Origin of the sequence: Bdellovibrio sp. HCB2-146, from assembly GCF_047345725.1 — a bacterium.
Taxonomy (GTDB): domain Bacteria; phylum Bdellovibrionota; class Bdellovibrionia; order Bdellovibrionales; family Bdellovibrionaceae; genus Bdellovibrio.
The window spans coordinates 1,260,119-1,316,029 of sequence record NZ_JBLEQP010000002.1 but is presented as its reverse complement, the minus strand read 5'-3'; the positions used below and the strand labels follow the sequence as shown (position 1 = coordinate 1,316,029).

Sequence of the window (55,911 nt, the reverse complement as noted above, 5' to 3'; positions counted from 1 at the left end):
CAAAAAAATGCAGCTCACTTACGGCGGACGACCTGTCTACACATATGCATTGGATCGCGCGCAGGGAAATGATGCAGGCGATGGCTTAGAAGGTACTTGGCACATCATTAAAGTCACAACTCACTACTAGCGAAATAACTAGGGCCGCCGATGGCGGCTCTAGTGAGTTTTTTGGTAAACCGCAACAAGCTCGGCTTCCGCAAGAATATGACCCCGCATGGCCTCTTCCAAATCAGCTTTGGAGAATCGCCCAAGATCAGGCAAGACCGTATCCAGCGCATAAATTTTATGATGATAGTGATGCAAACCAATCGGTGGGCAAGGTCCGCGATATCCAACAGCCTTCCAATCATTCAATCCTTCATGGCTTCCGCGCGGAAGCTTGTTGATATTTTCAGGTAATGCGTTGGTGTCAGACGGAATATTGAAAACAACCCAATGAACCCAAGTCGTTTTCGGTGCCGCCGGATCTGGAGCATCAGGATCATCGACGATGATCGCAAAACTTTTTGTTCCTTTAGGGGCACCCTTCCAGTTTAAGGGAGGAGAAACATCCCTGCCTTCACAAGTGTATTGTCGTGGAATTTCTCCGTTGGCTTTGAAAGCCGGTGATTCAAGCGTAAATGAAGTCGGCATAAAATCTCCCTCTATGGAAAGTTTAAATATTTACGCCGGAACATCATCTTGTTTTGAGGCAACAGCAAAGAGTGATTTCAGTTCCTTACTTGTTTAAGAAGCTGACAATTTTTAACAGCAAAAAGCGAGGAGTCACACCTACCGAGAGTGACATGATTTTGTTCATCACTCCATGTACCGCGACAGCTTTTTTCTTTTGAAAACTCTGGTAAGCAAATTCTGCCACATCCTTGGACGAAGGCACATTGAGCATTTTGAATAATTTCGATTTGTCCATTTTGGCTGTGGCTTGAAACGCTGAGTGCGTAGGGCCCGGACACAGAGCTGTTGCATGAACTCCAGAGCCTTTAAGTTCGGCATTGATTGCTTCTGAAAAACTCAAGACGTAGGCTTTGGTGGCGTAATAAACGGCCATGTAGGGGCCCGGTTGAAAGGCCGCTGTTGAAGCGACATTTAAAATGCCGCCGGATTTTCTCTGAACCATCTCTGGCAAAAAAAGATGCGTCAGGCGGGTCAATGACTCCATGTTAAGACGAATCATTTGTTCTTGTCGGGTCCACTCTGTTTCGACGAATGCGGCGTTATCGCCCACACCAGCATTGTTTACAAGATTTTCAACGTGCAGGTTTTGTTGGCGGCATAATTCAAAAAGGCGCTGACATTCTTCAGGACGACTGAGGTCGGCCGGAATCACATGGACTTTGATTTGATATTGGTGAGTGAGTTCCTGCGCGAGATCTTGAAGAGCTTTTTCTGAGCGAGCAACTAGGATTAATGATTTACCGTTTTGTGCGAACTGTTTCGCAAGCTCAAGACCGATTCCGCTACTAGCACCTGTGATCAACGTGAACAACATGAACGACCTCCACTGAGTCTTTAAAATGGCATAAAAAAAGCCCGATGTCTCCATCGGGCTTTCTAGTTAGCTTTTTTCTAACTGGCTGCCTTGACAGCCGTAGCTTTAGCGAAGGCTGTTATTTTTGTTCAGCAGCACGTTTAGCTTGGTATTTCTTAGCAAGCTCTTCTTGGATATTGCGTGGTACTGGAGCGTACTTCGCGAATTCCATAGAGAACTCACCTTTACCTTTAGTTGCAGAGCGAAGGTCAGTTGAGTAACCGAACATCTCTGTCAATGGAACTTCTGCTTCGATAACACAGTTGCCTTCGAAAGCAGTTGTACCAACGATAGTACCACGGCGTTGGTTGATTTGACCAACCGCTGAACCTTGGTATTCGTCTGGAACAGTTGTCTCAAGTTTCATTACTGGCTCAAGAACTGTTGGTTTTGCTGCAGCGTAAACTTCACGCAACGCCGCCATACCAGCGATTTTGAACGCCATGTAAGAAGAGTCGACGTCATGGTATGCGCCGTCTTCAAGAACAACTTCAACGCCAACAATTGGGAAACCAATGAGTGGACCTTTAACAGTTTGTTCTTTGAAACCTTCTTCAACAGCAGGGATGAATTCTTTAGGGATACGACCACCGACAACTTTGTTTTCGAATTTGAAAACAGCGCCGTCTTCTTGTGGAGGAAGAGGTTGGATTTTACCAACGATCTTCGCGTATTGACCCGAACCACCCGTTTGTTTTTTGTGAGTGTAATCGTAATCAGCTGCTTGAGAAATCGTCTCACGGTAAGCAACTTGCGGCTGACCAACGATAACTTCACAGTTGAATTCACGTTTCATACGCTCAACGTAGATCTCCAAGTGCAACTCACCCATACCAGAGATGATAGTCTCATTTGATTCCTCGTCACGGTGAACGCGGAAAGTAGGGTCTTCCTTACGGAATTTTTGCAACGCTTTAGAGAAGTTATTAGCGCCGGCTTTGTCTTTTGGAGCAATCGCCAAGCTGATAACTGAATCTGGTACGTGCATAGATTGCATTGAAGCGTGGATGTTCTCGTCACAGAAAGTATCACCAGAAGCACAGTCGATACCGAACAATGCAACGATGTCACCAGCGTAAGCCGTGTCGATATCTTCCATTTTATCAGAGTGCATACGAACCAAGCGAGGAATCTTAACAGACTTCTTGTTCACTTGATTGATGATGAAATCACCTTTGCCCATTTTACCTTGGTAAATGCGCATGTAAGTCAACTGACCGAATGGAGTTTCTTGGAGTTTGAACGCCAAAGAAACCAACGGTTTTGCACTGTCTGGGAATAGGTCAAACTTCTCTTCGTTCTTGTCAAGGTCAAGAGCTTGCTCTTTTTTCTCAGCAGGAGACGGAAGGTAGTAAGTAACCGCGTCCATCAAACGTTGAACACCTTTATTTTTGAATGCAGAACCGCAAAGAACTGGAACAAGTTTCAAGCTGATAGTTCCTTTACGGATAGCAGCGCGAATCTCTTCAGTTGTTGGTTCTTCTTCCATCAAGAATTTTTCTTCGATCAATGGATCTACGTCAGCCAATTTACCGATCATGATTTGACGGTATTTTTTCGCTGTATCAACTAGATCAGCAGGGATCTCTTGAACGCTAACAGTTTCACCGTTTTCGCCTTCGTTGATGTAAGCTTTCATGTCAGTCAAATCTACGTGACCACGGTGTTGATCTTCCAAACCGATTGGGATTTGGATCATCACTGCGTTCAAGCGCAATTTTTCGATCAAAGCGTCAGTTACACGGTATGGGTTCGCACCTTGGCGGTCCAATTTGTTAACGAATGCCAAACGAGGAACGTTGTAACGTTTCATTTGACGGTCAACAGTGATGGATTGAGATTGAACGCCGGCAACACCGCAAAGAAGCAAGATCGCACCGTCAAGAACGCGAAGAGAACGTTCAACTTCAACTGTGAAGTCCACGTGCCCCGGTGTATCGATCAAGTTAATTGTATAATCTTTCCACTGAACTTGCGTTGCAGCAGATTGGATTGTGATACCTTTTTCTCTCTCTAGATCCATGGAGTCCATTGTTGCGCCAACGCCGTCTTTACCACGAACTTCGTGGATCGCGTGGATTCGACCTCCATAGAACAAAATACGCTCAGAAGTCGTAGTTTTCCCGGAGTCGATGTGAGCCGAGATACCGATGTTTCTGACCATATCAATATTCCACTTTTTGGACATATCTTTACCCTTCGTTTTGTATGGTTTTATTCGCTATTTTTAAGCTAAATTATTAGAAAGTAATCGAAGTATCATCAATTACTTCCAAGTGCAAAAGAAGATTCTAGGGCACCCCTCTGACGCATTGCAAGACAAAAAGGTACGGCGTACCTTTCCGGGCGGGTTGGCGTAAAATGGAATGCCTATGACCGACTTACATCAGCTCCTAAATGCGAACTTTCCTTTTACTTCCTTCCGTGGCGAGCAGGAGCAAATCCTCCGTCGGGTATGGGAAAATGAAGACCTCTTGGCGCTCATGCCGACGGGAATGGGGAAAAGCCTTTGTTTTCAGTTCCCAGCTAAGATTCGTGACGGCCTCGTGGTCGTCATATCGCCTTTGATCGCACTGATGCAGGATCAGGTTTTTAAAGCACAAGAGCTGGGAATCTCTGCGACCTTTTTAAGCTCGACTTTGACTCGTGAAGAAAGAGAATCGCGTCAGAAAAAGCTCGCGGAAGGTCAGTATAAACTGCTTTACGTCACTCCCGAGCGTTTTCGGAAACCTGAGTTTCTGGCTGCCATCAAAGATCGTTTGATCCAGCTTTTGGCGGTGGACGAGGCTCACTGTATTTCGCAATGGGGGCATGACTTCCGCCCGGATTACTCGCGCCTAGGAGAGTTCCGGGCTATTTTGGGAAATCCTCCGACTTTGGCTTTAACGGCGACAGCGACTCCAGAGGTACAAAAAGACATCCTCGCGCAATTGCGTATGCCGGAGGCTCCGACAATTTCTGCAGGCATTGAGAGACCGAATCTAGGAATCACAGTGCATGATCTCTATGGCGAAGACGATAAGATTCGCGCGATCGTGGGTCTACGCTTTCAACACGCGGATGGAGCTGCGATTGTTTATTGCTCGTTGATTTCGACACTCAGGAAAATTTCATCACAGCTGCAGCGCTTGAGTATTCCGCATTTGGTCTATCACGGAGATTTGTCTCCGCAAGAGAGAAAACGCAATCAAAAGGCATTTATTTCGGAAGCAACACCATTGATGTTGGCAACTCCGGCCTTCGGATTGGGAATTGATAAAAGCAATGTGCGCTTGTTGATCCATGCGGAAACTCCCAATGCACTGGAATCTTATTTCCAAGAAATCGGTCGCGCCGGTCGAGATGGTAAAGAATCATTCTGTCATCTTTTGTATGACCAAGAAGATGTCAGCATTCAGATGGAATTCTTAAAGTGGTCGCATCCAGAGCCAGAATTTATTCGCAAAGTCTATCAGTTGATCGAAGAAAAGCGCATGCAAGTCGATCAAGGTGGTTTTGATTTCTTGCGAGAGCAAATGAATTTCCGCAATCGTCGCGATTTCCGTGTGGAAGCAGCGGTGAATATTTTAGAGCGTTGGGGATGTTTGGAAAAAGCAGATTCACCATTCCCATTTATGTGTGTTCACAGTCCAACTGATGAACAATTCGCTGCGGAAAACGGTCCTTTGATTTTAAAAGCTCAGAACTCAAAGCTGCTTGAAATGGTTCGCTGGGCCACCCAAGATAAAGACTGTCGATTAATTCGAATTTATGAATACTTTGGACACGCGCACACGACTCCGTGCGGGAAGTGCGATATTTGCGCTGCAAATGGAAATTAGAGGATTCGAAATTAGAGATTAGAGGGGGAACCGTGAGCTGGGTTATGGGTTTGGCTTCTTTGGTTTTTTGTTCTGTTGGTTTTGCTTTGCCTAAATTGCCGCTTGAAAAGCTAAAAATGCCACCGGGATTTCAGATTTCGGTGTGGGCCGAAGTTCCGGGGGCGCGTTCGTTGGCACAAGCGCCGGATGGGCGTATTTTTGTTGGTTCGCGTGCAGGGGATGAAGTTTATGTTGTGAAAGATGGCAAAACTTCCGTGTTGGCGACAGGTCTTAAAAGCCCCAATGGTGTGGCTTATCGAGATGGCAAACTTTACGTCGCTGAGATCAGTCAAATTTCAGAGTTCGACGTTTCGAAAAATCAAAAACTTCCCATGAAACCCATTCGTGTCTTGCCGCAAAAGTTTCCTACGGACGGACATCATGGGTGGAAGTTTATCCGCTTTGGTCCTGATGGAAAACTCTATGTTCCCGTTGGTGCGAACTGCAATATCTGTGATCCGGGAAAAGAATATGCGCGCATTTATCGCATCGATGTGAATGGAACCAGCAAAGAAGAAGTCGCGCAAGGTGTGCGCAATACAGTTGGTTTCGATTTTAATCCTGAAACGAAAACTTTGTGGTTCACAGACAATGGACGCGATTGGATGGGTGATGATAAACCACCTTGTGAGGTCAATCGATTGACCAAGGTGGGGGAGAACTTTGGTTTTCCTTATTGCCATGGGAAGTCCCTTCAAGACCCTGAGTTTAAAGATAAACCGTGTTCTCAATTTACGCCTCCGCAAGTGGAATTGCGGGCCCATGTTTCACCATTGGGAATGCGTTTTTATACAGGCAAAATGTTTCCTTCTGAGTATAAAAATGCGATCATTTTAGCAGAGCACGGCTCTTGGAATCGCAGCATTCCCCAAGGCTATCGTCTGACGCTGGTAAAAATGAAAGGCGATGAAGTGCAAAAGGTGGAAGGTTTCATCGAAGGCTGGATGCAACCGGATTCTATTTGGGGACGTCCCGTGGATGTGGAAGTTTTGCCAGATGGTTCGATGCTGATTTCTGATGACAAGGCGGGCGTGATTTATCGTCTGACTTATAAAGGTTCTTAATGCCAAAACGTTTGATCTCCTCCGTGGAGTTTCCAGATCCTGAAGATACACTTGCCGAAGGCATTATTGCCGTCGGCGGTACTTTAGATGTGGGCACTTTGTATGCGGCTTACTCGCAGGGGATTTTTCCGTGGCCTCAGCAAGGTTTTCCGATGTTGTGGTTTTCACCTGAGCAGCGGGGGATTTTGGATTTCAAAGATTTTCATGTGCCCGAAAGCTTGCAGCGTTTCCGTCGTCGCAACACGCATCTGCAGTTTACAATGAATCATGATTTTCATCAGGTGATCGAAGAATGCTCCAAACAACCCCGTCCCGGGCAGGATGGCACTTGGATTTTACCAGCCATGAAGCGCGCGTATTTAGAATTGTTCAAAGCAGGTTATGCGATTTCTGTTGAAGTTCGCGAAGATAATATTCTGATCGGTGGAATTTACGGTGTTCTTATTGAAGGTGTCTTCAGCGGAGAAAGCATGTTTTATAAAAAACCAAATGCTTCGAAATTAGCTTTGTGGAGACTTGTCGAAATTTTGCAATCAATGGGACATCAGTGGATTGATGTGCAAATGGTGACGCCGGTTGTGGCGAGTATGGGCGGGAAGTATGTCGAGCGCGCGGAGTATTTAGAGATGTTGCGCGCTCGCCATTTAGAACTCGAAACTACTTAGGAGCTGGAGTTGCCGTTGCTTCTGGAGCCGGAACTTCAGAAGGAGTTGGAGCAAGTGCTTCAATCACACCACAAGCCAAACGATCGCCAGATTTACCAGTGGGTTGTGTTTTGCCATCATCTTTGTCTTTGTGGATGATGATCGCTTTACCAATAATGCCGTCAGTGCCATTCAATACCAAACCATCAACCGTCAACGAAGTGTGAGCTTTGTTTTTCTTGTCAGCAACTAGATTACCCAAGTCACCTGCATGGCGCGGAGATGCTTTCACGTCAGCGTGAGGATGTTGAGTCGGGTTGAAGTGACCACCCGCAGATGCAAAGTCAGCTGCCGAGCAATCGCCTTTTTCATGAATATGGAAGCCGTGAGGACCTTTTTTAAGACCGTCTACAGCTGTTGTGATCACCATTTTTCCATTCTCTTCAGAGAAAGTGATTGTGCCCGCTACTTTGGACCCTTTGGCTGCCTTCAAAGTCGCTTGAGCTTTTGTTGGGGCTGCCGGCGGCGGTAGTGTTGGAGCCGCTTCTTGTTTTACAGGTTTGTCAGCGCAAGCAACGAATGCAAGGGCTACGACAGATGATGCTACTAGTTTTTTCATGATGTTGTTCCTTTCCTGTGTTTGTCGGAGTCAACAGCATACATCGACTTGAGTTTATGTCATCGTTTTGAGGCAAATCAGAATAAATTTGCGTAAGAAACAATACTTTTGGCTGAATGAGCAATGGAAATAAAAAAAAAGCACGAAGTGAAATGCTTCGTGCTTTTTGAATTCGTTTGATGAATTGAGCGAGTTATTTGGAGGCTTTGATTTGAGTGCCGTCTTTAAGAATAAGAGCTTTTGTTTTCAAGTTCATTCCCCAGTAAGGCACGTTCTCGTTGCCGAATTCGAACTTCAAAAGTCCGTTTTCAGTAACAGTTGCTGAATCGATTTGGTACCAGCCACCTTCCCAAGTTCTGACTTTAAGGAAGCCGAAAACTTTACCGGTACGATTTACGCGAACTCCTTCTTTATCATCCGTGCAGACAAGAATTTCCTTCTCACTTCTGTATGGCATAAGTGCATCAAGGGTGATTTCGACGTCGATATCTCCAGCAAGTGTCGTGATTGTATAATAGAACTCGATATCTTTTTGCACTTGATTAAGCACTTTAATAACTGGAGCTGAGCAGCCTGCAGTTTTACCAGCACCAGCAAAAGAAAGTGCGGGAGCTAACAAAGTTAGTGCAGAAACCATTAGAAGGCTCTTTTTCATAAATCATCCTTTCGGAACGTCGAGGTCGGTAACCGCAAACGTTGGGTTTATAGGGTCCGCTAAATGCGAGTTCTGTGCCTTACTGGGGGCTCATTTATTTGAGAGGAAGCCTCAAACTCTGTCTAGAATGTAGGCAGGCGCCGTAAAATGAGCCCAGAAAAAACTGGCAGAATTGCCAAATACACACTAACTTGGGGCATGCCTTTAATTAGTACCTACAAGCTCGAAAAGTCTTTTGCCGGAAAAACTCTCTTTAAAAACGTTAGCCTCGGAATCGAGGAAGGCGAGCGCGTGGGCCTTGTGGGTCCCAATGGCGCGGGGAAATCGACTTTATTACGTATTTTAGCTGGAAAAATGGACGCCGATAGCGGTGATGTGACCAGCAAAAAAGGTTTGCGCATGGGGTACCTTGAGCAAACGCCTCAATTTAAAAAGGACGAAACGATTTTAGATGCGATTATGAGCAAATGCCCAGATTACGATGAGGCGATTGGCCCGGCGTATGAGTGGATGGCAAAACTTGATCTCACGCAGTTTGGTGAAAGTTTTAAAGTCGCAGATTTGTCAGGTGGATGGCGTAAACGTGTCGCTTTGGCGCGTGAGCTGGTTTTAGATGTTGAGCTCTTGATGCTTGACGAACCGACGAATCATTTGGACGTGACAAGTATCATGTGGCTTGAAGACTTTTTATCCAAAGCCCCATTTGCGACTCTGATCATCACCCATGACCGTTTGTTCTTACAACGTGTCGCAAACAAGATTTTCGATTTGGATCCTCGCAATCCGAATTACTTACTCAGCATTAACGGGGGCTATCTTGAGTATTTAGAATCAAAAGAACTTTTGATGAATGCTCAAGAACAAAAAGAATTAGTACTCAAAAACACTCTCCGCCGTGAAACCGAATGGTTGCGTCGTGGGGCAAAGGCTCGTCAGACAAAACAAAAAGCTCGTATTGAAAGAGCTGGCGATTTGAAAGACGAAGTTCAGGACATTTCAGCAAAGAATGCTTCTCGCGCTGTTAAAATTGAATTTAAAGAAAAAGATCGCAATCCGCAAAAGTTGATGGAGGCTTCGCATATTACGAAGGCTTACAACGGGCGTGAGTTGTTTAAGAATTGGAGCTATCTCGTTTCTCCGAAAACGCGCTTGGCTTTGTTGGGTGATAACGGATCTGGTAAATCGACTTTGATTCGCATGTTGATGGGAACAGAACAGCCTGATGTCGGCACGGTTAAACAAGCCGATGGATTGAAGGTCGCTTACTTCGAACAAAATCGCGATACTTTAAATCCGAAGTTGTCAGTTCTAAAAAATATCTGTCCTGATGGCGACTATGTTCACTATCAAGGTACTTATGTTTTCGCTCGCAGTTATTTAGAGCGCTTTCAATTTAATCGTCAGCAAATGGATCTTCCTCTTGAAAAATTATCGGGTGGGGAGCAAAGCCGACTGCGTATTGCGCAGTTGATGTTGAATGAAGCACAAGTTTTGATTCTGGACGAGCCGACGAATGATTTGGATGTTGCAACTTTGACGGTGCTTGAAGATGCCCTACGTGAATTCGCGGGAGCTGTGATTCTTGTTACGCATGACCGGTTCTTTATGGATCAGGTTGCACATGATATTTTGTACTTCCATCGTCATGAAGATGGTCATCAAACACTCGAACACTTTGCGGGTTACCTGCAGTGGGAAGAATGGTTCGACGAACAAAAGGAACTCGCGGCTCAACGCGAACAACAAGCTCGCCAAGAAGCCAAAAAGGCCGCGAAGTCAGGGAAACCTGTTAAGCTTTCTTATAAAGAGCAATTTGAACTCGACAATATGGAAGCGAACATCCATGAACTTGAAGCAAAGCTGAACGAGTTGCAATTGGAATCGGCAAAACCAGAAGTGGTGAGTGTCGCTTCAAAGGTCACAGAGCTTTATGCAGAGATCGCGAACCTGCAAGCAAAACTCGATAAGATGTATGCCAGATGGTCCGAGCTTGAAGCAAAAGCAAAAGGTGAGGCGTAGATCGCCCAAATAAAAAAGGCCCCGGAAGGGGCCTTTTGCTTGTTAAGGAGCGACTGGAGTTGGTTGGCGTTTCAGGATGAATGTTCCCGAACTCATTTTTGGTTGGCGGAGGAATTCGCCGCGGAATTCATCGCCGACTAAAACACCTTCAAGATCTAACTGACCGATACTTCCAGCGTATGTTGATTTACCAATCAAAGTCAGACGACGTGGAGTCACATTCATGTTGTAAGTCGCTACGAATTTGAAATCAGAAATTCCCCACGGGTCTTTGTTGAATTTCAAAGTCGACAAGATAACTGGGATCGCGATGGATCCACCGGCAGGAGTTTGTCGGAAAACTTTCACATCCAAAGTCACATCCAATGGAGCTTCCGTCGTACTGACAAGTTGACCTACATAAGTGCCGGCTGTTTCAAGATACTGTCTGTAGAGATTGTCGTAGTATTCGTTCTCTTCAGTAGTGCCGCCACCGCCAGTTTGACGAGACGTCAAGGACAACTCGATGTTACCGATAAAACCACCCGTTGAAGAAGCTCTTCCAACGATAACACCATTTTCGATTTTAGCGTTGATTGTATGGATATCATCGCGAGTCAGTTTCTCAGCTTTATTGACCAAAACGATTTCGTTTTTGTCTGGATAAAGGCGAGTTGTGAACTCATAGCCAGGACCTACAGGATTGATTTTTTTGTAGTAAGCAGCAAGCAGAGGATTCATCACTGGCAACTTATGAGAGTTATCGCCGGCTTCTTCATCCAAAACAGTCAAAACAAGTTGGATGTCTTCCAAGCCGTTGACGGTTTTGATGGTGCCGTTGTAAGTGCCTTCTACTTTTTGGTAGCTTTGTTTTAGCAATTCGCGACGCTTGATTTCATCACCGTCAGTCAGGCCTTTGTCTTTATCAAAAGCACAGGCCGCTAGAGAAAGTGCAACGACTGCTAGGAAAAGGTTTTTAAGTTTCATGTGACCCCTCACTTTATTTTACTTCAACATCAACGGCGCGTGCATCAGCGATCAATTCATCACGAACTGCGGCCCACTCGTTGAGGGAGATATGGTATTCACCAATGGCACGTTGATAAACGACTTCTGAACTAAAGAAGTTGTTCAATGCTGTGATCAGAATCGAAATATCTGTACGGCCTTGGTTGTATGTTTTAGTCAATTCTTTGGCTGCGCGATCGCGGTAGCCACGTTGTCTTTCAGCGCTTAATGCCACCGCATAAGCTGCTTGAGCAGCGCGTTCTTTTTGCGACTCTCGGTCTTGAGTTTCGCTTAAAGTACGGCCCAATTGAGTTTCTGCTAAGTCTTTTTGCAATTTCGCGTTGATGATCTCTTCGTTCTGAGAATCTGATCCGAAGTGATAATTAAAGCGCAAACCAACGTAATAGCCAGGGCGATTTCCAGAAGTCATTTCTGAGAATGAACCTTCCGAGTCTTCGTCGCGACCTGTTGTTGTCAATTTTCCGACGAAATCCAAGAACGGATAGCTTGAGCTTTTCCAGTACGTCAAATTCTCGTCCGCGGCTTCGATAGAAAGTTTCAAAGAACGAATGTTACGCAAAGTTTGCGGATCTTTTGGCGTTAACTTTGGCACATCAGGAATATCTTTGGGAACATTGAAGACAACTTCAGTGCCAGCCTCAAGGCCCAGCAAAGTGACAAGGTCTTCCATGTTTTTAAGATACTCAGTGGATGCTGCTTTCACCAATTGCTCGCGTCCTTCAAATTCCGCTTGGATCTGCGGCAAATCGCCTGGCGTTGAATAACCTAGGTTCGTTTTTCTGCGAACAGCATCGACAAGAGTTTTATAACGGTCACGGGCGGCAACTGTTTCTTTAAAGTTCTCTTGTGAAACATAAGTGTTCCAGTATTGGCGAATCGCCGAAAGCACGACTTCTTCCAGCTCGTTAGCGCGCATGATTTCTTGCGCCTCGTATCTCTTTTCAGCTGCGGTCACGTTTGCACGGCTGGCAAGACCGAAAGAGTTTGCAAGCAACGGTTGAGTCAAATTCAACGTCGCGATATCCAAGGTTTGGTTCGACGGCGGTGGATTTGTAATCGAAGCATCTGGACTGATATTTTGGGAAAGACGAGAAACATCAACACCCAAAGTTGTTCCAGTCGTCGCCAACTGTTTGCTTAATCCAAGAGTCGTGCGATAGCGCTCGTACTTGGATGACGTCTCAGTTGTGCCATTGTTTAGAAGAGCGACCATTTTATCGTACTCAAAACCTGTTTCTGCATTCAATTGCCAGTCATAAACTTGCAATGTGCGAACCACGTCGATTTTGTATGTTTGATATTTTAAATTAACCTCTTTGGTTTTTGGACCTTGTTGCAAAACGAGTTCCGCCACTTGTTTTTGTGTCAGAGTCACTGTCTTGCGAGGTACAGAGGCCACCGCTGGGGTCGGAGTCGGTGTTGGAGCAGGAGTCGGCTTTTTGGCCGGCGCTGCTACCACCGTTGTACTGAGGAGGAGTGCGAGAAGATTTACCATTGTACTTTTGTTCCCAATTCAAAGTTGTTTTTCTGTAAAGCAATTGTCTCGTTGTCGTTAATTGATTTGTTCGACCATTCTGTGAAGATCGACCATTTCGGGCTGACTTGGAAATCAAGTCCGTAGTTCAAAGCTTCATAGCGAGCGTGTTTTGAAAACGCGGCAGAGTCATTCGTGCTCGATTGAGTGTAGTTCACGATGCCGTATTGTGGAGAGACGACAACAGACAACCAAGCAAGGCGTTCCCAAGAAACCGCAAGCACAGGGCCTGCGCTCAAAAGAGTTGTATTCAAACGGGCGTCGTCAACTTGAACACCTGATGCAAGAACCGCATTTGCTTCTTGAGAAATGAAAGAACCTTGTGCGCGTGCACCCAGTTTCCAGGCAACTGGGCCCGTGAGCAACGGCGAACTGATCATACCTAATTCAAGAGTCGGCATCACAGTTTGGTCGTTTTGGCTTAAATCAAAAGTTTCAGCCAAATCATTTGTTGCAGAACCTTCTGCTTGGAAAGTTTGAACAGAGAGGCTGGCAAAGTATTTCCAACGGCGCGTGATAATTTCAGGGCGTGGATCTTTCAGAGTCAAATAAGCACCTGCGACTTGGGCATCGCTCGCTTGTTCTTTTTGTTTTCCTTTGATCTGAGTCGCTTCAGACAAAGCCATATCATGCAAAGAAGTTGTCGAAGCTGAAGTCGAAGATTGAGCGTAAGAAAGAGAGGCGAAAAGAGTGATAACCGCCAATGAGGAAGCGAATAAAGACATGGAGAATCTCCTTTTGTGCACGGCCAGAAATAGTCTCTAGAAATGGGGCTGTCAACCCAACAATTAGCCTTCTAAGGAGACCTAAATACTCAATGATATCAATAACCTTTCAACTATGAACTTCTTGCTTGGTGGCGTCGTGTTGAAAGCGGAATGCTAATGACTATTAAGGGTCTCTTCTCCTAGATTGAGTGTGCAAAGGAGTTCGCTGATGAGAATCTCAGATATTTCGATTAAAAATCCCGTATTTGCGTGGATGTTGATGTTTGGACTGATGATCTTCGGTCTGATTTCATTCTCGCGCATGGGGGTCAGCCAATTACCTGACGTCGACTTTCCAACTGTTACGGTTAGCGTAACTTTGGATGGTGCTGCACCTGAAGTTATGGAGACCCAAGTGGTTGACGTGATTGAAAGTGCCTTGATGACTGTTGAAGGAATTACAACGATCAGTTCAAGCAGTAAAACGGGAAGCGGTTCAATCACTGTTGAGTTCGATTTGGATCGTAACATCGATATCGCTTTGCAAGACGTTCAAGCGAAAATTGCGGGCGTTCAACGTTTGCTTCCTGATGACGTCGATCCGCCAACAATTTCTAAAACGAATCCTGATGACCAACCGATTTTATGGTTGGCACTGACGTACGATAAAAATGATCCTGAATTTTTAATGCGTTACGCCCGCGACTTTTTGAAAGATCGTTTCACAACTGTTGAAGGTGTCGGCGATATCTTCCTGGGTGGTTACACGGACCCTGTGATGCGCGTGCGTGTGAAGCCGAAAGAACTTTTGCGTTACAACATTTCCGTCAATGACGTGATGGATGCAATTTCAAGCGAGCACTCTGAGCTTCCAGGTGGTTACATTTCCACCGACAAAAAGAATTTCAACGTTCGTACCATGGGTGAAGCCAAGACTGTTGAAGAGTTCCGATCAATTGTTATTAGCAAACGCGGAGGACAAAACGTTGCTGATCCCACAAACATGGTGAAGCTCAGCCAAGTGGCAGAAGCTTCCATGGGACTTGATAAAATTGAACGTATGTCTCGCTTTAACGGTAAGACGGCTTTGGGTCTTGGTATTCGTAAACAACGTGGTACGAATGCAGTCGCAGTTGCTCGTGCGGTGAAAGAAAAAGTTCTGGAAATCGACAAGCAACTTCCGGAAGGCATGCGCATTCAAGTTAACTTTGACAGCACGAAATTTATCGAACAATCCGTGCATGAATTGAACAGTCACTTGATCCTTGCAGTGATTTTGACATCCCTGGTATGTTGGATGTTCTTGGGCAGTTGGTCGGCAACGTTTAACGTTTTGCTTTCTATTCCGACTTCGTTGTTGGGTGCATTTATCGGTTTGTACTTCTTAGGGTACACGCTGAATACATTTACATTGCTTGGTTTGACTCTGGCGATCGGTATTGTCGTCGACGACGCGATCATGGTTCTAGAAAATATTTTCCGCTATAACGAAAATGGGCGGGGACGTATTGAATCGGCGATTTTAGGAGCGCGTGAGATCAGCTTTGCGGCGATGGCCGCAACGGCAGCCGTTATTGCGATCTTCTTACCTGTGGCCTTTATGAAAGGCATCGTCGGTAAATTCTTTATGCAATTTGGTGTCACGATTTCTTTGGCGGTCTTCTTGTCGCTTGTAGAATCGTTGACGATCACACCAATGCGTTGTGCGGGTTTCGTTCACCATGGTGAGCGTTCGACAAAAATCGGTCGCGCATTTGAAGGCTTCATGGAGCAGCTGCGAGTCAGCTATGAAAAAGGATTGCGCTGGTCTTTGCACAATCGTTGGAAAGTTATGTTGGGCTCTTTGCTGTTCGTGATTCTTTCATTCGGAATTATCAAATTCCTGAATAAAGAAATGACGCCAGCGCAAGACCAAAGCATTTTCATGGCTCGTTTGATTATGCCGGTGGGAACTTCCATTGCGTATACGGATCAACAAACTCAGAAAGCTGAAAAGTGGTTGATGTCGCGTCCTGAAGTGAAGCAAGTTTATGCGGCGATCGGTGGGTTTGGTGGCGGAGCTTCTGATGCGAATATCACGATGATGTTTATCACCTTGAAAGAGAAAAAAGATCGCCCGAAAGATCCAGAAACAGGCAAAGTCCTCTCACAACAAGAATTCATGGGTGTGGCTCGTAAAGAGTTTGCAAAAATCGAAGACATGCGTCCGGTCTTAATGGATTTGTCGCAAGGTGGTTTCGGTGGTGGTCGTGGTTATCCGATTGAGTTCACAGTTTTGGGATCTGATTGGGACAAGCTTGCGAAGTTCTCGCAGACAATTATGGCAGAGATGACCAAGAGTGGTTTAATGGTCGACGTCGACTCGAATTACTTGTTGGGTATGCCCGAAATTCAAGTGAAACCAGATCGCGTTTCGGCTGCTCAGCACGGCGTGAGCATCACGTCTATTGGTAAAACGGTGAGTGCACTCATTGGTGGCGTGAAAGTTGGTGAGTATCCTGAAGGGGGTCATCGTTACGACATCAAGGTGAAACTAGAAGATCAAGGAAAACCAATGGACGAAATTAAAACTTTGTTCGTGGGGAACGTGCGTGGAAACTTGATCCCGATGCCTCGTGTGACCAAAGAAGAAATCACGGCAAGTTTGCAGTCGATCTCTCGTTCGAATCGTCAACGAGCGATTACGATCACAGCGAATATGAAGCCGGGAGTTTCACAACAAGCAGCGATGCAAGAAGTTGAAAAGATCGCAAAGAAAACTTTGGAGCCCGGCTATATGATCGACCAAGGCGGAAGCTCGAAAACATTTAAGGAGTCTTTCCAAAGCTTGTTGTTTGCATTGGTCATGGGCTTGGTTATTGCCTACATGGTCTTGGCGAGCCAGTTCAACTCATTCATAGATCCAGTCACTATTCTTTTGGCATTGCCATTTAGTTTCAGTGGAGCTTTCTTTGCGTTGTGGATGACAGGTCAGTCATTGAACATGTTCTCGATGATCGGACTATTGCTATTAATGGGTATCGTGAAAAAGAACTCAATTCTTCTGATCGAATTCACCAATACAGTTCGTGATCGCGGAACTAGAGAGGCTTACGCGGCCTTAGTAGAAGCATGTCCGATCCGTTTGCGTCCGATCCTCATGACATCTGTGGCAACTATTGCAGCGGCGATTCCATCGGCAACAGCACGTGGAGCGGGTTCTGAATCGATGAGACCCATGGCGATCACCCTGATCGGTGGCGTTCTCGTTTCCACAATCCTGACATTGTTCGTAGTGCCAGTCGGCTACTTGATGCTCGATCGTTTCAAAAAACGTGACGAAGTCCGAGAGAAAACCAAGGAGGCTTTCGCCGCTGTGGGTAACGAAGCGCTTGAATAGGCTTAGTCCTATACGAGGACTTGGAGAGTGTTGAATTTTTCAGGAATTGCTTGTTCGTGGATCTTATTGCGGGATCAGGGAAGCTTCTGTAGACTGGTCCGCATATGGAACAAAGCCAATCTGAAGTGAATCTTCCGTGGTGGACCTGGATATTGCCGTTTTTTCTGGCGCTTATCGCGAAATCGATTTGTTACCGATTCTTTTTCCACGAAGGTTTTTTCTATATTTACGGATCTTATGTTCTTTGTCTTCCCTTGTATTTTATTTGGGGACCACGAGTCTTTTGGTCTCAAGCTCTCGCCGAAGCTCTCACTGCCAATATTGTGGGTTTAAAGGGTTTTGATATTCATCTCTTGCATGGTGTTGCAAATGCCTCGAAGCCGTTGATGGGGTATTGCTTTTTTCTGTGGGCTTCTAAAGGAAAATACCGAGAAAAAATCGACCGTAGTCTTTTATTTTTCTTTTGGACATTATTAATCGCAAGCTTGATTGCAAATATCATCCTCGTCGGATTTAGATACGGTGCCGGAGATGTGAATGCCGGCGAGTTTCTGCCAAGAATTTTAAAGCAGACTTTGAGAGATTGTTTCTTTGGATATGTTATCAGTTTCCCATTGTTGGAAAAATTAGGCCCTTTTCTGAAACAGAAAAATCTTTCACGCTGGCCCCTCGAGAAAGAAGAATTGGCAGAAAGCCGTGCTCCTTAGAGCACGGCCTCATTCACGTTAGCTTTTCTTTTCAACAGGCTTGTTCGCTTCAATTTTGATCACGAGAGTGACCTCGTCGCCAACGACGGGACCTGCTTCCACCATATTACTCCAGTTTAAACCAAAATCTTTGCGATTGATTTTGCTAGTCGCAGAGAAGGCGATTTTATGATTGCCGAATGGATCGTTAACTTCGCCCAGGTATTTCACATCCAGAGTGACTGATTTGGTTTTTCCTTTAATCGTCAAATCACCAATAATTTTCAAATTGTCGGCACTGCCAACGATCTTTTTGGTGACGAATGACAATTTTGGAGATTTCGCCGCATCAAAAAAGTCAGGACTCTTTAAGTGATCGTCACGTTGGGAATTGTCCGTATTCACACTGGCGGCATCGATGTCGAGGTTGGCTTTGGACTTGTTTAAATTTGAATCGATAGTGATGGAACCATCGAATTTTGTAAATCGACCTTCGACGGTGGCGATGACCAGATGGGGAACTTCAAAGCCGATTTTAGAGTGGGCAGCATCAACAGTATAAGTTCCTGCCGGAATAGATTTCGCAAATGCAGGCAAAGTCATCAATGTGACAAGACTTGATAGGACTAACTTTTTCATAGGGTTCTCTCCTTAGTTATGATCTTGATAAATGAACCGAAGATAGTATCGACGTCTTTTCATTATTGCGGTAGGTGACATATTTGGTATAGACTGTTCTGTATATGGAACAATTAGACCTCAATCAAATCCGGACTTTTATTAAAATCGTTCAGGCGGGGAGCTTTACGAAAGCTGCCGAAGTTCTGCGACAACCCAAATCGCGAGTCAGTCGCCGAATGGCAGCTTTGGAAAAAGAACTTGGCGTGCAGTTGATCTATCGCACAACGAGACAGTTTCAGCTGACGGAGATTGGACGACAGTTTTTCGAACGAGGTCGCAATCTCATTGAGGGACTTGAGAGTCTTTCAAGTGAAATTAGTGAAACCACATCGGAAGTCTCGGGTTTGATTCGCATCACGGCGTCTGATGATATGGGAATTTTATATTTGCCAGCCCTCTTGGATGAGTTTTGTCAGGTCTATCCGCAAGTAAGATTTGAGATTTTGCTCACGCAATCCTATGTGGATCTGGTGAAAGAATCTGTGGATGTGGCACTGCGAATTGGCGCTCTGAAAGACAGCTCATTGAAAGTTCGTAAAATCGGCAACGTGAAATCTATTTTCGTGGCCAGCCCTGGGTTTCTCGAGCGTTACCGTCAAATTGAAGACTTGTCTATGATTCATCAGTGGCCTTTCTTGTCTTTGAAACAGCAAGAAAAGCTGGATGTATACCGAGACTCTGATTCAAAAAAAATCACTCTGAAGGTTAAGCCTACTTTTTCTTCGAATAATCCTTCGATGCTGGTGCCATTAGCTGTGCGTGGACGAGGGTTGGGATTTGTGCCTGAGTTTTTATGCCGTGAGCACATTCGATCAGGACGTTTAGTTCATGTGTTAAAAAACTTGCGCAGCGATGAGGTGCCAATAAGTTTGGTGACTCCGGATCAAAAAGAAGTGCCTTTGAAAGTGCGTAAATTTATTGAATTTGCTGCAAAGAGATTAAAAGAACTTTTTTAGGAACTCAGCCATTCCTGTATATTGAAAGTGGAAAAGGCCCAAGATCAACATGCACCAAGCGGCTCCTAGAACTGTCATCATCATGATTTCTGGGAATTGGCGAAGTGAGATGGAAGGCTTCGCGCGATTGAGCAAATCATCAATTTGTCCGCGTTCTTGCGTTTCTTTAAAGCGGCGAGCGAGGCCCTGAGCTAGTACGATACGCGCTGCCATTTCCATTTTATAGAAATGAACTCCCACCAGAGTGCGTTGATTGTTGATATTGTCCAAGCGAGTGACAATTCCATAGCAGGCCATTTGTTTTGAGCCTGGCGGTGTGAATTGAATTTTAATCACTTCACCTAAAAGAGGGCATAAGTCGTCCGGAGCTGTGAACGCAAGACCCGTCAATGAAACATTGCGGATTTCGGTTCCCTCTTCCCATGGAGTTTGTTTCGGACCCGCGACACGGATAAGACTGTCGTCCTCAGTGCTGAGAATATAACGTGGTGATCTTCCGTGGTAGCGTGCGAGACTAGACATGTTCTTCTTTTCGGAATATCACGAGCACTTCTTGACCGGCATTGCAGGAAAATGTCGTCTCAAACTGAGATTAGAAGTGACTCCATCCCTTAAATTCGGTGATTTCTTTAAGAGTTTTATTTTGCAGTGTGAAAAGACCTTTTTCATTCTGAAAACGACCAAGGACTTGCCATTGGGGAAAGTCTTTCCGTGCACTTTCTGGTATCGCTAACAAGAGTTCGTAGTCTTCACCACCCCCCAGAAAAAAGTCAGTCGCATTTTTAGAAAGCGTGCGCGCGGCAGAGTGCAGTTCGGTTGAAATCTGGATTTGATCTAAATCAATGGTAAGTCCCAAGTTTTCTCCGCAAAGTTGAAGAGCGTCGTTGATCAGCCCGTCACTACAGTCCATCAAGGCATGAACAGAATCGGCGCGGAGCTGGAGATGTTCCACCAGATCTAATCGCGGAGAAGGGCGAAGATGTCTTGCTTTTGCAACATCGAGGTTTTCGATTCTATTTTGAAGAGCCAGCATTCCCGTGTGGGAAAGACCCAGAGGTCCACTGGATAAAAGCAGATCACCCGCTTGCGCTCCTTTGCGGGTGAGTGGCTTTATGCAGGAGCCAAATACTGAGACATCGATGGTTATATCTTGAGGTGAAGCGCACAAATCTCCACCAATGATTTCAACATTGTATTGATCAGCAAGTGACAACATTCCCTGATAGAAATCGTCAAGCCAAGATTCGGTTAGGTTGTTTGGCAGGGCCAGCGATACTTGTGCGTAATGCGCATTGGCTCCCATGGCGGCAAGATCGCTCAAGTTAACTGCCAACGCCTTCCAGCCTAGGTCTGTTGGAGTGCAATATTCTCGACGAAAGTGAATGTTTTCAACCATCATGTCCTGCGCAAGTACGGAAAAGCCGGGGAAATTTTTGAAAACAAAGGCGTCATCGCCGAGACCCACAACAGTATGCGGGCTTTGACGCTGGACGAGGGATTTAATTCGGTCAATTCGTGACCATTCTTTCGGAGTATTGCGCATGGAAATTCCTCTCGAGGAGATTGCCAAGTAAGAGGCTTTATTGTGAAATATCTCGTCAGGGAGTCAAGGAGGATTCTGTTGAACACACCTAAAGTGACATCCGGTAAAAGAACGTCCAAGAAAAGATCCACGCGGAAGCCGAAGGTTGTTGAGCATCCTCTGTCATCTGAAAATCTTTTTACCAATCGTGAGATCGGTTGGTTGAATTTCAATCGTCGCGTTTTGGCAGAAGCTGAGGACGCACGCAATCCACTTTTAGAGCGATTGAAGTTCTTGGGAATCTGCGGTTCGAATCTGGATGAGTTTTTCATGAAACGTGTGGGTGGCCTTAAACGCCACGTGGTGTATGGCATTTCTCCAAAATCTGCAGATGGAAAAACTCCGGTGCAGCAGCTCCAAGAGATCCGTCAAATTGTCATTCCGATGATTCAAGATCAGGCGAAATGTTTTCACAAGGTTTTGAAGCCGGCGTTGGAAAAAGAAAATATCTTTTTGCTTTCGTGGAAAGATCTTTCAGCGAAAGAAAAAGAAGACGTTAAAAATTACTACAACAAAAACGTTTTCCCGGTCCTCACGCCACTTTCGGTAGATCCGGGGCATCCATTTCCGTTTATCTCAAATCTTTCTGTATCACTGGGTGTGACATTAAAGCATCCGCAAGGTGAGGAGAAACTTTTTGCTCGCGTGAAAATTCCGCGTGTCTTGCCGCAATGGATTCGTGTGACCACAGATCTCACCGTGAATCGCTTTGTGAGTTTGACGGAAGTCATTCAGGAAAATTTAGAAGACCTGTTCCCATCGATGCAGGTTTTGGGTGTGATGCCGTTTCGTTTGACTAGAAACGCAGATTCAGACCAAGACCAAGAGGATGCTGAAGATTTGTTGGAAGCCATTGAGGAAGAATTACGCCAGCGACGTTTTGCGGAAGTGGTTCGCCTCGAGCACGGCCCTAACCCAGATCCTTGGATGTTGAAGTTTTTGATGGAAGAGCTTGAGCTGACCGAAGACGATATTTATGAACTACCAGGCGAGCTTGATTACACAGATCTTGGCGTAATTTGTGACCTTGCAATTCCAAATCTTAAGTATGAACCTTTTATGCCAGTGGTGACACCTTCTTTCATGGAAGAAGGCGTCGGGATCTTTAACGTTATTAAAATGCATGATCAACTCTTGCATCATCCCTACGAAAGTTTTTCGGCATCCGTCGAAAAATTTATTCGCGTCGCGAGTGAAGATCCCAAAGTTCTTGCGATTAAAATGACCCTCTATCGCACGGGCGACAACAGTCCTTTTATTCGCGCACTTATTCGTGCCGCCGAACAAGGGAAGCAAGTGGTTTGTCTTGTTGAACTTAAAGCGCGTTTTGATGAAGAACGAAACATCTATTGGGCCACGGAACTTGAAAATGCGGGCGTGCATGTGGTTTACGGAGTTGTGGGACTTAAAACCCATGCGAAAACAGCTTTGGTTGTACGACAAGAACTTGAGGGGCTAAAATGTTACGCGCATATCGGAACCGGCAATTATAACGTCACGACGTCGCGTTTTTATACCGACCTTGGAGTTTTGACGGCGCGTGAAGAAATCACCAGCGACGTGGTTGAGTTTTTCCACTTTTTGACGGGCCGATCTCTGAAGAACAATTATCAAAATTTGCTTATTGCACCTGTGAACATGTTCACTCGTTTCAAGGCCATGATTGAACGAGAAGCTGAACATGCAGCGCATGGTCGTCCAGCCCAAATCATCGCGAAGTTTAATAACTTCGAAGAAAACGACATTGCAGTCGCTTTGTATGGAGCTTCGCAAAAGGGCGTGTCGATTGATATGTTTGTGCGGGGCTTTTGCTGTTTGCGACCGGGCGTGAAAGGCATGAGTGAGAATTTGCGAGTGACGTCTTTGATTGGAAGATTTCTTGAGCACTCACGTATTTTCTATTTCCGCAATGGCGCTGCAGACCCTGTCGACGGAGAATTCTTTATCGGTTCAGCGGATTGGATGTATCGCAATCTTCACGCGCGAGTAGAAGCCATTGTTCCCATATTGGATCGCAGTTTGAAAGAAAAGTGTTGGGAGTTGTTGCAGCTTTGTATCAAAGAACAAAGACAGGCTTGGCAAATGAATTCAGACGGAAGCTACACACGTAAAAACTCAAACGAAGCGGGTTTGCACCAAATTTTGATGCAAATTGCGAAAACCAAGGCCAAAATAGCCGAAGATGCATCTGCACATACGGAGTAAAAGTGGAATTGGTGATCATTCGACATGCAATAGCGGAAGAGCGAGAGGACTTTCAAAAGAAGGGCCTTGAAGATCAGTTCCGCCCGTTGACTCTCAAGGGTCGCAAACGCATGCAAAAGGTCTGCTTTCATCTCAAAGATATTTTGAAAGATGTTGATTTGATTGTGACCAGTCCCTTTACTCGTGCTCGTCAAACGGCAGAGATCATTTCGCAGATTTATTTTGAAACCAAAGTGGTGGAGGCTCCCGAACTGGTTCCGCAAAGTCCGCCACAAGCTTTTGTAAAGTGGATGCGCGTGCACGGTAAAAATCACCGTCGCATTGCGATCGTTGGTCATGAGCCACATCTCAGTACATTTGCGAGCTTTATGCTCACGGGTCGTAACGAGAGCTTTATTGATCTCAAAAAAAGCGGAGTGATTATTCTTGAACTTGAATCATTCACCAATGCAGAAGCAGGCACAGCCCAGCTTTTGATGCTTGCCCCACCTAAAGTTTTTATCGATTGATCCATTCTAGTTTGGTTTGGTGTTTGCCGTCATTAACGGTGATCAGAAGTTTTTCTGGCTCAGGTTAGAGCATCGACCAGATCAAGCCGTCGCGGAGGCCTACTCGTGGAATAAGAAGCTTCTGAGTCTCAGCTTGGCGCATAATGGTTTGCACAAGGACCGCGGCTGGCACGATGACGTCGGCGCGATCGGGGCGAAGGTGGAGCTTATCGATGCGATCTTTGAGAGATAAGCTTTTCAGTTTATCAATAATTTGACTGAGTTCCGTAAAGGTCACGAAAGTATTCGGCGTTCTATTTAATAAACGCATTTTGAGCTCACCTATGCATTCGAGATTTCCACCGGTCCCAATGGCAAAGTCTACTGGGTCGTGGTCGACATTGCGATGAATGTGTTCTCCAAGTGGCGCCATAAACTCACCCATGATAATGCCAAGATGGGATTCGTTCATTCTGCGTTTTGCGAGGTTTTCAAGCACGCGAACGGTCCCCATTGGAAAAGATTTTGTCGCGATTATCTTTTCACTGAGGGAAAAGGTGACTTCGACACTGCCGCCGCCGACATCAATCAACATGGATTTCTTGTTGTGAAGGTCGAGTTCTTTTTGCACAGCTAAGTGAATGAGGCGTCCTTCTTCGATACCATCAATGACCTCAATTTGAATGCCCGAAAGCTTTTTGATCGCAGAGACAAACTCTTTTGCATTTTTCGCTTCTCTGCAGGCGCTGGTCGCGACGGCGCGGACCCTGCTGACGCCAAATTCTCTGTTGGTCTCGGCATATTGATGGAACGTGGACAAGGCTAGCTCGAAAGAATGAACCGAAATCATTCCAGAAGTAAAAACGTCGTGGCCCAGTCGAACAGGGGCTCTGAATTTTTTTACAATTTTCAGCGGTGAACCGTTCCCATCAACTTCCGCAATCATCATGCGAATGGCGTTGGAACCTATATCGATAGCTGAAATACGACGTGACACGATAAAACTCTCCTGACCTTGGCATTAGTATATAAAAATGGCAGCATGGGAGCATGAAAAAAATCACTTTTGCATTCATTTTTTTTGCGGGCCTTCATGCTTGGGCACTATCTGATATTGAGATTTCCGGTGAAGTCGATGCCACAGCTGAAGTCTACACATTACCCACGGCTGATCAGGGTAATTCTGCATTCCGCATTCCAACTTTGCTTCTAGACATCAATGTTCCATTGAAAGACGGAAATCAGTTGGTGGTGAATTTCGAAGGTGCTGAAACAAGTACGAACGAAGAAGCGTCTCGTTTTGAAGTGCAGACTCGCGAGGCCTACTTTGATCTTGTGAGTATTTTTGATGGTATGTACGCCCTGCGTGGCGGACTTTTGCCGCAACCTTGGCAAGAGGCTGAATATGAGGACTGGAGTTATCGTTTCCTTGGTGAGACGGCTTGGGTGATTACGGAAAAATGGAAATATCTTTCTTACTCGGATGTCGGCTTGTCATTCATGGGAGAACTGCCAAGTGAATGGGGAGAGGCGGCGTTGACATTGGTGAACGGCGAGGGTCGTGACGCAAAAGAGGTCGGACCGCACAAAGAAGCTGCTTTGTTTTTTCGTTTGATGAAATGGAATCCATGGACGATCTCATTAAACTATGTTCGCGGAAACTATGATCAGTATGGTGATGATGTGGGACTTAAAGAGCGCGCACAGGCTTTGATCACTTATCGTGGTGAAACAAACTGGTGGGCGGGTGTGGAAGTTCTTTATGCTAAAGACCCGGCTGATGCAGTTCGTGCTCTGAAGATGGCTGAAGAAGTGGATGTTTTGGACTTAACTGGACAAGCGGTCGAGGCCTTAGGTGGCAGTGCATTTGTCACGATCGGCACAGGCGAGAAGTCAGAACTCATGCTTCGCTATGATTACTTAAATGCCGTGACATCAGAGTCTGGAAAAGACCTCTCAACTGGGATTTTGGCTTGGGCCTACGCAATTAGTGATGATTTCCGGGTTGCCGCAGAGACAGATTACACGGTTTATGGTGATCGTTACTTTGCCTTTGGTGGCCGCGAAAAGGCGAAATTTGAGTTAGCCGCACAAGTTCTTTTCTAAATGTGTTAAGATTCTGTTAGAATGCCTAGAGATGCCGTGTTAAGCGGTGTCTTTCCTCTAAAAACTAAGATAGATCATGGATGGGAGAGTGAGATGGAAAGAGCCATCGACTTACAATTAGAAGACCTTAAAAAAATGATTTTGCTAATGGGCGGTCATGTTGAGAAGGCATTGTCGCTAGCGATTACGGCTCTCCTAAATAAGGATCTTTCGCTTTTTGCTCAAGTTCATGAAATCGAAAGCCAGATCAACGAAGATCATATCCGCGTTGACGGGGCTTGTATGAATCTTTTGGCAAAGCAAGGCCCGGTCGCTAAAGATCTTCGTTTGATTTTATCTGTTATCAAGATCAACAACGATCTTGAGCGCATGGGTGACCAATCTGTGAATATTTCATACTCCGGCAAGGATTACTTAAGTCACAAACCTATTCAGCAATTGAATGATATTCAAAAAATGTCGGAGATTGCGGGTCGTATGGTGAAGGGCTCGTTGGATTGTTTTGTCCGTGGAGATACAGAGCAAGCAAAAGTTATTCTGTCTATGGATGACGAAATTGATGCTCTAAAAAATAAAGTATTTAAAGAAGTCAAAGCACACATCAAAGGAAACCCTGAAGATGTAGATGCAGGACTTGATTTGATTTTGATTGCGCGGAACTTAGAACGTTTGGGAGATCACGCGACGAATATCGCCGAAGATGTGATCTTTGCCTTTACGGGTAAGGACATCCGCCATGGGGGAAAGTTTGGCTGACGGAAACGTTCGAGTTCTAGTCGTTGAAGATGAACAAGAGATCCGCGAGCTGATGGCTTTGCATCTCTTGCGACAGGGGTACCGTGTGACTGAATGCGGTTCCGCTGAAGAAGCGATGGTTGAACTCGATAAAGGCTCCTACCAACTTTTTGTGTTGGATTGGATGCTTCCTGGAATGTCAGGGGTTGATTTCGTTGAAAAGATCAAAGCCAAAGTACCAAAGTCCAGTATCTTAATGGTGACAGCTATGGCCGAACCCCACGATATCGTCGCGGGACTTGAGCGCGGAGCTGATGACTATGTCACCAAGCCATTTAATCCCAGCGTTTTCCTTGCTCGCGTTAAAGCTTTAATCCGTCGTTCAAACGAAGACATGGCTCCGGCCATTGCTTCTGGATCAGAGGTTAAAGTCGCGGGACTTAAAATGAATTTCAAAACTTACGAAGTTTCATATCAAGGTGAACCTTTGCACCTGACTCCGTCTGAGTTTAAGCTTTTAGGCGCGTTGGTGCAAAATCAAGGCTGCGTTCTAACTCGTGAACAATTGATTGAGAGTATTCAAGGTGAGGGCATCAATGTGGTTGGCCGCACTATTGATACTCATGTCTTTGGTTTGCGTAAAAAACTAGGTGGCTTTGGCGATCAGATTGAGACTATTCGTGGAGTGGGATATCGGGTTAAGATGGATATCGCATGAAGCGATTTTTAGGATTCCCGAAACGATTATTTTGGAAGTTTTTCTTTCTTCAGTGGATAGCATTCAACCTGCTATTCCTCGCAATTCTAGTTGTTATCGACGTTCGCTATAAAGTTCGTCCCTTCGTATACAATGAAGCACTTTTAAATTTCTTTGTATTCAGCGCTTTGTTGTCGTTACTGACATCCTATCGTTTCGCACGACCGATTCAGCGGGTGATCTTAAAAGCTCTGCGTATCTCTAATAAGCGCGCGGTCGAAGGTTTGATTGAGTCCAACGACGAAGATTTATTGGATGATGAGCTCGATGATTTGTCGGAGCTGGATTTGGCTCTTAGTAAAATCCATAAAAAGATGAAGCGTCGTAAGGCGCAGTACTTACAAGCCCAAGAAGAATCTCAAGCATTTATGAGTGCTGTGGCCGAAGGCCTCGTCAGCGTGAGTTTGGATGAGAAAATTCTTTATTTTAACTCGCAGTTTGCTGCGCAATTCTTAACCGGCAATCAGTTGCAACAATCCAGCTTGAGTCTGAAAGAAGCGATCCGTTCTTCAGACGTTTTAGAAGGTTTTGAAAAAACCATTCGCACGGGACGCGGGCATCGATTCTCTGTGAAACTTGCGACGTTGCTTGATAATCAACCTCGATATTTTTCTGTGTCCGTAAACCCGATCCGTAACGAAAAAACCCGCGAAACATATGGAGTCGTAGGGATTTTCCACGATATCACGGATATGAAAAAGGCCGAGCAAATCCGCATCGACTTCGTCGGTAATGCGTCTCACGAACTTCGCACGCCTCTGACTTCCGTTAAAGGTTATATCGATACGCTCAAAGAAGATGTAAAGCAGAATCAGTACGCGCAAGCGGGCAAGTTTTTGGATATCGTTTCTCGTAACGTGGACCGCTTGATGGATTTGGTAAATGATTTGTTAAGCTTGTCAGCGCTGGATTCGCATTCAGAATTGAAGCTTGAGACAATTGATCCTTTACAGATTTCAGAGCATGTCGTAACGGAACTTGCAGTTCTTGCCTCGGGAAAAAATATTTCCATTCGTGTGATTGGAGAGGTTCCTCCTTTTACGGCGGACGCTCGTAAAGTAGAACAAGTTCTTCGCAATCTTGTTTCAAATGCGGTGAAGTACATTCCTGCAGGTAAATCTGTGCAAATCCGGTGGGAGCGCGATAAGGAACAAATTCTTTTGCGTGTCATTGATGATGGGCCAGGAATTCCGGGGGAACATTTGGATCGTCTGTTCGAGCGTTTCTATCGTATTGATAAGGGCCGCACGCGTGATGCTGGTGGCACGGGCTTGGGGCTCGCTATCGTCAAGCACATCATGCAAAGCCACGGCGGAACAGTTTCCATCAAAAGTGAAATGGGAAGTGGGGCCGAGTTTGTCTGTCGCTTTCCTATAAGTCGCTAGGGATCAATTAGAGCCAGACCTTCGGCTAAAGAACTGCCCGAAAATTCGCATTTTGTTTAGACCTCCTCTAATCTGAATAAAAGGTGGGAGGTCTCTGTGTTGCGGAATGCATTGGGTATGTGCGTGGTGCTCGGTATGGCAGCTACCGCTTATGCTGAAGTCAAAGAGCGCTCTCTTGAAGTTATTAATCAAGAGATTGCAAAGCTTGAAGCGAAGAAAAAAGAAATTGAAAAACCCATCAACGAAACGCAAGTGCGTGTGAATGCTTCTTTTGCGACACTTCGATCTGCAAGCGAAGCCGTATCAAAAGGCAATCCCTCTGCCACTGTTGCGTTGACGGATCAACAGCGTGACCTTTTCGTGAAAGCCAACAAAGACGTCGCCAAGTTGCAAACAGACGTGATCCCGAAGTTGGATCAGATGAAAAAAGAGGCGGGAGAAATCAATACCGAACTCACTCGACTTAAAGGTGAAGCTCTGCAAAAGAGAGTGGCAGGTGCCGCAACCGAGAGTGTGAAAGCCGCGCAGAATATCGGCAATACGGTACTAGAGCAAAACAAGGTTATTGATGACAATAAGCTTTTGAACACCAAGTTGCGTGTCGCGGATTTGCGCATGGGTCTGATGGAGCTTGATCTAAAGAAGAATGGCATTGATTCCACTCTCAATGATATGGAACGCATTTATGATAAATCTCTTTTAGGGGCTTATCTTCAAGATAAAATAGGTCAGCTGTTAAACTCTCAAGTTGTGTGTTCAGTTCAAAAAAGATGTATGGGCACGGACCCTAAAATGATTGATTCACAAAGAATCCGAAACGAAATCTTCCCAGAGTCAGAAGCCGTTCGTGGCAATTACTACGAAAAGGTAAATAAAAAACCTGCAAACCCGGTGCAGTAAAGATCTTAAAACCTAGCAAACATCGCTTTAGAGCCAGTTCTTCCCGAGCTGGCTCTTTGTTTTTGTGGGGCAAAAGTGGTAAGGTCAGATCTTATGGAAACTTCCCACGGCTTTTATAAATACTTTTCGGATGTCTTTAAAGATCGTTGGCCCGCTTTGTTCGCAGCTTTGCAAAAACGCGAACAGCAAGTCGCGCGCCGAAATAATTTGAGTCCCGTTGACGATGCCAAAACAAAAAAATGGAGCGCGCTCCCTGAAAAATCTGAACTTCCAGGGTGTTACTGGTTGGCGGAAGGCGAGCCTTGTCAGCCTGAGAGAAACGCAGATGAACTCTTAGATGTGTATATCATGGACCCTGCGAGTGTGATGGTGGCTCGCGCGCTCGATGTACAGAGTGGCGACCGGGTATTAGACATGTGTGCCGCTCCTGGTGGCAAGAGTTTGATTTTGATCGAGGGACTGGGAGAAGAAGGAGAAATCTTCTGTAATGACCTTTCTCCGGAACGCCGTGAGCGTTTGAAAAAAGTCATCCAACAATATGTTCCGCGCACGATTCGCGACCGTGTTTGGGTCACGGGTAAAGATGGTGTTCAGTTTGGCCTCAAGGAGCCTAACAGCTTTGACCGAATTCTGTTGGACGCTCCTTGTTCAGGAGAGCGACATATTCTGGAAAATCAAGCAGCTCAAGATGACTGGAGTCCTCGTCGCACCGAGCACTTGGCAACTCGTCAGTACTCGCTTTTAGCGGCAGCTTTGTTAGCTGTGAAACCAGGTGGGCGCATCGTTTATTCTACGTGTTCCATCAGTCCGGAAGAAAACGATGAAGTGATTAAAAAACTTTTGAAGAAGAAAAAAACTCAAGTAAAGCTGATAGACGCAGAAACGGGCGTCGGTGGTGAACGTACCGAGTATGGTGTCGCATTTTTACCCGACACGTGCGGGTTTGGGCCCTTGTATTATTCAATTATTGAAAAAACAGGAGAGTAGCCTCTCCTGTGCGAATTTTTAATTTTAGACGTCGTCGTTTTGATGGAATTTATGGCGGCGGTATTCTTCAAGAGTTAAGAAACCATAGGTTTTTTTGCGGTAAATTTCGATGGCTTCAGCTTCAATATCAGCCAAGACATCTTCCTGAAAGCCCAAAGGAATATTTCCTTGTTTCATCAATTGCAGAACGTAAAGGTGCACCACACGTTGAATAAAGTCGTGGGATTTTTCTCTCATTCGTTTCGTATCTTGCAGGCGAGTCTCAATCAGTTCTAATAGAAGGTCTTTTTTCATACATTACAAGTATCGGCGTCGGATTTACGAACCTGAGCATCACAGATAGAAATTTTCTAGCAAGCGTGCGAAACTGGTCGTTATGAAGGCTTTGACTCAGCAAGAACTTAGGAATTTCGTCTTGGAAATGGCGCCCATTCTCAAAGGGGCACAACTTCAAGAAATCGTCGCGAACGATCGAGGTCTAGCTTTGTCCTTTCAGGCCGGAGCGACGTACTGGTTGGTCCTAGACCTTGTGCCGAACTCTCCAATGATGCTGCTTTTTGAAAAACACTGTCCATTTAAGAAATCGCCGAAAACCAAACCCGTGGCTCTTTTTCTGAATTCGCATGCTCGTAACCTCTATTTGCAGGATCTCGTGATCGAAGAAAAATGGGGCCGCGTGGTGAAGCTTGCTTTCAAAAATACCCAGAAGGAATGTGAAGTCGAAGTTCACCTGATTCCGAAGCAAAGTAATTTGATTGTGCGTACGGAAGGAAAGCAAATCGCTTGGGAAAAACCATTGGAGCTTCGAGAAGCTCCGGTCGTGGAAAACCCTCCGGAGCCGCGCAGTTTTGAAGCCATCCATAACGAGTGGCTTGCGCAGCAGCAGGGGGCGCAAAAACCGTCTCTGGATCCGCAAGCGCAATGGGAAAAACAGCGACAAAAAGATATCGAGAAAAAGCAAAAGGCTTTGGTGGATATCGAAAAACAGCTAGAAGCCGAAAAAGAAAAGTTGTGGATCGAAGCCGGTCAGTATTTAAAAACTCACGGAACTTTGGATGTCCCTGAGCATCTCAAAAGTTTCGTCAATGCTTCTGAATCTTTGAGTTGGAATATTGAAAACACTTTTTCCAAGGCCAAACAGCTTGCTGGAAAAAAAGAAGGTGCCAAAGAGCGCTTGGAGATTCTAAAAAAAGAAATCGAGGCGCTCGAAAAGGCACGTTTTCAAGATAAGAAACCTGCGAAAACCAATCTTGATGATTTGATGAAGAAAACCGATGCTCGTGGTCGTAAGCTCACATTGCCATCGGGAGCTGTTGCTTACTGTGGAAAATCAGCTGCGGATAATTTAGCACTGCTTCGTCAAGCCAAAGCTTGGGATTACTGGTTGCACTTAAAAGACTATCCCGGAGCCCATGCCATTCTTCATCGCCAGCGTGACCAGAAAGTTGAAGATTCCGAGATTCAAGAGGTGGCAGCTTGGGTAGCGCGTGAGTCTTTATCGTCAAAATCGCTGATGCTGGGGCAAAAAGTAGCCGTTGTGATCGTGGAATGTCGCTTTGTTCGCCCGATCAAAGGCGATAAGCTGGGACGAGTCACTTATCACTCAGAAAGAACTCTTAATTTCACTCTGCGTTAATAGTTTGACTCGAGCGCGAGCGGGTCTAGAATTTTCTCATCTGTTTTAAGAGGAGATTCCAGGCATGATTGAAGTCAAAGATCTCACCAAAGACTACGGTCCACGGCGCGCGATTGATCATCTTAATTTTTCTGTCAATAAAGGTGACGTCGTTGGCTTTCTTGGGCCCAATGGTGCTGGCAAATCGACAACGATGAAAATCATCACAGGCTTTATGGCTCCAAGCAGTGGAGCGGCGTCGGTTGCTGGATTTGATGTTTTCGAAAATCCCTTAGAAGTTAAGAAGCGCATCGGCTATTTGCCGGAAACGCCTCCCGTTTATGCGGATATGTATGTGCGCGATTATCTGCGCTATGTAGCGGCACTCAAGCAAGTTCCTAAAGAAAAAATTGAGAAGCTGGTCGATATGGCGATTGAAAAAACAAACTTGGGTGAAGTGCAAAAGCGTTTGATTCATCACCTGTCGAAAGGTTTCAAACAGCGTGTCGGAATTGCACAGGCCATTGTCTCAGATCCTGAAGTTTTGATTTTGGATGAGCCGACAGTAGGTCTTGACCCAAAACAGGTGGCCGAGATTCGTGATTTGATCAAAGCTTTAAAAGGCCAACACACGATCATTTTGTCGACGCACATCCTACCTGAAGTGCAAGCGACTTGTGAAAAGATCATCATTATCAACAAAGGCAAGATCGTTATCCAAGATAGCATTCATCACTTGGCAACGATGGAAAAAGGCCAAAGTCGATTGACAATCCGCTTGCGCAAAGATGTCGACGATATGAAAAAAGTTTTAGGTGATATTCGCGAAGTGGTGGGTCTGCACATGGGCGCAAGTCACAAGGAATGGCGCTTGGATGTTCAGGGCGGAGAGGAAATCATCGAGGCGATTTCATCGCGCCTGGTGAACAACGGACTGGGACTTATCGAACTCAGCCCATCGAAATTGGATCTTGAAGACGTCTTCTTGAAATTGACTTATGGACAATCCGGAGGCCCAGCATGAACGGCGCACTGACGATTTGTAAAAAAGAACTGAAAGGTTTTTATTTCAATTCTACTTTTTGGGTGATTTGTTTTTTGGTGAGCTTGGTATTTAGCTGGGTGTATCCAATTCAGCTGAATCTGTTTTCGCAACTTCTCACAAACTACGTGATGCAGCAGGGAGTTCCGCAAAATCAATTGAACATTCATTATGGCGTGTTTCTTCGTCAGTTGTCTTACCTGAATCTCCTTTTGATCTTTGTGGTGCCAGCTTTGACGATGAAACTTTTTGCGGAAGAAAAGAAACTTCGCACATTTGATTTGCTTCTGACTTCTCCGGTTACATCCGCAGAAATTGTCCTGGGCAAATATTTTGCGGCGCTGGGTGCCGTGGGCGGAATTGTGCTTTTGGCATTTGCTTATCCGGCCGCTACAGCCACGTTTGCAAAATTGAACTGGGGCCCGCTGTTAATTGCCTTCGTGGGAATTTTCTTGGTTGGAGGCGTTTACGCAGCCATGGATCTTTTCTGCTCGTCACTCACAGAAAATAGTATCGTGGCCTATGTGGCGTCGGTGACTCTGAATGTTTCGATCTGGTTTATCGGCATCGGCTCCGAAATCGTTGATAGCGAAATGGCACGTAAGATTTTTGAGCATGTTTCCCTCAGCACGCATTTGTCCGGTCTTGTAGAAGGCACCGTGCGCAGCAATGGACTGATCTTTTTCTTCAGCATCATCGTGTTGTTCTGCTTTTTGGCGGAACGAGTTGTTGAATCTTCCCGTTGGAGATAGTGATGAGCAAAATTAGTAAGATTTCATTTTTATTTGCCGGAATCTCGCTCGTATCAATGAGTATTGTTCGCTACCTTTTAGGCGAGTGGGTTCCTTTTTGCTGGTTGGCTTTGGGACTAGCGATTTTCTTCCTTGCTTTGGCCTTGATTAAAGACCGCGTCTTTTTCAAAGAATTCTTTACAATGAAGACAACTAAAGAAGGCATGAGCATGGGGGTCTTGATCATTTTGATGATCGCGCTTCTTGCAGTAGTGAACTATTTAGGTGTTCGTCATGCAAAGACTTGGGACTTCTCAGTTTCTCAATCCAATACCCTTGCTGATCAGTCGATCAAGCTTGCTAAGTCGCTGGACTCGGATTTGACGGTTCGTTTTTTCTACAAGAAAGGCGTTGAAGGAAATGAAGAGAATCGTCGTTTATTCCGTGAGCTGATCAAGAAGTACCAAGATCAAAGCCCGAAGGTTGTTCTGGATTTCGTTGAGGTGAACGAAAGACCAGACGTTTCTAAAGAATATGGCGTGGATAAAGGCAGTGGCGTGGTTTTTATGGATTATAAAGGCCGCCGTACGCGTGTAGAGAAAATTGACGAGCAAGAATTCACAAGTGCCTTGGTGAAAGTGACTCGTGAAAAAAATAAAACGATCTACTTTACTGTTGGTCACGGTGAGATGAGTTTGGATGAAGCCAAAGAAGGTTTGGGTCTTAAATCTCTCAAAACTCTTTTGGAAAGCAGCCGTTATACGGTATTGCCTTTACCGCTAAGCCAAAATCCAAAGATCCCAGCCGATGCCGACGTGATTGTCATTGCCGGTGCGATTCAGGGTTTTCAGCCGTTTGAAATTACTGCTCTTGAAGAGTATCTCAAGAGCGGTGGCAGCTTGTTCCTTGCTATTGAGTCACAAAATTCTGCGGGTCTGGAAAAGATTGTGAACAAAGCGGGCATTCAGTTGCAAAACGATTACATCATGAACGTTGTCGAAACAAAATTGGGTCGTGGAGTCAACCAGGGACCTGTCATGGGTTCGACGTTCTCGATGAGCAACAAGATTACGAAGGCTTTTCCTAAAAACGAAATTACTTTATTCCGTTATCCTCAGGCTCTGAAAACAGTGGATCGTGTCGATGGAATTCAAGTCGATGAGATCGTGAAAACTTCTAATGAGGCGATGGCGTTTAAGAGCTTGAGCGTTTCTGCGGAAGGACCGCAAGGCGTTTACACGTTGGTCGATGAAGTGACGGGAACATGGCCCGGTGGAACGAAACCGTTTTCGATGATTGTTGCCGGCGACGTCGACTTTTTGACAAATCAATTGCTTTATCAAAACCTCAACCGCGATTTGGTTTTAAACTCGATTGCGTCCTTGGCTAAAGAAGAGAATTTGATCAGTATCACTCCGAAAGAAGCACAAGCGACACAGATGTTTATGACAGAAACCAAGTTTGGTATTTTCTTATTTGCTTTCATCATTCCTCTGCCTATCCTTATGTTAGGTGCCAGCATCGGCCTTTGGATGAGAAGGAGAAATGCCTAATGAAAGTTAAGGGACGCTCTCTTCTAGTAATAGCTTTGTTGTTATTTGGTGGATACGCCTATTATGACTACTACCAAGAACAAAAGACATCTGAAACGAAGATGGAAGAATCTCGTTTGATGTTAGTCCCTTATGATCAAGTCGACAGAGTGGAAATCAAAAAACCGGACGAAAAAATCCTCCTCACGCGCTCTGTCGATGGTTGGGCATTGCAAGAACCTTTAAAAGACAATGCATCCAACGAAGATGTTGATGACTATGTGAAATCACTGGCAACAGAGAAAATTCTCGATGTTGCCAAAGAGGGTGAAGATATTGACTGGACTGTTTACGGTTTAGAAAAGCCAGCGGCTATTATCACGTTAACAACCACAGCTGGAAAATCCGACAGCTTTGAAGTGTCCGATAAGAAAAACTTCGAAGACAACGTTTTTGCCCGTCGAAATAAGGAAAACCGCGTGCTTGTTCTTAATTCAATTTGGGAAAAAAAGGCGCACAAGACAAATTTGGATTTCAGAGATCGCCGCTTCCTTCGTCATAAAATTGGCAGTGTGGATGAGATTAAACTTAAAAACAAAGCCGGTCTGCTGCACATTAAAATGATTGATGGGCGTTGGACAGCTCCTATGCAAGAAAAAATCGCTTTGGATCAAAATAAGGTCCGCGATCTTTTACAGGCCATCGCGGATGCCAAAGGATCTCAGTATCTTGAGAAAAAAGATCTTCCAAGTCTGAAGCCGCTTTTTACCCTAGACCTCGTTATGGATAAAAAAACGTGGAAAGCCCAGGTCGGACAAGCAAAAGACTTTGCCATCTATGCAGAAGTCTCCGATCCTGAGTTCAGAATGAAAATGGAACCGGGAGCTTTGGATAAACTGATCGCGGCTGACTATAAATCTTTAAAGTCAGATGCACCTCCTAAAGATCACGGTGCCGATGATGAACATCAAGCGATGATCGCGGATAAGAAAGAAAAAAGAAAATGAGTAAAATTGTCGTAAAGTCACCCACGCGAGTGGATCTGGCTGGTGGAACCTTGGATTTGTGGCCGCTGTATTTATTTATCCATGGAGCTTCCACAGTGAATGTCGCCATCGACGTTTACACCACGGCAGAAATCAATCCGCATCCGGATTCTTCAATTGTCCTAGAAACATCAGATCTAAAAATCCGTAAAGCCTATTCAGATCTTGCGGAAGCTTTAGCGGATAAAGATCCTGCGATGATTCTTTTGCAAACTCAGCTTCGTTATTGGAAACCACAACAGGGGTTTTACCTTAAGACGTCTTCACAGAGCCCAGTGGGTGGGGGATTGGGGGGAAGCTCCAGTCTGACGATCAGTTTAATGAAAGCCTTTTCGCAGTTTTGCAACAAACCTTTCAAAGATGTGCATCAGATGGTGCATGCAGCCCACAATATCGAAGCTGAAATTTTAAATACACCCACAGGAACTCAAGATTATTATCCTGCAGCCTCCGGTGGTTTGAATGTTCTTCGTTATGGTTACGATGGTATCCAACAGGAAGTTTTGCCGGTGTCGGCAACTCCTCTCGCTGACAAATTTATGTTGGTCTATACCGGGAAAGCTCATCACTCTGGATTAAATAATTTTGAAGTGATGAAGGATTCTGTCGCTAAAGATGAGGGCACTTTGCAGGCGCTGCGAGACCTCAAGGCTGTGGCGATTGAAACTGAACACGCTATCCGCTCGGGTCGTTGGGAATCTTTGGGGCCACTCTTTAAGCGTGAATTTGCAGCTCGTGTTCGTTTGGCACCCGAATTTTCAAGTCCGGAGATTTATCAGCTGGCGGAAGTCTCTTTGCAGAATGGCGCTGAGGCTGTTAAAATTTGTGGAGCAGGGGGCGGTGGTTGCGTGCTTGTTTGGTGTCCTCCTCAAAACAGAGCGAAGGTAGCAGAAGCATGTCAAAAAGCCGGCTATCAGGTGATGGACGCAAAACCCGTCGATCCCCTGTAAAGAAAAAAACGACGAAGAAAACAGCAGCGACTTCCAAGTCGCACGCTGGTGAAGTTCATCGTTTTATCGGCCTCTCGCTGGGTGGAGGTAAAGCTGACAAAGCTTGCCTCGCCGTTGTTGAATACTATCCGAAACACAAAAAAGTCTTCCTGTCTCGGTTGGTTGAGAAAATCAAAAGTGACGAAATTCACTCCGCTGATTTTAAAATTGAAGAAATCATCGCCCAGTATCACGGTGAAATCGACACCCTTGCATTTGATGTGCCTTTTCATTTTCCGCTCTCATTGATGAACGATAAGAAAACCCCGGGATATGATGAGAGTAAAGAGCCTCATATCCAGTGGATGTGGAATTATACCCGTAAACTTCACAAAAAGAAAAAACCGCGGAAGCTTTTTACTCCGTACACACAACGCTGTGTGGAGATGTATCTTGCTTCCGAGTTGGAAGAACCGTTTTCACTCTCGCACGCGATGGGATCTAATACCGCGCCCTTACTTGCACGTGCGATGTACCTTGAGCGACGCTTGGATTTAAATTGTATCGAAGTCTTTCCCAAACTTTCGGTTTGGCGTATTGGTCGGGCTTTGAATGTGATGAAGTCGCATCTGCGTTTTCACAAGCATTCGATCGGCGGAGACGAGAGTCGCCGCGCACTTTTACAAGGCTTGAGCAGTCACAATGTCGCTTTTGTCTATGATCAAGATGTGAAACTGATGATCGAAAACAATCATGCTTTTGAAGCCTTTATTTGTGCCTTAACGGCATTTTTGGATTTTAAAGGACAAACTGAATCGCGCCCCGAAGGATTTCCCGAAAAAGAAGATTGGATTGCCTTTCCCAAACTCGCAATAAAATGGGATTCTTTTTAGGAATGAGCCTTCTCACTTAGAAAGTGGGGGGAAAGAGGTTTCTATGTCTGCTGATTTTCCTTATTTGCATGGATTCACCAAAGAAGAACAAGAACGCCTAAGCAAACAGGCGCGTTTCGGTGAATATACAGTTTATCAAAATATTAATTTCTCAAATTGCAAAGATCTTCTCGAAGTCGGTTGTGGTGTGGGGGCGCAGAGTGAAATTCTCTTGCGTCGTTTCCCAGATTTAAAACTCACGGGTATTGATCGCAGCAACAAGCAATTAAGTGCCGCCCGCCATCGTTTGAGCGCTGTTCCAGGTGCTGAAAATCGCTTTGAGCTTCATCAGATGGATGCCACAGCGATGACCTTTCAAGCCAATTCCTTCGACGGTGCTTTTCTATGTTGGATTCTCGAGCATGTTCCAGATCCAATTCGCGTATTGTCAGAAGTACGCCGGGTGTTGCGCCCAGGCTCTGTCGTTTATGCAACCGAAGTTATGAATGCCTCGTTTTTTTTAGATCCTTATTCTCCAAATGTTTGGAAGTACTGGATGGCATTTAATGAGTACCAATTGGAACAAAAAGGAGATCCTTTTGTTGGGGCGAAGCTGGGGAATTTCTTTATGCAACTGGGATATCACGATATCCGCACCGAAATTAAAACCTGGTTCCTTGATAACCGCCGCCCACAAGCACGGAAAGACTGTATTGAATATTGGACAGAGTTACTTCTGAGTGCGAGTGAACAGTTGATAGCAGCGGGCCTTGTTTCCGAAGAAATTGTCGAAGGAATGAAGCAAGAGATGCACAAGGTTGCCAGTGATCCTAACGCTGTTTTCTTTTACAGCTTTGTTCAGGCTCGCGCGAGAACTTAAGCTTTGGCTGAATCACTGAGTTTCAGCTTTTCTTTGTAAAACTCTTTGGTCGCCACATATAGGACTTTGTCGAACTCAGCATAGACAACGTCTTCTTTGTCTTTGTATTGAATCGTCCAAGTAAAAGTCGTACGTCCTTCGGTGGCCACTTTATCAGTCACTTCTTTAAGCATTTCGGGAGTGATTTTGAAATCGGCATAAATGGGTTTTTTCGCAGGCTTTTTAAAGCGAAGAGTACAACCCTTGTCCCATACCACGTATTTTTTGCCGAGGATTTCCATTAGCATCAACATGAAAAACGGATCTGTCGACGCATACATGCTGCCACCAAAAATTGTTCCGACCACGTTGCGAGTGCGCCAAGTCAGTTTCAAACGCACGATCAGGTGAGTAAAGTCGGGGGAGATGTAAGTAACCCGGCCTCCCGTGCTCCAAATACACGGCCAAAGATTGAGGAAGAACCGATAGAATTCCGAGTAGAATTTCTTTTTCATTTTCACACCTACTGACAGAAGTATAATTCTTACTGAATCGTCCGGTCACCTAAAAGGATTATTTCACAGGCCTAATTGTTAATGATAGTTTTAGGTTTCCTTTCGGAGGATTCTTGACCATCTCTGCTCGCAACTTCCAACTTTGGATTTTAAAGTTTTTGTTCTTCCTAGCAGGCTGCTACCTCTGCTTCTTTTTACAGGCTCAATACAAGTTGACAGCGGTTGTAGCGGCCGCAATTACTGGATTATTGGGGACCTTTATTCCAGAATCCAAGCATATTGAGAAAACACATGTACACGCCACGATCTACAGCGGTGCCTTTGTGGCCATGGGTTCGAGAGTCGTTGAGGCAGGTCCTTGGCAGATTCTTTTCGTTTCTGCCGTGGGAAGTGGAATCTACTTTTTGACATATCGTCGGATCACAGGAATCGGTGGACGTTTAGGATTGATTGCCTTTATTTCGTCGCTCTTAGGCGTCGCATTGAGGCATTGGCTATGATTATGACAGCAGGAATTTTTACGGTCGCAGTTTTAGGAGCGGAGTCAACTTTTGCGCTGATTCATCGATTTAAACTTTCAACAATAAGAGCGTCGTGCTTATCGACCTTGGTGTTTTGCGGACTTTTAAGTCTGATCCCGGCAGATTTTAAAATGATGCCTTTACAAGCTGCTTTTTTTGGAGCCACCTTTGTCGGTATGACGGATAAATCCAGAATGGGGGCCAAGCGAGTTCTCATTGCCAGCCTGCTATTCGCCTTGATTTATATTTTCTTGATTCCGCTGGCTCGTGGCTTGGGCGGCGGCTTAGGTGCCGCAGCCTTCGTCTCTTGCGCGATCATTTATTCTATCTCGCGCTGGGTTTTCAAAAAAATCTAGAACGATTCGAAAGTCCCTTTGTCTTTATTCTTACGTACATTGGGAAGTTTAAAGATTTGGTTGTGGAATGAGATGTAAAAACCCGGCGGTAATAGTTTTGCCGCCAAAAGAGCTTCGGTGACATTTTGAGAAGCATCACTATCGTCAAATCCCATCGGAATCATCGCACCGGTAAACACGACAGCAACATTGGGATGAGAAATTTTGTTATGACAAAATTCCGCCGAAATACTCATCGTGTCGGTTCCGTGTAGAACCACAATGGGGCAGTCACGCTTCATTTCATCTTGCACGGTAGCTGCAATCAAAACGCGGTCTTCATCAGTCATATACAAAGAATCTTTGCTCATCAGCGGATGCACCAGGATGTTCGTGTAGGGAAGGCGCATTTTGGAAAGAATGCGATTTTTAATGCTGGTGCCACGATTTTGAAGAGAGCCATCGAACTCATCATAAGTCTTTTCGATGGTTCCACCCGTAGTGACAATAACGACGTCTTGTATATTTGTACCCATGCCCGAAGCCTATATCGACCTTTCCTAAATTACTATTTCTGGGGCGTTAGGTCATAGGGGAAAGGGCGATCTGACACTAGAAGTATGGCCCTTGGATTGCATTGGGAGGTCCCTATGAATAGAAAGCTCCTGCAACTTTTGCTCGTATCCTCTCTTCCGACGCTCCTGACAGCCTGTTCAGGGGCAAATGAGTCCCGTCAGATCCAGCGGCTGGGGCACGATTTTATTGTCGAAACTTTGAGCAATGCAGAAGATTTTCCAACGGTCGAAGTCGACCCTGATTGTGATAGTCATCTGGCTAAGATCCTTTGCGTTTCAGACGATAAAGAATTGGGTTTCGATAAAAATTGTTCATTTGAGAAAGTACAGCCTCAGCAGATCGCGGCCCTCCAAAACTTTGTGAAGGAGCTTCCACCATTTCATCAAAAGGTGATGTGTCACCTGAATCGAGTGCAGATCCAAAATAATATTTATAGTATCGCGTATGCCAGTGGCATTGCGGGACCTGAATATTTTCGTATCGGAAATATGATCGGACTTCGTCCCGAGGTTCTGGAAAAAGGATCCGTTACTGATGACTTATTCAGTTGGAAAGAGCAGCTTAACTTTGGTTTATCGCAACCGAATGATCCAGAACGTAAACCTTCGCCGTTGGGACCTCAGGTTATTGATCGAGTTCCGCCCGAGTTTTCACAATACCTATCGGTCATCATTCACGAGTTAAATCATCTTGTTGATTATATGAATCGCGCTAATGAGATTAACTATGCTGACTGTGTAGAGGACGAGCACCAACCATATCTCTTCGTATGCCAAAGCGGTGAAAAATCATTTTCGCGTCTGAGTTGGGGAGAAACAACTTATACCATTATGGCTCCGCCGGAAGTTCCAGACGAAGAGTTGAACAAATTGAAGATTCCAGGCCCGGCATGGCACTCAACGTGGCCCCTGGCTGGAAAATTGTGTTTTTATAACTGCCAAGAAACTATTCCCGTTGAGTTCATGCAGGCGACTTATGCAGAAGTTGCAAAAACTAATTTTGTAACACCCTATTCGACTCAAAGTTCGTACGAGGATTTCGCGGAAGCGGCGACTTACTATACTTTGAACAAAACTGGCGTCGAGTTTGAATACAAAGTGTTAAGTGCGACGGGGCAAGTTTACTTTGACGGTTTCAAACAATTTCAGAGTGATTTGTTTAAGTCGAAGCGTGATTGGTTAAGCGAGTTCTTTGCAAAAGATCTCGTATATCAAGTCCAACCGCGCCAGCCACAGAAGTCCGAATAAGAAGCTAAATATCTTCTTTGGAAACCCACCCCTTGCGGAAGATCCAAATACTGATCATGGTCACAACGAAAAGCATGATGCCTAAAATAACGTAATATCCATGCTCGGATTTCAGTTCGGGCATGTGCTCAAAATTCATACCGTAAACGCCAGTAATAAAGTTTAATGGCAGGAAGAAGATCGACACCACCGTGAGAACGCGCATGATCTCATTGGTCCGATAGGAAGCTTCATTGGTTTTTTGCGACATCAAAGACAGATGCAATGACAACAGTCCCGTGATCTCCTCAAAGTTGTCGTCGGCATAGTAAATCAATTTGTCTAAAGGCTCTCGTACAGCAGATAGATCTTTTGACGAGAAGCCCAGAGGGTCTTGAATCTTCGTCAAAACATCAGAAGTAAATTTAAAGATTTTGCGATAAGCCGAGGCTTTACGTTTGATCAAATAACCAGGTCTTAAAATATTGCGACGGCGAAGCGCAAAGACGCGCTCTTCGATTTGGTCTGTTTTTGCATCCAATTCATCCAGAGGGGGATCAAAACTCGCCAGCGTCGCGACGATCAAGTTTTTAACCAGATCAGATTTGTTGAGCATTTCAAAATCGGCTTTGACCTTTTTATTTTCAATGCAGTTCAAGGAAGCACGATGAATAGTTAAGACGTAATCTGCACCGACAAAAAACACAAGTTTCGTCGTGAGTTCTTGCATAGTTCCGGCTTTGGGTTTTGCCTTCACATCGTAATGTCGCAAAATAAAATAAACTGTTTTATCGAAGACATCGCCGTGTGGAAGATGTTCTGGATCTAAGCAATTCGCGAGAGGTTGCAAGGGGATATTAAATTCATTTGCGAGTTCCATTAAATCCGACTGCGAAGGTCCTTCGCAGTCAATCCACTTAAAATTTGCAAACGAATGTTCATAGCGCTTCATGAATTCAAGGCTATCGAAAAGAACGGACGGCGGCAAATCTAAAACGAAAAGACGCTACTGCAAGTTCTTTGACCGCGCCATGCTTCAAAACGTTTTGACAAGAAACCGTAGGCGCTCATAACACCGGACTTTGTGACAACCATCAATTTCCCCATCTCGCCAACGCTGATGCGGGGAAATCCAGAGATGATAAATCGCGGAATTGTCACGCGAACGATTTTGTACTTTTCCCCGGTCAAACTGAACGTCAAGAAATCTGCGAGTGGTGGAGGTGGCAATCCAAAGCCAGAACTCAAACCAAAAGCCGCAAATGAAGACGAATCCGTTGAAAATCCAGGAATCATAGGAGGGTAGAAGCTAGTAATGTTTTTAATATTCTTGGCTTCGTTTCCTTTAGGTGTGGAAGTCATGTACGCACCCAATTTATAGTTCACACCAATAACCGATGCGGCTGCCATGGAGTGATGGAATTTTTCGGGAGTGATCGTAAACTCAAAGACAAATGCTTTTTGTTCAATATTATAACCAATTGAAAAACCTATCTCGGTCAATCCGCCGAAACCTTTTTCACGTGCGCCAGACAGTCCGATAATTCCAAAAGCAGCCGTCAAACCAAATTCATTTTTATCAACAACCAGCGGAGCCTGATAAAAAAGGCGGTGATTCATGGACGTCAAAAAATTTTGAATAAAGATGTGCCGACGTTCCTTAAGGGTATTTTCTTGTGGTGTGATTTCTTTACGAAATACTTTGCGGTAGGAATAAGACAAAGTATCCTTCGTCAGAATACCAGCGCTGATACCCCATTGGGAATAATGAAGAATGCGTGCCATCCCGCGCAGAAACGCGATACGAATACGGCGGAAACGGATTTGTTGTTCTTGATTCATGCTTTCGTAAGGCTCTAAAGAATTAAACTCAGGTGGAAGAGCCCAGCCCTTGGCAATGTACTCTTGCTTAAAACGTTCAGGCATTGCAAAGCCCAAGCTCTTATTAATTTCTTCAGCAGTAGGGTTGATATCGATTGTATAGACTTCGCCTTTGCCAACCCGAATTTCATAGACATAAGGTTTTTCAACAACTTGTTCGGTGTCGAGGAGGCGTTCTTCAAATTCAAAATCCGTCGTATCTGTTCCATTTGATGGAACCCATCCTTTCGGAAGGTCGACTTTGCGTTGCGGGTTGTTTTCGTGGCGTGGAAGAGGCTCACCAACGAATTCGCCGTCGGTAACCGCGGTCCCATTATCGACTGCCCAAGCTTTAGACACTAAAGCCGTGGAAAGAACAAATATTGTCAGTAAAGCTACTACGTACTGCTTCATCTCGAATATACCTCTAAATACCATCTGATATGACTTACTCAATGAAAGTGATGCAATCTCTGCTCCCAACGGCCGACTGTCGCGCCCCATTCGTCACTGCCTGGGAATTACTTCATGGGCAAAGCTCTCAGCAGAAATTTAGCCCTCTTTAGCGCCAGTATGTTTTCTGCATTCCTATTAGACAGATGAAAAGTAAGGTTCTTTTCCTCATTCTAAGTTTCACGTGGGGCCTCGCAGGTTGTGGCTCGGGGTTTAGTGCTGTCGATCAACCCGCTACTGCGAAAAGCACGATGCCGGAATTTGAGCGCCCGCTGGTCGTTGAAGAAGACGGCTATGATATAGTTCGTGGTGGTATTCGAGTTGAAGATATCAAGACTCAATACAGTGAAGAAAAAAAATCGATGAGTCTTTCGGGCCAGGTCATACTTATCGACACGAAGTCGGCGGGTCTTAAAACTTTCAATATGGATCTGGAAGGGCAAGCGGACGATCAGGGTTTTATCGTTTTAAAACCCACGGGGCGGGGAACGGGAATTCCATCTGACATTAAGTTAGCTGCGAAGGCGACATGCTTAGGGCCAGATCACGACTGTTATTCTTCATTTATCGATATCTATGTCGCTCACAATGACTTGATCTATCATCATCAGGTTGAAGCCATTCAAGAAAAGCCACAAGCTCCAACTCCGGTCGTGGAAGCGCCGGCAGTCCCTGAGAAGCCGCAGCCAAGTCCAAAGCCGAATCCAGTGGCTGAGGAGGATGAGCACGAGGACGACGAAGCCATTCAAGGTGGGGGTCGTTACGTGGGTGATCCTGCAAAAGACATTGAAGATTTGTTAGAGATCAAACCAAAAGAGAAAAAACCTGTTGAAGGCGAAGTTAAAGAAGCAAAACCGTCGATCAAAAAAGTCACGCAAGCTATTGATACCGTGAACAACGGTCATCTTGCGAATGCGATCAGTGCATTGGACTATATGACTCATCATGCTCCTGCAGGATTCTATATTTTGCGTCCCGAAAGAAAAAGTCACTTTGGAACAAATGAATTGGTTTATATCATCGGGCAAATGGGTCTTTATACGAAAAAAGAAGTTCCAGGCTATATCCTGCCGATCGGTGATATGTCGAAAGAAAAAGGTGGGAAATTTGGAACCCACAAGTCCCACCAAACTGGTCTAGACGCCGATGTGGCATTTTATTTTGAGAGCAAAAATCTGCAAAGGTCTTTTGTTTCGGCAGTTACGATCGATAAGCCACACGGCAGTTGGATGCTGGAAAAGCAATGGGGTCTTTTCAAAATGGTGAACAAGACCAAATTGGTAGATCGCATCTTTATTCATAAAACTCTTAAAAAAGCCCTGTGTCAGTTGGCTATTAAAAATGGTGAGATTGAGAAGTCTGATAAGTCCGGCGATGTCTATGAAACTTTGCGCCGCTTGAGTGCGGACACAGATCATAACACGCACTTCCATTTGCGTCTGAAGTGTTCCAAAGCTCAGATTCGTTGCCGTCAATTGCCAGAGCCTGCAGCCGGTACAGGTTGTTTCTAAGAGTCTTGCCAAGAAATCATTGTCTTGAGACAATGATCCCATGTCTGATTGGCGCGATCGCAGTGAAATGAATGGTGATGTGGTTTTCTTCCGTTACGTCTCTGAGGGGATGGAGAAGAGCCATGATGAGGTCTTTATTTGGGACCTCGATAAAACCTATCTTGATACGACTATTGATTCACTGTCTGGATTGCTCACCACGATCTTAGAAAAAGCTCTGAATAAAAAAAATATTCCGGGAACAAATACTCTTTTGCAGTCCTTGTCTGATAATCGCAAGCAGCAAAAGGGTTACATGTATTTTCCAATTTATTTTATCACGGCCTCGCCACCGCAAATGGAAGAGCGTATCTCGGAAAAATTCGCCTTGGATTCGATTCGTCCATTCGGTTGTTTCTATAAAGACAATTTGGCAAATCTTCGCCCGGGACGCTTCTGGCGTTTGACGAAGCAAGTGGGTTATAAGCTGCAAGCTCTGATGCAACTTCGGTTACATTGTTCGGAGAATGTTCGTCAAATTTGTTGGGGCGATGACAGCGAAACAGATGCGATTATCTATAATCTGTATTCGGATATTTGTTCACGCCGTTTAGGAGCGCACGAAATTCGCACGACACTTGAAGGCTTTAACGTGTCAGGTGAGCAGGTCGACACGATTTTAGAAATCCAGGCACAAATTCCTGAGAACGATCCGGTTGAAAAGATTTATATTAATCTCGCAACGGATACAGATCCAGATTACTACCTCAAATTTGGCCGCCGAACGCTGGCAACCTATAACACGTTCCAAGTCGCCCTTGATCTTTTCCAAGATCGTCGTTTGGATCTCAACGGCGTGTACTCTGTCATTCAAGATATGATTTATAATTACGGCTATACTCCTGAAGAACTTATGAAGAGCTTTGACGAATTTATTCGCAGAGGAGTTCTAGGAGAGAGTGCGTATTTAGAGCTACGCACGTACTTTGTCGAAAAAGGCTTGCTGTATCCTTCTTACGAGCCAACAGTCAGTCCGCTTAAGGAAAAGCGGGTTGAAGAAGGCCACGTCTATGAACTCGAAGGCGCTCACGAACCGTGGGTTCCTGAGCGTATCGATTATCTACACGACTACCGTTAGTAATTAGCGAAACGGGAAGGGTGCCCACATGCGGAGTTCGCGAGCTCTATTGCCTTGCTTCAGAATCGCTCTGAACTCGGAAAAGTCTTGAGTCGGGGCATGTTGAAAGAAGAAGTTCGTCACCTCATCTGCGACCCATGTGCAGCTTTTATTATCTCCAAAAAACAAGCGGCCTTGATCCAACGACCAATAGTAATGGGGGAAGTAAGGGTCTGCGGCTATTGGCTTTCCGGTACAACCTGTTGTTGTCTCAGGCAGTTCGTCAAATTTATTACCTTGAGGAACCAAGTTTTTGGTCACAGCAAAATCTTGAACATCATCAAGCATGGGAATCTGCTGGAATACTCCGCGACCCACTTCGCTTTTTGGCAAGTGGTAGAGATGCCCTTGTTCCGATAAAACGTAAACACCAAGGTGAGTGACCTGGATTTTCACGATCGGTTCGTTCGGAAGCCCTGTGAGTTGCAAAAGCTCGTTTGCAATCATGTAGTAAACTTCGCCCCGGTCTGTGACACCCCAGAATGAATCTGTGTTCACGCCTCCGGTGATATAACGAAAACGCACACCGGCCCTGGAAATACTTTCGTCGCGCATGTAGGGCTTTCCGCGACCTCGTCCATGCTGCATGATACGATAGACATCACCGTTTTGGTCCAAAAAACCCGCCGAGTACAAATGATACGTAGAAATTTGCAAGGCTGTTTCCGTGGGACGCAGGGCTGGCTCTAAAGCCCAATCATTCCCTGATCCGGATTCAACCTTATAGATCACATTGTCGTCAAGAAGAACGCTGGTGTAAGCATAGTCGTCAACAGCCAAGTACAAGCGTGTCGAATCGATGATTTTTTGATCTTCTTTAAAAATATCAGCATAGTATCTTTGAATAGGTCTAAATTTGTCCCATTCATAAAGTTTCATATCTTCGGTAAAGATAAAAACACCGCCGTTGCTTTGATTGTACGCCAGTCTTTTCGGTGCAAATTTTTCTGAATGCTGAACCAATGTTTTTTTAACATTGAGCAGAGGATGAACCAACTCAATGTCGCGGTCCTTGTTCAGGACCACGAGTCCCTCGACCACAGAAGCATAGCTTTGCACGCCCGTATTGAAGCGAGAACTTAAGAGCACCAAAGATTCTTCGACTAAAATTTTTCTTTTCTCTTTCGGAAGGGATTTATTATAGAGCCCGTGCGCTGCGAGGTACGCAAACGTCACACTGTATCCACCAATCATATTGCCAGCTAAGCTAAATGTTTGGTCACAGCCGCCTTTGGTTTGAGCGATATCACCGGTCGTACAACGCTCGTGGCCTGGATCTATCTTGACCGAATGCCAAGCTTCATGAAGAAGAATTGCAACTGAAACATAAGGGTCCATACGGAAAAAGTCGCCGCCTAGGTAAACAGCTCTTTGCATGGCATTGTAGGCAATGGACTTGTCTTGATTAAGATCAAAATCCAATTCCGGAACATTTTCCGAAATGAACGTAATGGGATCACGCAAGAGATCGGTCAAATCGCCGAAGGCATCGCCATGGATATTAAGTTGATTCTTAACTAAAAAAGCGATGACTTTGTTAAAGCGTCCATCAATCTTGGATTCACAGTCTGAAGGATTGACGTTCGCTTTCAGATGAAGCGTTTGATAGAGCTTGAGGTTTTCCTCTTTGCTGAGGCACGCAATCTGATCCCAATTTTGAATGGAGATGTCATAAAGAGAACTTTGATCTGTACTTCCAGAAACCGGACGAGTGAAGTAGCCAGCACATACGGCGACGATAAAAATAAAAAATGGAAAAAATCTTTTAGCGGCTTGCACGAATATAACCCTCTAAAAGCTCATTTGAATTGAGAGAAATTGCTTCCTTCAATCGAGGGTCCATCTGGCTGAGCAAAATACGCCATTGCGACTCATCCATATGCTTGCGCAAAGTAAACGCGACCTGACGACGGAGGATCAAAGATTCTTTTTTATTTTTAACTTGAGCGAGCAGCACCTGCATTTTTTCAGGTGAAATTTGTGGCGCGGCTGCGAGGTCTTTTAACTCTTGGGCTTGTTGTCGACCTTGTTGAATTTGTTCCACGATTCCTTCGGAATGAGAATCCGGATGGGGAGCAACAGCAACTTTTTTAGATTGTGGAACAATAACAGGTGCTGCCGTTGGAACCGGAGTTTTTCGACCGATCCAAAAGCCCACAACAGCGACAAATAAGCACAAGATGAGATACTTCATAAGTAACTTCTTATCGGTCTGGTTTTGACCCCAACGAAGGCCAGATGTGAGGAATTAAGCTAGACCAAAGACGGGAAGCGGGTCGTCCCTTTTAGGCAGAGGAGTGCGTTATCTGCCGCAGAATTGAACGGCTTTGATCCAATAGGCTGGTGAGCAATAGTCGGTCCACTCGTTATTTTTATTCGTCGAGTAAGCATAGAACCAAGTCAACTTATCAGTTTGGTTTTTGAATTGAATTTGATGAGGCATTTCTTTGGGTTGTTTGCCGTTCACCGTGTAGCACCACCCATAGACACGCATTTCTTGGTCGGAAACAACTTCGATCGAGTCCATTCCGATCGGAGAGTTGATCAGCGAATTAATTCCTTCTGCAGATCCCACATACGGAATTTTATGAAGATCGAAAATTTCGATGCTGATATCGCCAACAGATTTTGTGAGATCGGCTGAGAAACTGCCTTCATGAACGGGAGTGTTTTTGCAAGCACCAAAAATTTTCCAAGTGATAGCAGAGGCATTAAAGCTGATAGCCAGAATCAAAGTCAGAAGGATGTATTTCATAAAATCTCAAGCAGCGGATAAGTTTTGTAGAAAGTTTCGCCAAAGCACGACTTCGTATCATTACAGCGATGGAAATTCAAACACCCACCTTGGGTCTTGATGCGGTACTCATCGTCTTCCAGATAATCTTCAGAGCCGCGACTTAAAATGCCTGCGACTTTTCCATTTAGCAAAAATAACGGAGAGCCAGAGCTGCCTTTGAAAGTATCAACGGCTGCTTTAAAAAACCCCAGGTTTGGATTCACCTCTGAGATTTCCCCTGAGTCTCTTTTGAGTGGAAGACCTAAAGGATAGGAATAACTTAAAACGGAATTTGCTGATTCCAGTTCTTCTTGGGTCGCTAGTTGCGCGGGTTCGATATGTGTGACAGGGCGATCAAGCTCAATGATGGCGTAATCAGCGCGATTGGTTTGTTCGTGATTCAAAATATTCTTGCAGCGATAAATCGGCGTGGTTTGCAAATCTGAGTCATGGGTAAAGCCAAAAACGATTGAAGTTTTTTGGCAATCCTTCAATGAGTTGAAACAATGAGCTGCGGTTAAAACTTTGTTAGGACCTATTAGAACTCCTGAGCAAAAACCTAAACGAACTTGATCTTGAAAGGGCTCATCACTGCAAAGAGGATAGAGGTCTGCTAAGGTACCCTGCGGTCCTTGAAGCTTTGAATCCGCAATAAACATGGCCGTCTGCGTGGCCATCGGATCTCTGTCGTCCTGGTTCAAGTCCTCTCGAGTGTCGCTCCCATAAATAACTCCGGCGGCCGGCTTTGCGGGGATGACGGCCTTTGGTTCTTGCGAACAAGCACCTAACAACAAACCTAGAGCGATAAGAATGAATTTCTTGCGGGAATCAGACATGTCCGGAGTTCTAAAACAAAACGGTCGGTCTATCGAGGAGTCACCACAGTCTATGAAAACTTTTTCAAGGAGTATCTCCTTACAAAGGATTCCCTTGTTGGTGAGCCGGAGGAAGGGTACTTTGCCGCCGAATTAAAAATGTGAGGAAACTCCCGCCATGAAAGCAATCTTAGTCTCTTTTTTCACTCTGTTAGCAGTGCAAGCCAAGGCCACAGCGGTATGTGAGTTCCTCACCATCCAAGCTGAAATTACATGTGAAAAAGCGATGTGCGAAGAAGTCGAGCGCGAAGGCTTTACGTGCGAAAAAGAGGGGGATTTTTACGAGGGTTTTCAAATCTGCGTAGAAGAAGAGCTGCAAGATCTGGTTCGCTCTTACAACAAGGAAAACCCAAACGCGTCGTTAAGCTGTAAAGAGTAGCCTACTCGAAGCGGATGGGAAACGTTGTTGCGATCGGGGCACCATCAAAGGATTTAAATTCCACACGACGGACAGCCTCGATCAAGCATTTCTTAAAGCTCGTATCCGCAAAAGTCGTTGAAGAAATATCGGCCTGAGAGACTTTCCCAGTGCGCTCAATAGTAAAACTAATTGAAACTGTTCCCACCACTCCCGGAGTTTTCTGTAAAAGCTGAGTGTAGCAACGGAAGAACGAAGGACGATGAGTTCTTAAGACGTCCTGAATAAATTCTGGAGACAATCCCGATCCGATTGTACTTGTTGCTTGCGGTTGAGTTTCACCTGTGGCGGGAGCGACATCTGGTAATGAATCTGAAACTTGCTTTTTGCTCGCTTCGTATTCGGCCGGGCTCCAACGTTTTCCATCACGAGAAATAAACACAAAGCCTTCGCGACCTTGGTTTTCCATTTGCAGGTCACCACGCTTAACAATCACCACGATACGATCGTTTTCGTTGTCTAAAGTGACAAGTGTGTTTTCTTGTAAGTGCAGGCGGTCGCCCGAATCAAATTCGAGAGTCGCATCCCCATCTACCCCGGTTTCGACAGAGTCTTGAGGGAAAATAGAAGTACGGCGCGTGAGCAATTCTTTTTTCGTAAGATTTTTACGAAGAACAAAGACTTTACCTAAATTAAGTTGAGCGCGCGCAATGGATTGCAGTCCAGGAGTTTGTTTTTCAGTTTGTGTGGAAATGAAAAGAGAGAGAGCTAAACTGAGAAGACCGATGCCGATCAGAGAGAGAATTATCTTATTGTTCTTCGCCATAGATCAACTATAGCGAAGAACTTTTTGAATATGTACTAAATTTACTTAGCTGGAGAAGCAGCTGGAGCCGCTTCAGTTGCAGCCGGAGCTGCTTCAGTCGCTGCAGGTGCCGCAGCATCAGCTGGAGCTGTTGTCGCAGGCGCGGCAGCAGGAGCCGTTGGAAGTGGCAATGAATCAACTACTGATTTTGTGTTTGAGGCCGTCAACACAGACAAAGTAAGGCAAGTGATCGCGAAGATAACTGCGGACCAAACTGTCATTTTACCAGCCAAAGTTTGTGCGCCAGTTGCGCCCAACAATGAATTTGAACCTGATGAACCACCCATACCCAAAGCGCCGTCGCTTTTAGAGTCTTGGATCAAAACAAGGACGATCAAAACAAGTGCTACGATGATGTGCAAAATTCCGATGAAAGTTGTCATTTCTAGTATCTCCCAAAGCTCCACAATATAGGGAACTGAACGGGAGTCGTCTACCTCTAAGTGGGTCGATATGGACCATATAATGCGACGCAGTAAAAACTTATTGAGCCCGGAGAAGGGCCACGCTATAAACAAAGTATGAAGACGTTAATATTCCTTGGAACCGCTCTGATTCTCAGCGCTTGCACAAGCCAAGAGGGTCATTTGAAAAAGGCCTCTCTTAAACAAGCCGAGAAAAAGTGGGAAGAGACCCTGCAAGGCGAAGCTCGCGAGAGCCTTTCTCAGTCCGAATGGCTGCAAACGGCCTATATGGATTTTATGAAGAAAAACTCGGAACTGGAAATCGACGAGGTTCAGTTTCAGGGCGAAGATCGCGCGACGGTTTCTGTGACTTTGTCATCCTTTTCGCCTCTTTTACGAAAGACTTTGCTGAAGGTGGCTTCTCAGGTGGGATTAGATAAAACCCGTCGCTTTAATTTTGCCGAAGCCTTGCGTCCTGTTGCGGGCCAAGTCGGGGAGAAGCCCGAAAAAGAAAAGCGTCCATTTTCTGTCTATAAATACAGCAAAGGGCCCGACGGCCTTTGGCGTCCTGAATAGCATCACGCTGCAACGCGATTTGTTGACCTGCGCCCCGCAATATCTGACAACCACCTTCGAGTTTGAATCGAAGGTAGAATCATGAAGTTTATCGTATTTGAGGGGCTCGACGGTTCCGGCAAAAGTTCGCTGATGGCGGCTTTGGAAAAAGAGCTGCAAAAAAGACAGATCCAGTTTCATCACACCCGTGAACCCGGCGGCACTCGTTTAAGCGAAGAAATCCGCAACATGATTCTGCGTAAAGAAGGTCCAGCACCCACTTCACGTACCGAGTTGCTTCTTTATGAAGCGAGCCGCGCTCAACACGTGGATGAAGTGATCGCTCCGAAATTACGTGCAGGCCAATGGGTTCTCTGCGATCGTTTCACAGCAAGCTCTGTGGCCTTTCAAGGTGGTGGCCGAGAAATCAAAGAATCTGATGTTCATGCTCTGAATGATTTTGCGACCGGCGGTTTGAAAGCTGACTTGACGGTCTTGTTGGATCTTTCCGTTGAAGAGTCGCGCCGTCGTCGTCAAGGACGCGGCGAAGCCAATGGTGAAAGCGAAGATCGCATCGAATCCGAAGCTGATTCTTTCCATGAAAAAGTTCGACAGTCTTTCTTGAAGCAAGCGCGTGCCGATGAAAAGAATTGGTTAGTGTTGGATGCGAAAAATACTCCTGATGTTTTGTTCCAACAACTTTTACAAGTTCTCTCTGAACGAAAGATCTTGGTGTAGTCGATGGCTCGTTTGCTCGATTTCGTATTAGGACATAAAGAAATCATCAACAAGATGATTGAGTCTTTCGAGCAAGGAAAGCCAGGGCAGACTTTTTTATTTGTGGGACCTTCCGGTATTGGAAAAAAGCAAGTTGCAAAGGGGATGGCGCAAGCACTTCTTTGTACTAAGAGTCCGCGTGGTTGCGGGCTGTGTCCTTCTTGCTTTCGCATGGGACAGGGACATCACGAAGGTTTTTTGCAAATTGAGCCTGATGGTGCACAAATCAAAATGGACCAAGCTAAGCAGGTCATTGAATTTTTGAATTTGAAAAGTATCAGCCACAATCGCGTGATCGTGATTGATCAGGCGCAAAACCTGAATCCGCAGGCGGCCAACTCTCTTTTAAAAACTTTGGAAGAGCCACCTCCAGGAACTTTCTTCTTTTTGTTAGCGCCAAGTGTGGCGGGACTCCTGCCAACCATTCGTTCGCGTTCTCGCATTGTTCAATTTAAGCCCTTAAAGAGTGAAGACCTCGCTCGTAAGGTGCAGGCTCCGGCTTGGGCACTGAAATCCGCAGCCGGGAGCTTTGAGAAGTTAAAGCAATTGACCGATGCTTCTGAATTGGAAGTCCGTCAGACCTCTGTTGATATTTTAGAATTGTTTTTGAAGGATTCTGATTTCTTGCTGAACGAAACTTGGCGTTCGGAAGTCAAAGACCGTCAACAAGCAGCTCGCCTGTTTTCATATTGGGTGGGCTTTATCAAAGACGCCATCTTGTTTCAGGAAGATCTGAAAGGGCAAATGGTCAACGTTGATCAAGCAAATTTGATTAAGACCTTGGCCGAATACAGTCGTGAGTTTCTATTAGATCTAATGAAAGGCGCATTGGCAGTTGAGCAGGCCTTTGTAGCTTACCGAGATACACAGTTGGTGGTGGAAGAGTATTTCGTTTCCATGAAGCCTCAATTGCGTTAGAATTATCCTATGGAATGGATTGATGTTCATGCTCATTTAAATATGCTTGAAGAAGGTGTCGAAGCCGCGATTGAAAATGCTCGCCAAGCGGGTGTTAAAAAAATCGTGACGATCGGGACTGAACCTGGCGATCATCCGATCGTTTTGGAAATTGCACGAAAACACTATCCAAATGTTTTTTGCACGTTGGGTGTTCATCCTCACGATGGCAAGGTCTATACTCCAGAAATTGGTCGTTACATTGAAGAGCACGCGAAAGATCCTGTTGTTGTTGCTATTGGTGAGATCGGCCTGGATTACTATTACAACCAATCTCCAAAAGAAGAACAAATCGAAGCCTTCCGGGCACAATTGGCAATTGCCGAACGTGTGGGCTTGCCAGTCGAAATTCACACTCGCGACGCCGAAGAAGACACCATCCGTGTTTTGAAAGAATTCAAAGGCCGTGTGAAAGGGATTATTCACTGCTTTACCGGAACGCGCTGGTTGGCGGAGCAAGCTTTGGATTTGGGATTTAATATTTCAATCAGCGGTGTTGTGACTTTTAGAAATGCCGATGATCTTCGCGAAACTGTGAAGATGCTTCCTCTGGATCGCATTCATGTGGAAACAGACGCGCCATTTTTAGCACCGATTCCGATGCGTGGGAAAAAGAATACGCCTGCCTTTGTCGTACACACGGCGAAGTTCGTCGCGGATCTTAAAGGTGTCACAGTCGAAGAGTTGTGCGAGCAAACTCGTAAAAACGCTTTGGCTATGTTCCCAAAAATCCAATGGTAGAAATTCTTCTTCCGGTACCAGTATAAGTCGACATAACTCCAATTTGTTCTCGACCTTCTCGTTTTAGGCGGAAAGGCGAGTGTTAGCAGTCAATTTGACATGCTGCCTTTGCAGTTTCCAAATAGAAGCGTAGGGAGGTTCTTATGAGTTTTGTCTACTTGCAAAAACGCATTGAAGAGAACTGGGGAAAAATTCTTTTTGTCGGTTTCTTTTACATGGCGATGGGTATAGCGGCGACAACATTTGCTGGGGTTGCAACTTTTGCTTCTGTTGCATTTCTGGGATTTGTGGTCGTAGCAGCGGGTATTGCAGAAGTGGTGTTTGCTTTCCAAACTC

At 45.3% G+C, this 55,911-nt stretch carries 58 protein-coding genes (2 of these 58 only partly in view); 35 read left to right on the top strand and 23 right to left on the bottom strand.

What is annotated here, in order from left to right; translation table 11 throughout:
- Positions 1-130, top strand: partial view of a hypothetical protein gene (locus tag ACLWOR_RS17240; protein WP_413942053.1) — the end only. The gene continues 281 nt to the left of window position 1, outside the view; only the last 130 of its 411 coding nucleotides appear in the window; its start codon lies off the left edge, out of view; the stop codon is at positions 128-130.
- 29 nt (positions 131-159) lie between these two features.
- On the opposite strand, the gene ACLWOR_RS17235 is transcribed toward ACLWOR_RS17240, so the two are convergent.
- From ACLWOR_RS17235 to fusA, 3 genes are all read right to left on the bottom strand, one after another.
- On the bottom strand, positions 160-636 hold the full coding sequence (locus tag ACLWOR_RS17235; RefSeq protein WP_413942052.1) for a YbhB/YbcL family Raf kinase inhibitor-like protein: 477 nt from the start codon (positions 634-636) through the stop codon (positions 160-162).
- Positions 637-721: 85 nt separating this feature from the next.
- Positions 722-1,492 carry an SDR family NAD(P)-dependent oxidoreductase gene (locus tag ACLWOR_RS17230; protein WP_413942051.1) on the bottom strand — a complete coding sequence of 257 codons (771 nt, stop codon included), beginning with the start codon at positions 1,490-1,492 and terminating at the stop codon, positions 722-724.
- Between the two features lie 118 nt (positions 1,493-1,610).
- Positions 1,611-3,719: an elongation factor G gene (gene fusA / locus ACLWOR_RS17225; protein ID WP_413942050.1), complete on the bottom strand. Its 2,109-nt coding sequence runs from the start codon at positions 3,717-3,719 to the stop codon at positions 1,611-1,613.
- A 184-nt stretch (positions 3,720-3,903) separates the two neighbouring features.
- On the opposite strand from fusA, the gene ACLWOR_RS17220 reads away from it, so the two are divergent.
- From ACLWOR_RS17220 to aat, 3 genes are read left to right on the top strand one after another with little or no spacing between them, the layout of a single operon-like run.
- Positions 3,904-5,352, top strand: a complete 1,449-nt coding sequence (locus ACLWOR_RS17220) for a RecQ family ATP-dependent DNA helicase (protein ID WP_413942049.1) — start codon at positions 3,904-3,906, stop codon at positions 5,350-5,352.
- 44 nt (positions 5,353-5,396) lie between these two features.
- A complete protein-coding gene (locus ACLWOR_RS17215) occupies positions 5,397-6,455 on the top strand; it encodes a PQQ-dependent sugar dehydrogenase (RefSeq protein ID WP_413942180.1) in 1,059 nt (352 codons plus the stop codon).
- On the top strand, positions 6,455-7,120 hold the full coding sequence (gene aat / locus ACLWOR_RS17210) for a leucyl/phenylalanyl-tRNA--protein transferase (protein WP_413942048.1): 666 nt from the start codon (positions 6,455-6,457) through the stop codon (positions 7,118-7,120). Before ACLWOR_RS17215 ends, aat begins: the two co-directional genes overlap by 1 nt.
- Here the strand turns inward: aat and ACLWOR_RS17205 are convergent.
- On the bottom strand, positions 7,113-7,718 hold the full coding sequence (locus tag ACLWOR_RS17205; RefSeq protein ID WP_413942047.1) for a superoxide dismutase family protein: 606 nt from the start codon (positions 7,716-7,718) through the stop codon (positions 7,113-7,115). The genes aat and ACLWOR_RS17205 overlap by 8 nt on opposite strands.
- A 193-nt stretch (positions 7,719-7,911) precedes the next feature.
- Positions 7,912-8,373, bottom strand: coding sequence for a hypothetical protein (locus ACLWOR_RS17200; RefSeq protein WP_413942046.1), 462 nt, complete (start codon positions 8,371-8,373; stop codon positions 7,912-7,914).
- 147 nt (positions 8,374-8,520) lie between these two features.
- Between ACLWOR_RS17200 and ACLWOR_RS17195 the strand changes: the two genes are divergently transcribed.
- On the top strand, positions 8,521-10,392 hold the full coding sequence (locus tag ACLWOR_RS17195; RefSeq protein ID WP_413942045.1) for an ABC-F family ATP-binding cassette domain-containing protein: 1,872 nt from the start codon (positions 8,521-8,523) through the stop codon (positions 10,390-10,392).
- A 42-nt stretch (positions 10,393-10,434) separates the two neighbouring features.
- Here the strand turns inward: ACLWOR_RS17195 and ACLWOR_RS17190 are convergent, their stop codons facing one another.
- From ACLWOR_RS17190 to ACLWOR_RS17180, 3 genes are read right to left on the bottom strand one after another with little or no spacing between them, the layout of a single operon-like run.
- Complete coding sequence (locus ACLWOR_RS17190; protein WP_413942044.1) at positions 10,435-11,358, bottom strand: hypothetical protein; 924 nt, start codon at positions 11,356-11,358, stop codon at positions 10,435-10,437.
- Between the two features lie 13 nt (positions 11,359-11,371).
- Complete coding sequence (locus ACLWOR_RS17185; RefSeq protein WP_413942043.1) at positions 11,372-12,895, bottom strand: TolC family protein; 1,524 nt, start codon at positions 12,893-12,895, stop codon at positions 11,372-11,374.
- The gene (locus ACLWOR_RS17180; RefSeq protein WP_413942042.1) at positions 12,889-13,659 is read right to left on the bottom strand and encodes a hypothetical protein; all 771 of its coding nucleotides are present in this window, start codon (positions 13,657-13,659) and stop codon (positions 12,889-12,891) included. The genes ACLWOR_RS17185 and ACLWOR_RS17180 overlap by 7 nt, the downstream gene beginning before the upstream one ends.
- Before the next feature lie 211 nt (positions 13,660-13,870).
- On the opposite strand from ACLWOR_RS17180, the gene ACLWOR_RS17175 reads away from it, so the two are divergent.
- On the top strand, positions 13,871-17,020 hold the full coding sequence (locus ACLWOR_RS17175; RefSeq protein WP_413942041.1) for an efflux RND transporter permease subunit: 3,150 nt from the start codon (positions 13,871-13,873) through the stop codon (positions 17,018-17,020).
- Between the two features lie 104 nt (positions 17,021-17,124).
- Positions 17,125-17,727, top strand: a complete 603-nt coding sequence (locus ACLWOR_RS17170; protein ID WP_413942040.1) for a hypothetical protein — start codon at positions 17,125-17,127, stop codon at positions 17,725-17,727.
- A gap of 18 nt (positions 17,728-17,745) precedes the next feature.
- On the opposite strand, the gene ACLWOR_RS17165 is transcribed toward ACLWOR_RS17170, so the two are convergent.
- Complete coding sequence (locus tag ACLWOR_RS17165) at positions 17,746-18,345, bottom strand: YceI family protein (protein ID WP_413942039.1); 600 nt, start codon at positions 18,343-18,345, stop codon at positions 17,746-17,748.
- A gap of 104 nt (positions 18,346-18,449) precedes the next feature.
- On the opposite strand from ACLWOR_RS17165, the gene ACLWOR_RS17160 reads away from it, so the two are divergent.
- Positions 18,450-19,343, top strand: coding sequence for a LysR substrate-binding domain-containing protein (locus tag ACLWOR_RS17160; RefSeq protein WP_413942038.1), 894 nt, complete (start codon positions 18,450-18,452; stop codon positions 19,341-19,343).
- Here ACLWOR_RS17160 and ACLWOR_RS17155 read toward each other — a convergent pair.
- On the bottom strand, positions 19,326-19,865 hold the full coding sequence (locus ACLWOR_RS17155; RefSeq protein ID WP_413942037.1) for a PilZ domain-containing protein: 540 nt from the start codon (positions 19,863-19,865) through the stop codon (positions 19,326-19,328). The genes ACLWOR_RS17160 and ACLWOR_RS17155 overlap by 18 nt on opposite strands.
- Positions 19,866-19,935: 70 nt before the next feature.
- On the bottom strand, positions 19,936-20,886 hold the full coding sequence (gene thiL, locus ACLWOR_RS17150; RefSeq protein ID WP_413942036.1) for a thiamine-phosphate kinase: 951 nt from the start codon (positions 20,884-20,886) through the stop codon (positions 19,936-19,938).
- A 78-nt stretch (positions 20,887-20,964) separates the two neighbouring features.
- Here thiL and ppk1 point away from each other — a divergent pair, with 78 nt between their 5' ends.
- Together ppk1 and sixA are read left to right on the top strand one after the other, a co-directional pair.
- Positions 20,965-23,130: a polyphosphate kinase 1 gene (gene ppk1, locus ACLWOR_RS17145; protein ID WP_413942035.1), complete on the top strand. Its 2,166-nt coding sequence runs from the start codon at positions 20,965-20,967 to the stop codon at positions 23,128-23,130.
- Positions 23,131-23,132: 2 nt separating this feature from the next.
- Complete coding sequence (sixA, locus tag ACLWOR_RS17140) at positions 23,133-23,639, top strand: phosphohistidine phosphatase SixA (RefSeq protein ID WP_413942034.1); 507 nt, start codon at positions 23,133-23,135, stop codon at positions 23,637-23,639.
- Between the two features lie 64 nt (positions 23,640-23,703).
- Here the strand turns inward: sixA and ACLWOR_RS17135 are convergent, their stop codons facing one another.
- The gene (locus ACLWOR_RS17135; RefSeq protein ID WP_413942033.1) at positions 23,704-24,615 is read right to left on the bottom strand and encodes a hypothetical protein; all 912 of its coding nucleotides are present in this window, start codon (positions 24,613-24,615) and stop codon (positions 23,704-23,706) included.
- A gap of 53 nt (positions 24,616-24,668) precedes the next feature.
- On the opposite strand from ACLWOR_RS17135, the gene ACLWOR_RS17130 reads away from it, so the two are divergent.
- From ACLWOR_RS17130 to ACLWOR_RS17105, 6 genes are all read left to right on the top strand, one after another.
- Entirely contained in the window at positions 24,669-25,724 is a 1,056-nt protein-coding gene (locus tag ACLWOR_RS17130) for a hypothetical protein (protein WP_413942032.1), read from the top strand.
- 93 nt (positions 25,725-25,817) lie between these two features.
- A complete protein-coding gene (gene phoU / locus ACLWOR_RS17125) occupies positions 25,818-26,480 on the top strand; it encodes a phosphate signaling complex protein PhoU (RefSeq protein ID WP_413942031.1) in 663 nt (220 codons plus the stop codon).
- Positions 26,461-27,177 carry a response regulator transcription factor gene (locus tag ACLWOR_RS17120; protein WP_413942030.1) on the top strand — a complete coding sequence of 239 codons (717 nt, stop codon included), beginning with the start codon at positions 26,461-26,463 and terminating at the stop codon, positions 27,175-27,177. Before phoU ends, ACLWOR_RS17120 begins: the two co-directional genes overlap by 20 nt.
- Positions 27,174-28,601, top strand: coding sequence for a sensor histidine kinase (locus ACLWOR_RS17115; RefSeq protein ID WP_413942029.1), 1,428 nt, complete (start codon positions 27,174-27,176; stop codon positions 28,599-28,601). Before ACLWOR_RS17120 ends, ACLWOR_RS17115 begins: the two co-directional genes overlap by 4 nt.
- 96 nt (positions 28,602-28,697) lie before the next feature.
- Entirely contained in the window at positions 28,698-29,501 is an 804-nt protein-coding gene (locus ACLWOR_RS17110; protein WP_413942028.1) for a hypothetical protein, read from the top strand.
- A 93-nt stretch (positions 29,502-29,594) separates the two neighbouring features.
- Positions 29,595-30,488, top strand: a complete 894-nt coding sequence (locus tag ACLWOR_RS17105; protein WP_413942027.1) for an RsmB/NOP family class I SAM-dependent RNA methyltransferase — start codon at positions 29,595-29,597, stop codon at positions 30,486-30,488.
- A 24-nt stretch (positions 30,489-30,512) separates the two neighbouring features.
- Here the strand turns inward: ACLWOR_RS17105 and ACLWOR_RS17100 are convergent, their stop codons facing one another.
- A complete protein-coding gene (locus ACLWOR_RS17100; RefSeq protein WP_413942026.1) occupies positions 30,513-30,782 on the bottom strand; it encodes a DNA-dependent DNA polymerase in 270 nt (89 codons plus the stop codon).
- A gap of 82 nt (positions 30,783-30,864) precedes the next feature.
- On the opposite strand from ACLWOR_RS17100, the gene ACLWOR_RS17095 reads away from it, so the two are divergent.
- The 8 genes from ACLWOR_RS17095 (at position 30,865) to ACLWOR_RS17060 (ending at position 39,135) form a co-directional block, all read left to right on the top strand.
- Positions 30,865-32,124, top strand: a complete 1,260-nt coding sequence (locus tag ACLWOR_RS17095) for a DUF814 domain-containing protein (protein WP_413942025.1) — start codon at positions 30,865-30,867, stop codon at positions 32,122-32,124.
- Positions 32,125-32,188: 64 nt separating this feature from the next.
- Positions 32,189-33,127 (top strand): ABC transporter ATP-binding protein, encoded by a 939-nt coding sequence (locus ACLWOR_RS17090; RefSeq protein ID WP_413942024.1) that lies wholly within the window; start codon positions 32,189-32,191, stop codon positions 33,125-33,127.
- Positions 33,124-33,897 (top strand): ABC transporter permease, encoded by a 774-nt coding sequence (locus ACLWOR_RS17085; RefSeq protein WP_413942023.1) that lies wholly within the window; start codon positions 33,124-33,126, stop codon positions 33,895-33,897. Before ACLWOR_RS17090 ends, ACLWOR_RS17085 begins: the two co-directional genes overlap by 4 nt.
- A 2-nt stretch (positions 33,898-33,899) precedes the next feature.
- The gene (locus tag ACLWOR_RS17080) at positions 33,900-35,429 is read left to right on the top strand and encodes a GldG family protein (RefSeq protein WP_413942022.1); all 1,530 of its coding nucleotides are present in this window, start codon (positions 33,900-33,902) and stop codon (positions 35,427-35,429) included.
- Positions 35,429-36,415: a DUF4340 domain-containing protein gene (locus ACLWOR_RS17075; protein ID WP_413942021.1), complete on the top strand. Its 987-nt coding sequence runs from the start codon at positions 35,429-35,431 to the stop codon at positions 36,413-36,415. Before ACLWOR_RS17080 ends, ACLWOR_RS17075 begins: the two co-directional genes overlap by 1 nt.
- Positions 36,412-37,404: a galactokinase gene (locus ACLWOR_RS17070; RefSeq protein ID WP_413942020.1), complete on the top strand. Its 993-nt coding sequence runs from the start codon at positions 36,412-36,414 to the stop codon at positions 37,402-37,404. Before ACLWOR_RS17075 ends, ACLWOR_RS17070 begins: the two co-directional genes overlap by 4 nt.
- On the top strand, positions 37,350-38,276 hold the full coding sequence (locus tag ACLWOR_RS17065) for a DUF429 domain-containing protein (protein WP_413942019.1): 927 nt from the start codon (positions 37,350-37,352) through the stop codon (positions 38,274-38,276). Before ACLWOR_RS17070 ends, ACLWOR_RS17065 begins: the two co-directional genes overlap by 55 nt.
- A gap of 43 nt (positions 38,277-38,319) precedes the next feature.
- Complete coding sequence (locus ACLWOR_RS17060) at positions 38,320-39,135, top strand: methyltransferase domain-containing protein (protein ID WP_413942018.1); 816 nt, start codon at positions 38,320-38,322, stop codon at positions 39,133-39,135.
- Here the strand turns inward: ACLWOR_RS17060 and ACLWOR_RS17055 are convergent.
- Positions 39,132-39,629, bottom strand: a complete 498-nt coding sequence (locus tag ACLWOR_RS17055) for a DUF4442 domain-containing protein (protein WP_413942017.1) — start codon at positions 39,627-39,629, stop codon at positions 39,132-39,134. The genes ACLWOR_RS17060 and ACLWOR_RS17055 overlap by 4 nt on opposite strands.
- A 113-nt stretch (positions 39,630-39,742) precedes the next feature.
- Between ACLWOR_RS17055 and ACLWOR_RS17050 the strand changes: the two genes are divergently transcribed.
- Both ACLWOR_RS17050 and ACLWOR_RS17045 read left to right on the top strand, forming a co-directional pair.
- Positions 39,743-40,129 (top strand): hypothetical protein, encoded by a 387-nt coding sequence (locus ACLWOR_RS17050; protein ID WP_413942016.1) that lies wholly within the window; start codon positions 39,743-39,745, stop codon positions 40,127-40,129.
- A complete protein-coding gene (locus ACLWOR_RS17045; protein WP_413942015.1) occupies positions 40,126-40,506 on the top strand; it encodes a hypothetical protein in 381 nt (126 codons plus the stop codon). Before ACLWOR_RS17050 ends, ACLWOR_RS17045 begins: the two co-directional genes overlap by 4 nt.
- Here the strand turns inward: ACLWOR_RS17045 and ACLWOR_RS17040 are convergent.
- Entirely contained in the window at positions 40,503-41,021 is a 519-nt protein-coding gene (locus ACLWOR_RS17040; protein WP_413942014.1) for an asparaginase domain-containing protein, read from the bottom strand. The genes ACLWOR_RS17045 and ACLWOR_RS17040 overlap by 4 nt on opposite strands.
- Positions 41,022-41,135: 114 nt before the next feature.
- Here ACLWOR_RS17040 and ACLWOR_RS17035 point away from each other — a divergent pair, with 114 nt between their 5' ends.
- On the top strand, positions 41,136-42,308 hold the full coding sequence (locus tag ACLWOR_RS17035) for a hypothetical protein (RefSeq protein ID WP_413942013.1): 1,173 nt from the start codon (positions 41,136-41,138) through the stop codon (positions 42,306-42,308).
- A 4-nt stretch (positions 42,309-42,312) separates the two neighbouring features.
- Here ACLWOR_RS17035 and ACLWOR_RS17030 read toward each other — a convergent pair whose 3' ends face one another.
- Both ACLWOR_RS17030 and ACLWOR_RS17025 read right to left on the bottom strand, forming a co-directional pair.
- Complete coding sequence (locus ACLWOR_RS17030; protein ID WP_413942012.1) at positions 42,313-43,239, bottom strand: CorA family divalent cation transporter; 927 nt, start codon at positions 43,237-43,239, stop codon at positions 42,313-42,315.
- 38 nt (positions 43,240-43,277) lie between these two features.
- The gene (locus ACLWOR_RS17025) at positions 43,278-44,561 is read right to left on the bottom strand and encodes a hypothetical protein (RefSeq protein WP_413942011.1); all 1,284 of its coding nucleotides are present in this window, start codon (positions 44,559-44,561) and stop codon (positions 43,278-43,280) included.
- 185 nt (positions 44,562-44,746) lie between these two features.
- Between ACLWOR_RS17025 and ACLWOR_RS17020 the strand changes: the two genes are divergently transcribed.
- Positions 44,747-46,111, top strand: coding sequence for a penicillin-insensitive murein endopeptidase (locus ACLWOR_RS17020; RefSeq protein WP_413942010.1), 1,365 nt, complete (start codon positions 44,747-44,749; stop codon positions 46,109-46,111).
- Between the two features lie 40 nt (positions 46,112-46,151).
- A complete protein-coding gene (locus ACLWOR_RS17015) occupies positions 46,152-47,228 on the top strand; it encodes a phosphatase domain-containing protein (RefSeq protein WP_413942009.1) in 1,077 nt (358 codons plus the stop codon).
- A gap of 3 nt (positions 47,229-47,231) precedes the next feature.
- On the opposite strand, the gene ACLWOR_RS17010 is transcribed toward ACLWOR_RS17015, so the two are convergent.
- The 4 genes from ACLWOR_RS17010 to ACLWOR_RS16995 all read right to left on the bottom strand — a co-directional run bounded on the left by ACLWOR_RS17010 (position 47,232) and on the right by ACLWOR_RS16995 (position 50,879).
- Complete coding sequence (locus tag ACLWOR_RS17010) at positions 47,232-49,046, bottom strand: hypothetical protein (protein WP_413942008.1); 1,815 nt, start codon at positions 49,044-49,046, stop codon at positions 47,232-47,234.
- Positions 49,033-49,461, bottom strand: coding sequence for a hypothetical protein (locus ACLWOR_RS17005; RefSeq protein WP_413942007.1), 429 nt, complete (start codon positions 49,459-49,461; stop codon positions 49,033-49,035). The genes ACLWOR_RS17010 and ACLWOR_RS17005 overlap by 14 nt, the downstream gene beginning before the upstream one ends.
- Before the next feature lie 108 nt (positions 49,462-49,569).
- Positions 49,570-50,022 (bottom strand): DUF4430 domain-containing protein, encoded by a 453-nt coding sequence (locus tag ACLWOR_RS17000; RefSeq protein WP_413942006.1) that lies wholly within the window; start codon positions 50,020-50,022, stop codon positions 49,570-49,572.
- The gene (locus ACLWOR_RS16995) at positions 50,019-50,879 is read right to left on the bottom strand and encodes a trypsin-like serine peptidase (RefSeq protein WP_413942005.1); all 861 of its coding nucleotides are present in this window, start codon (positions 50,877-50,879) and stop codon (positions 50,019-50,021) included. Before ACLWOR_RS16995 ends, ACLWOR_RS17000 begins: the two co-directional genes overlap by 4 nt.
- 157 nt (positions 50,880-51,036) lie before the next feature.
- Between ACLWOR_RS16995 and ACLWOR_RS16990 the strand changes: the two genes are divergently transcribed.
- On the top strand, positions 51,037-51,297 hold the full coding sequence (locus tag ACLWOR_RS16990) for a hypothetical protein (protein WP_413942004.1): 261 nt from the start codon (positions 51,037-51,039) through the stop codon (positions 51,295-51,297).
- Between the two features lies 1 nt (position 51,298).
- Here the strand turns inward: ACLWOR_RS16990 and ACLWOR_RS16985 are convergent, their stop codons facing one another.
- Entirely contained in the window at positions 51,299-52,102 is an 804-nt protein-coding gene (locus tag ACLWOR_RS16985; protein WP_413942003.1) for an AgmX/PglI C-terminal domain-containing protein, read from the bottom strand.
- A 41-nt stretch (positions 52,103-52,143) separates the two neighbouring features.
- Positions 52,144-52,524, bottom strand: a complete 381-nt coding sequence (gene secG / locus ACLWOR_RS16980; RefSeq protein ID WP_413942002.1) for a preprotein translocase subunit SecG — start codon at positions 52,522-52,524, stop codon at positions 52,144-52,146.
- Between the two features lie 138 nt (positions 52,525-52,662).
- On the opposite strand from secG, the gene ACLWOR_RS16975 reads away from it, so the two are divergent.
- From ACLWOR_RS16975 to ACLWOR_RS16955, 5 genes are all read left to right on the top strand, one after another.
- Positions 52,663-53,121, top strand: coding sequence for a hypothetical protein (locus tag ACLWOR_RS16975; RefSeq protein WP_413942001.1), 459 nt, complete (start codon positions 52,663-52,665; stop codon positions 53,119-53,121).
- An 81-nt stretch (positions 53,122-53,202) separates the two neighbouring features.
- A complete protein-coding gene (gene tmk / locus ACLWOR_RS16970) occupies positions 53,203-53,838 on the top strand; it encodes a dTMP kinase (protein WP_413942000.1) in 636 nt (211 codons plus the stop codon).
- Positions 53,839-53,841: 3 nt separating this feature from the next.
- Positions 53,842-54,795, top strand: a complete 954-nt coding sequence (locus ACLWOR_RS16965) for a DNA polymerase III subunit (protein ID WP_413941999.1) — start codon at positions 53,842-53,844, stop codon at positions 54,793-54,795.
- 9 nt (positions 54,796-54,804) lie between these two features.
- Positions 54,805-55,575, top strand: a complete 771-nt coding sequence (locus ACLWOR_RS16960; RefSeq protein WP_413941998.1) for a TatD family hydrolase — start codon at positions 54,805-54,807, stop codon at positions 55,573-55,575.
- Positions 55,576-55,718: 143 nt separating this feature from the next.
- On the top strand, positions 55,719-55,911 hold the 5' portion of the coding sequence (locus ACLWOR_RS16955) for an HdeD family acid-resistance protein (protein WP_413941997.1). It continues 461 nt past the right edge of the window; the window shows 193 of its 654 coding nt (coding positions 1-193); the start codon lies at positions 55,719-55,721; its stop codon lies off the right edge, out of view.

Bases quoted from the DNA above. Each gene is read 5' to 3' on its own strand.
- ACLWOR_RS17235 (WP_413942052.1), bottom strand. From the start codon at position 636: ATGCCGACTTCATTTACGCTTGAATCACCGGCTTTCAAAGCCAACGGA.
- ACLWOR_RS17230 (WP_413942051.1), bottom strand. From the start codon at position 1,492: ATGTTGTTCACGTTGATCACAGGTGCTAGTAGCGGAATCGGTCTTGAG.
- fusA (WP_413942050.1), bottom strand. From the start codon at position 3,719: ATGTCCAAAAAGTGGAATATTGATATGGTCAGAAACATCGGTATCTCG.
- ACLWOR_RS17220 (WP_413942049.1), top strand. From the start codon at position 3,904: ATGACCGACTTACATCAGCTCCTAAATGCGAACTTTCCTTTTACTTCC.
- ACLWOR_RS17215 (WP_413942180.1), top strand. From the start codon at position 5,397: ATGGGTTTGGCTTCTTTGGTTTTTTGTTCTGTTGGTTTTGCTTTGCCT.
- aat (WP_413942048.1), top strand. From the start codon at position 6,455: ATGCCAAAACGTTTGATCTCCTCCGTGGAGTTTCCAGATCCTGAAGAT.
- ACLWOR_RS17205 (WP_413942047.1), bottom strand. From the start codon at position 7,718: ATGAAAAAACTAGTAGCATCATCTGTCGTAGCCCTTGCATTCGTTGCT.
- ACLWOR_RS17200 (WP_413942046.1), bottom strand. From the start codon at position 8,373: ATGAAAAAGAGCCTTCTAATGGTTTCTGCACTAACTTTGTTAGCTCCC.
- ACLWOR_RS17195 (WP_413942045.1), top strand. From the start codon at position 8,521: ATGAGCCCAGAAAAAACTGGCAGAATTGCCAAATACACACTAACTTGG.
- ACLWOR_RS17190 (WP_413942044.1), bottom strand. From the start codon at position 11,358: ATGAAACTTAAAAACCTTTTCCTAGCAGTCGTTGCACTTTCTCTAGCG.
- ACLWOR_RS17185 (WP_413942043.1), bottom strand. From the start codon at position 12,895: ATGGTAAATCTTCTCGCACTCCTCCTCAGTACAACGGTGGTAGCAGCG.
- ACLWOR_RS17180 (WP_413942042.1), bottom strand. From the start codon at position 13,659: ATGTCTTTATTCGCTTCCTCATTGGCGGTTATCACTCTTTTCGCCTCT.
- ACLWOR_RS17175 (WP_413942041.1), top strand. From the start codon at position 13,871: ATGAGAATCTCAGATATTTCGATTAAAAATCCCGTATTTGCGTGGATG.
- ACLWOR_RS17170 (WP_413942040.1), top strand. From the start codon at position 17,125: ATGGAACAAAGCCAATCTGAAGTGAATCTTCCGTGGTGGACCTGGATA.
- ACLWOR_RS17165 (WP_413942039.1), bottom strand. From the start codon at position 18,345: ATGAAAAAGTTAGTCCTATCAAGTCTTGTCACATTGATGACTTTGCCT.
- ACLWOR_RS17160 (WP_413942038.1), top strand. From the start codon at position 18,450: ATGGAACAATTAGACCTCAATCAAATCCGGACTTTTATTAAAATCGTT.
- ACLWOR_RS17155 (WP_413942037.1), bottom strand. From the start codon at position 19,865: ATGTCTAGTCTCGCACGCTACCACGGAAGATCACCACGTTATATTCTC.
- thiL (WP_413942036.1), bottom strand. From the start codon at position 20,886: ATGCGCAATACTCCGAAAGAATGGTCACGAATTGACCGAATTAAATCC.
- ACLWOR_RS17130 (WP_413942032.1), top strand. From the start codon at position 24,669: ATGAAAAAAATCACTTTTGCATTCATTTTTTTTGCGGGCCTTCATGCT.
- phoU (WP_413942031.1), top strand. From the start codon at position 25,818: ATGGAAAGAGCCATCGACTTACAATTAGAAGACCTTAAAAAAATGATT.
- ACLWOR_RS17120 (WP_413942030.1), top strand. From the start codon at position 26,461: ATGGGGGAAAGTTTGGCTGACGGAAACGTTCGAGTTCTAGTCGTTGAA.
- ACLWOR_RS17115 (WP_413942029.1), top strand. From the start codon at position 27,174: ATGAAGCGATTTTTAGGATTCCCGAAACGATTATTTTGGAAGTTTTTC.
- ACLWOR_RS17105 (WP_413942027.1), top strand. From the start codon at position 29,595: ATGGAAACTTCCCACGGCTTTTATAAATACTTTTCGGATGTCTTTAAA.
- ACLWOR_RS17100 (WP_413942026.1), bottom strand. From the start codon at position 30,782: ATGAAAAAAGACCTTCTATTAGAACTGATTGAGACTCGCCTGCAAGAT.
- ACLWOR_RS17095 (WP_413942025.1), top strand. From the start codon at position 30,865: ATGAAGGCTTTGACTCAGCAAGAACTTAGGAATTTCGTCTTGGAAATG.
- ACLWOR_RS17090 (WP_413942024.1), top strand. From the start codon at position 32,189: ATGATTGAAGTCAAAGATCTCACCAAAGACTACGGTCCACGGCGCGCG.
- ACLWOR_RS17085 (WP_413942023.1), top strand. From the start codon at position 33,124: ATGAACGGCGCACTGACGATTTGTAAAAAAGAACTGAAAGGTTTTTAT.
- ACLWOR_RS17080 (WP_413942022.1), top strand. From the start codon at position 33,900: ATGAGCAAAATTAGTAAGATTTCATTTTTATTTGCCGGAATCTCGCTC.
- ACLWOR_RS17075 (WP_413942021.1), top strand. From the start codon at position 35,429: ATGAAAGTTAAGGGACGCTCTCTTCTAGTAATAGCTTTGTTGTTATTT.
- ACLWOR_RS17070 (WP_413942020.1), top strand. From the start codon at position 36,412: ATGAGTAAAATTGTCGTAAAGTCACCCACGCGAGTGGATCTGGCTGGT.
- ACLWOR_RS17065 (WP_413942019.1), top strand. From the start codon at position 37,350: ATGTCAAAAAGCCGGCTATCAGGTGATGGACGCAAAACCCGTCGATCC.
- ACLWOR_RS17060 (WP_413942018.1), top strand. From the start codon at position 38,320: ATGTCTGCTGATTTTCCTTATTTGCATGGATTCACCAAAGAAGAACAA.
- ACLWOR_RS17055 (WP_413942017.1), bottom strand. From the start codon at position 39,629: ATGAAAAAGAAATTCTACTCGGAATTCTATCGGTTCTTCCTCAATCTT.
- ACLWOR_RS17045 (WP_413942015.1), top strand. From the start codon at position 40,126: ATGATTATGACAGCAGGAATTTTTACGGTCGCAGTTTTAGGAGCGGAG.
- ACLWOR_RS17040 (WP_413942014.1), bottom strand. From the start codon at position 41,021: ATGGGTACAAATATACAAGACGTCGTTATTGTCACTACGGGTGGAACC.
- ACLWOR_RS17035 (WP_413942013.1), top strand. From the start codon at position 41,136: ATGAATAGAAAGCTCCTGCAACTTTTGCTCGTATCCTCTCTTCCGACG.
- ACLWOR_RS17030 (WP_413942012.1), bottom strand. From the start codon at position 43,239: ATGAAGCGCTATGAACATTCGTTTGCAAATTTTAAGTGGATTGACTGC.
- ACLWOR_RS17025 (WP_413942011.1), bottom strand. From the start codon at position 44,561: ATGAAGCAGTACGTAGTAGCTTTACTGACAATATTTGTTCTTTCCACG.
- ACLWOR_RS17020 (WP_413942010.1), top strand. From the start codon at position 44,747: ATGAAAAGTAAGGTTCTTTTCCTCATTCTAAGTTTCACGTGGGGCCTC.
- ACLWOR_RS17015 (WP_413942009.1), top strand. From the start codon at position 46,152: ATGTCTGATTGGCGCGATCGCAGTGAAATGAATGGTGATGTGGTTTTC.
- ACLWOR_RS17005 (WP_413942007.1), bottom strand. From the start codon at position 49,461: ATGAAGTATCTCATCTTGTGCTTATTTGTCGCTGTTGTGGGCTTTTGG.
- ACLWOR_RS17000 (WP_413942006.1), bottom strand. From the start codon at position 50,022: ATGAAATACATCCTTCTGACTTTGATTCTGGCTATCAGCTTTAATGCC.
- ACLWOR_RS16995 (WP_413942005.1), bottom strand. From the start codon at position 50,879: ATGTCTGATTCCCGCAAGAAATTCATTCTTATCGCTCTAGGTTTGTTG.
- ACLWOR_RS16990 (WP_413942004.1), top strand. From the start codon at position 51,037: ATGAAAGCAATCTTAGTCTCTTTTTTCACTCTGTTAGCAGTGCAAGCC.
- ACLWOR_RS16985 (WP_413942003.1), bottom strand. From the start codon at position 52,102: ATGGCGAAGAACAATAAGATAATTCTCTCTCTGATCGGCATCGGTCTT.
- secG (WP_413942002.1), bottom strand. From the start codon at position 52,524: ATGACAACTTTCATCGGAATTTTGCACATCATCGTAGCACTTGTTTTG.
- ACLWOR_RS16975 (WP_413942001.1), top strand. From the start codon at position 52,663: ATGAAGACGTTAATATTCCTTGGAACCGCTCTGATTCTCAGCGCTTGC.
- tmk (WP_413942000.1), top strand. From the start codon at position 53,203: ATGAAGTTTATCGTATTTGAGGGGCTCGACGGTTCCGGCAAAAGTTCG.
- ACLWOR_RS16965 (WP_413941999.1), top strand. From the start codon at position 53,842: ATGGCTCGTTTGCTCGATTTCGTATTAGGACATAAAGAAATCATCAAC.
- ACLWOR_RS16960 (WP_413941998.1), top strand. From the start codon at position 54,805: ATGGAATGGATTGATGTTCATGCTCATTTAAATATGCTTGAAGAAGGT.